We start from the raw sequence: 56,848 nt of genomic DNA, 5'->3' as shown, positions 1-56,848 counted from the left end.
GTCGACGGCGTCGAGGAGATCACCGACCAGCTCGAGTACCTCGATCCGCTCTTCGCCACGCTCACCATCGCGACGTACATCGCGATCGGCATCGCCGCCCTCATGCTGGTCTCCGCCGTGCTCCTCATCGCCACGACCATCCGCCTGTCGGCGTATGCGCGGCGTCGCGAGGTGGCGATCATGCGCCTCGTGGGCGCATCGAACCGCTTCATCCAGACGCCGTTCGTGCTGGAGGGCGTGTTCGCCGCGTTCATCGGCGCCGCCCTCGCCGGAGCAGCCGTGCTCGCGGGCGTGCACTTCGGCGTCGAGCGATATCTCGTCAACGAGATGTACGCCATCCCGTGGGTCGGGATCGGGGAGGCCTGGATCGTCGTCCCCGTGCTCATCGTCGTGGGCGTCGCCCTCGCGGCACTGTCCGCCGGATTCGCCATCCGCCGTTGGCTCCGCGCGTAGTCGGAGCCTTGCTAGGGTTGAAGGCTGCGTGCCGAGAGCCGAGGAGGTGAGCGCATGCCCAAGGAACAGGGTGAGAAGGTCGTCGCGACGAATCGTCGCGCGCGTCACGAGTACAGCATCGAGAAGACGTACGAGGCCGGCCTCGTGCTCACCGGCACCGAGGTGAAGTCCCTGCGCCAGGGACGCGCGAATCTCAGCGACGGCTACGCGTACATCGACGGGAACGAGGCGTGGCTCGACGCCGTGCACATTCCCGAGTACGCGCAGGGCACCTGGACCAACCACTCCTCGAAGCGCGTGCGCAAGCTGCTGCTGCACCGCGAGGAGATCATCAAGCTCAGCCACCAGGTCTCCGCCGGCGGCTACACCCTCGTGCCGCTGCGGCTGTACTTCCTCGACGGGCGCGCGAAGGTCGAGATCGGCGTCGCGAAGGGCAAGCGCGAGTTCGACAAGCGTCAGACGCTCCGCGAACGGCAGGACAAGCGCGAGGCCGAGCGCGCCATGCGCATGCGCAACCGCATGGGGGAGTGACGGCTCTCCACAGGCTTCTGCGCCACCCCCGCGATCGCGCCTAGCCTGGCGCGATGCAGGTCGACGCGCTCCTGACCGCCCTCGTCTACACCGGGTTCCTCGCGATCGGCGCCGTGCTCATCCGCATCGACATCGACGAGCACCGGCTGCCCGACCGGATCGTGCTGCCGTCTGCCGCGGCGCTGCTCGCCCTCATCGCGCTGCACGCCGCCGCCACGCACGACGGCGTCGCGCTGGCGCGGGCCGTGATCGGCGGACTCGCGCTCGGCGCGTTCTACCTCGCGCTGCGGGCGGTCGATCCCGCCGGCATGGGCGGCGGCGATGTGAAGCTCGCGGCGCTCGTGGGCGTCTTCCTCGCCTGGCACGGATGGCCGGCGCTGCTCGCAGGGGCAGCGGCGGCCTTCGTGGCGGGTGCGGTGTGGGCCCTCGCGCTGCTGGCAGCCCGACGCATCGAGCGGCAGTCGCGCATTCCGTTCGGGCCCTGGATCATCCTCGGCGCGTGGGCGGGCCTCCTCGTGGCATGAGCCGGCTGGCCCGCGCGCATGGGTAACGTGTGTGCATGTCGTCGGTCGAGAGATGGGTCAGAGACGCGCTCGCGTGGCTTCTCCGCCGGCGCCTCGTGCGCGCCGCGCTGCTCTTCGTCGAGCAGCAGGGCGGCCTCCTCGCGGCGGCGGTGAGCTTCCGCGCCCTGTTCTCGGTCTTCGCAGCCGTCGCGCTCGGATTCGCCGTCGCCGCGCTCTGGCTCAGCTCACGCAGCGACCTCTGGCACGCGCTCATCGACGCGGTGAACGAGGCGATCCCTGGGCTCGTCGGCAACGGCGACGACGAGGGGATCATCGACGCGGAGAGCCTCGGCGGCGCGCTCGGCGCCAGCCTCTGGCTCAGCATCGTGTCGGCGGTGGCGCTCGCTTGGGCGGCGATCGGCGCCATCGGCAACGCGCGTACGGCCATCCGCATGATCGCCGGCACCGCTCACGACGACGTCCTCGTCGTCTGGCTGCTGCTGCGCGACCTGCTCTTCGCGGTGTCGGTCGGCGTGCTGTTCCTGGCCGCCGCCATCCTCACCTTCCTCGGGTCCACCTTCATCGAGACGGTCCTCGGATGGCTGGGGCTGGCCGGCGGGGGATGGGCGGAGATCCTCACGCGCCTGGCCGCGCTCGCGACGACGTTCGCGCTCGACGCCGTGATCATCGCGTGGCTCTTCCGGCTGCTCTCGGGCGTGCGCGCGCCGGCCGGCGCCGTCTGGTCGGGCGCGCTCCTCGGCGGCCTCGGGCTGACGGTGCTGCAGCAGCTGTCGGGCCTGTTCGCCGGCGCCGCTGACCGCAACCCGCTGCTGGCCTCCTTCGGCTCGCTCATCGCGCTGCTGCTGTGGTTCAACCTGTCCGCGCAGGTGATCCTCCTCGCCTGCAGCTACATCGTCGTGCGCGTGGAGGAGAGCCAGAATCGCCTGCAGGAGCGCTACGGCGCCGAGACGCTCGTGCAGCGCAGGGTGCGGATGGCCGAGCGCGACGTGCGCGTGGCGGTCGACGCGCTCGAGGCCGCGCGCGAATCCGAGCGCGAGGAGCGCCGGCAGCTCGCAGCGCGTCTATCGTGAGGGTATGGCTATCGCACGACTGCACGGAGGCCCCCTCGACGGGCAGACCCTTCCCCTGGACGACGCCGACCTCGACCGCCTGATCCTCCCGTATTCGGAGACCCAGGTCGTCTACACCCGTTCCGGTGAGGCAGAGAACACCGGCTCCGACGACGGAGCGACGGAGGTCGCCTTCCGCTTCGAGGAGGCGGAGGATCGCCTCGTCCAGGACGGCGAGGGCGAAGGCGACGTGAAGCACCGCAGCTGATGACGGATCCCACGCGCTTCGTCGAGATCGAGCGCAAGTTCGACGTCGACGCGGGCACGCCCGTTCCGTCGTGGGCGGACGTGCCCGGCGTCGCCTCGGTGTCGGGAGGGGAGGAGCGCCACCTCGACGCCCTCTACCTCGACACCGACGACCTCGCGCTCGCGCGCGCCGGCGTGGCACTGCGGCGCCGCACCGGCGGACCCGACGAGGGCTGGCACATCAAGGGTCCCCTCGTCGACGGCGGCCGGGTCGAGCTCGGATGGCCGCTCGGCCCGGACGAGAGCGTTCCGGCGGGCGTCGCGGCCGAGGTCGCGCAGTGGACCACCGCACCGCTCGCGCCGCTCGCGCGCATCGTCAACCACCGCACCGCGTACGAGCTGCGCGACGCGGACGGCGGCGTCCTGGCGGAGTTCGTGGACGACCACGTCCGCACCGCCGACCTGCGCGCCGGCGACGAGCGCGAATGGCATGAGTGGGAGATCGAGCTCGGAGCCGCCGCTCCCGCCGACAAGGCCGCGTTCTTCGACGCCGTCGCCCGGGCGGCGCTGGCCGCCGGCGCCCGCGAGGCGTCGCACGCCTCCAAGCTCGCCCGCGCTCTGGGCCGCTGACCGGAACGGACACCACGCGGCACGAAGAAAGGCCGCCCCATCCGAGGATGGGGCGGCCTTCTCGCGTCAGTGGATCAGAAGTTGATCATGTGGCCGGCGAGCCCGTGGAAGCCCTCCTGCAGCGCCTCCGACAGCGTCGGGTGCGTGTGCACGTTGCGCGCCAGCTCGTGGGCGGTGAGGTCCCACTTCTGCGCGAGCGTGACCTCGGGCAGCAGCTCCGACACGTCGGGGCCGACCATGTGGGCGCCGAGCAGCTCGAGGTGCTCCGCGTCGGCGACGAGCTTGACGAAGCCGACGGGCTCGCCGAGGCCGTGCGCCTTGCCGTTGGCCATGAACGGGAACGTCGAGACCTTGATCTCGTGGCCGGCGTCCTTCGCCTGCTGCTCGGTGAGACCGAACGAGGCCACCTGCGGCGAGCAGAACGTCGCGCGCGGCATCATGCGGTAGTCGCCCAGCGGCATGGTCTCCGCGCCGCCGATCGTCTCGGCCGCCACGACGCCCTGCGCCTCGGCGACGTGCGCCAGCTGCAGCTTCGCGGTGACATCGCCGATGGCGTAGATGCCGTCGACGTTCGTGCGCATGTAGTCGTCGATCGCGATGGCACCGCGGTCGGTGAGCTGCACGCCGGTCTTGTCGAGGCCGAAGCCGTCGACGTTCGGCGCGAACCCGACCGACATGAGCACCTTGTCAACGGTGACCTGCTGGGTGTCGCCGCCCGCGTTGGGCGTGTACGAGACGGTGACGTTCGAGCCGTTGTCGACGACCGACTCGACCTTGGTCGCGGTGAGGACCTTGATGCCGTAGTTCTTGTACTGCTTCGCGATCTCCTTGGAGACGTCGGCGTCCTCGTTGGGGAGCACGCGGTCGAGGTACTCGACCACCGTGACGTCCACGCCGTAGTTCGACATAACGTAGGCGAACTCCATGCCGATGGCGCCGGCGCCCACGATCACGATCGAGCCGGGCAGCTCGCGCGAGAGGATCTGCTCCTCGTACGTGACGACGTTCTCGCTGAGGGTGACGCCCGGCAGCAGACGGACCTTCGAGCCCGTCGCGATGATGACGTTGTCGAACGTCACCTCCTCGGTCGAGCCATCCGACTTGGCGACGGAGATCGCCTTCGGGCCCGTGAAGGTGCCGCGGCCGTCGTACTCGACGACCTTGTTCTTCTTCATGAGGAAGTGGATGCCCTTGACGCGGCCGTTCGCGACCTCACGCGAGCGGTCGTACGCCTTGCCATAGTCGAAGGTGACCTCGCCGGAGATGCCGAAGAAGTCCGACTTGTGCTTGAGCGTGTGAGCGAGCTCCGCGTTCTTCAGGAGCGCCTTCGAGGGGATGCAGCCCACGTTCAGGCAGACACCGCCCCAGTACTTCTCTTCGATGATGGCGGTCTTGAGACCGAGCTGGGCGCTGCGGACGGCGGCGACGTACCCGCCGGGGCCCGCGCCGAGGATGACGACGTCGTAGTGAGCCATGTGATCAACCCTATCTGTGTGAGGAGTGCAGAACGCCGGTGGCGTGACGGATGGCGGTGCCGGTCAGGAGGACCGGCGCGAGCGGGCGAGCAGCGCGGCGACGAGGGCGCCGCCGCCCGCGACGAGGACGACGCCGCCGATGATCCACGGCAGGTTCCGCTGGAAGGAATCGCCGTCAGCCGGCGTCCCCTCCTCGGCGGCCGCGGACGGGGCGGCGGTCGCGGATGGCGCGGGCTCGGCTTGCGTCGTCATCGTCGGCTCCGGCGTGGCCGAGGGCGCGCCATCCGCCGCCTCGGTGGTCGTGAACCGGAAGATCTTGTCCTCGCTGTGCGAGTCGCCGTAGGTCACACTCGCGATGACGGTGTACTCGCCGGCCGGTGCCCCGGTTGCGTCAAGCTTCTGCCGGAGCATGGGGCCAGCGGCCACCGCGTCACCCGCGGCGTAATCGTGGCAGGCGTCGCGGTCGATGGTGACGCGGCCGGGCTCCGCGTCGACGATGCCGGGGCACGAGGCGTCTGTCACGAACACGGCCTGCGGAGCGCCCTGCAGAAGGGAGCCGCTGAACGTGAGAGTCACCTCGTCGGGCAGCGTCTGCACCGTCTCGCCCTCAGCGGGTGCGGTGCCTACGAGCGCGTCATGCGCGGAGGCCACGGCAGGGGAGAGGAGGGGCGCGAGCACGGCCGCGGCGAGGATGGCCGTGGCGGCGCCGAGACGCGTGGATCGGTGGGAGCGCGATGAGATGAAGAAGGCGACCATGACACCTCGACGATATCCGCGGATCCTGAGCGGCGCTCGCGCGGTCCACGCGTGGCGCCCCGAGTCCATCCCGATCCCCCTTGGGAGGCGCTGAGAGCCCCGTCAGCACCGCCTTGGATCCGATAGGGTGGGACACCAAAGGGAGGTCGAGCGTGTCAGATGCGCAGTACCGGCCGGATTCGGCCTCGATCCGACGCGATGTCGGACCGACGTCTGGAGGCCACGACGGCTCCGGAGACGTCACGCAGACCTTCGGACATGACGCCGATCTGTCGTTCGTCCCGTTCGCGGGCGAGCTGTCCACCGCCGAGCTCGACGCGGTCGGGGCGCTGCCATCCGGCGCCGCGCTCCTGCTCGTGCGCTCGGGGCCCACGGCCGGCGCCCGCTACCTGCTCGATGCCGAGGTCACGACCGCCGGCCGCCATCCGGAAGCCGACATCTTCCTCGACGACGTGACGGTGTCGCGCCGCCATGCGGAGATCACGCGCGACCGCACCTCGTTCGAGATCATCGACCAGCGCTCCCTCAACGGCACCTACGTGGACGGCGAGCGCGTCGACCGCGCCGTGCTGCACAACGGCGCAGAGGTGCGCATCGGCAAGTTCCGCTTCAACTTCTTCGCCTCCCCCCGAGACATCGCGGGGGCCGGCGCCTGATGGCAGCCGCTGCCGCAGAGCGAAGCGCGACAGCGGCGCTGCTGAGCATCGGCCAGGTGCTCGCGAAGCTCACCCCCGAGTTTCCGAACCTCACCTCGAGCAAGCTGCGCTATCTCGAGGAGCAGGGCATCGTCGCACCCCAGCGCACGCCCTCCGGCTATCGGAAGTTCTCACCGCAGGACGTGGAGCGCCTGCGGCTGGGGCTCGTGCTCCAGCGCGATCACTACCTCCCGCTCAGCGTGATCCGCGAGCACCTCGACGAGGTGGATGCCAACGGAGGCGAGCGGCTCCCGCTGCCGACGTCCATCCATCCGACGGCTCGCTCGTACACGCGGGCCGACCTGCTGGCGACCGCCGGTGCGGCCCCGCAGCTCCTCAACGACGCCATCAGCATCGGCCTCATGCAGGCGTCGGAGATGTACGACGAGCACGCCGTGGCGCTGCTGCGCGCGTTCGTCGCGCTCGACCGTCACGGCATCGAGCCGCGCCACCTGCGGGCGGTCAAGCAGAGCGCCGACCGCGACGCCGACCTGGTGGATCAGGCGCTCACGCCGCTCATGCGGCGCGCCGATCCGCGCTCTCGCGCCCGCGCGGGCGAGCTCGGTCCGGAGCTCGCCGGACGCCTCGACGAGGTGCGCGGGATCTTCGTCCGTCAGGCGCTCGAGCGCATCCTGCCGTGACGTCGGCCCGCGTTTCATAACGTTCATAACGCTTGTCTCGACACGCCGCCCGCTCGGAGCGGATGTCGTTGCCGGCGCCCGCACCCTGCCATACGGTGGACAGGAATCGAACGTGAGGAGTAAGGATCACGATGGCTGAGGATCCCGCATCGGCCGGCTTCACCGCCGACCTGCTCTTCACCGACGGTCTCCCGAAGCTCGACCCCGAGGCTGGCTACCGTGGCGCGGTGGCGGCTCGCGCGGCCGGCATCACCTACCGTCAGCTCGACTACTGGGCCCGTACGGAGCTCGTCGTGCCAACCATCCGCAGCGCAACAGGATCGGGATCCCAGCGTCTCTACGGTTTCCGCGACATCCTCGTGCTGAAGCTCGTGAAGCGCCTGCTCGACACGGGCATCTCGCTGCAGCAGATCCGGATCGCCGTCGATCAGCTGCGCGCGTCGGGCATCCGCGATCTCGCGGGGACGACGCTCATGAGCGACGGCGCCTCGGTGTACCTCTGCACGTCGAACGACGAGGTCATCGATCTCGTCAGCCGCGGACAGGGCGTGTTCGGCATCGCCGTCGGACGCGTGCTGCGCGAGGTGGAGTCGACCCTCGTGGCGTTCGATCCCGCCGCTCCCGACCCCGTCGACGAGCTCGCCGCCCGTCGCTCGCGTCGCACCGCCTGACCGGTCATCCGCTGAGCCGCGCCCGGCCGGACGGGTCGCGTCGTGCGGCCCTGTCGTGTTGCGTCGTGCGGCCCTGTCTCCGCGCCGGATGCCATGTCTCCGCGCCGGATGACCATGTCTCACTGCGTGCGGGTATCAGCCGGTCATAGGCCCCGCAACTGAGACATTGGCGTCGTGGTGGGGTGGCCATGTCTCACTGCGTGCGGGTATTAGCGGGTCATAAGGCCCGCAACTGAGACATGGGTGTCGTGGTGGGGTGGCCATGTCTCACTGCGTGCGGGAATGAGCCCGTCAAAGCGGCGATAAGTGAGACACGGGGGTGCCGCGGGCGGGTCGCCCGCCGCGGGTCACTCGGCTGGGGCGGCGCCGGCCTCGGGGGCCGGGATGCGTCCGGCGCGGACGATACGGTCCAGCAGCTGGTCGAAGTCGGCCGCGAGCTCCTGCGCGGACTCGCCCGGCCACACGTGCAGGGGCTTCGCGGCGCCCTGCGCCTGCTGCAGCGACGTGCGCTCGGGAAGCTGGGGCGAGAGCACCAGCGGGCCGAACATGTCGCGCAGCTCCTTGATGCGGAACTGGTGCTCGATCGACTGCGGTCGCACGCGGTTCACGACGATGCCGAGGGGCTGCAGACGCGGCGACAGGCCGCGGCGGATCTCCTCGATCGCGCGCAGTGCCCGGTCGGCGGCGGCGACGGAGAAGAGCCCCGGCTCGGTGATGACGGCGACGCGATCGCTCGCCGCCCATGCGGTGCGCGTGAGGGCGTTGAGCGACGGCGCGCAGTCGATGAGCACCAGGTCGTAGTCGGCCTCGACCGACGCGAGCGCCTCCTCGAGCTTCCACACGTCGCGGACGGTGGGGTGGGGGCCGTCGTAGTTGATGGCCGACGGGCTCCCGATGAGGACGTCGATGACGCCCGCGTGCACCTTGGTCCAGCCGCTGGCGGTGATCGCCTGGCGGACGACCTTCTCCTTCGGGTTCTCGAGCACGTCGGCGACATTGAGGTGACCGGCGATCTGGATGTCCAGGCCGGTCGAGACGTCCGACTGCGGGTCGAGGTCGACGACGAGAGTCCGGATACCCCGCGAGAATGCCGCCGAAGCGAGCCCGAGGGTCACGGTCGTCTTGCCGACGCCTCCCTTGAGAGAGCTGACGCTGAGTACGTGCACGTCGTCTAACCTACCCTCCTCTAAGCTGAGGGCGAGCTCAGCGACGCCGGTGCGCCGGGCTCGGCCCTGCCGTCCGTCGCCGAGGAGGCGCATGTTCTCGAAGGTTCTGGTTGCCAATCGCGGAGAGATCGCCATCCGCGCGTTCCGCGCCGCATACGAGCTGGGGGCCCGCACGGTCGCCGTCTTCCCGTATGAGGACCGCAACTCGCTGCATCGGCTGAAGGCCGACGAGGCGTACCAGATCGGCGAGGAGGGGCATCCCGTCCGCGCGTATCTGGACGTGGCGGAGATCATCCGCGTCGCCAGAGAGTGCGGCGCAGACGCCATCTACCCGGGCTACGGCTTCCTCTCCGAGAACCCGGAGCTCGCCGCCCAGGCCGCCGCACACGGCATCGCCTTCATCGGGCCGTCCGCCGATGTGCTGTCGATGGCGGGCAACAAGGTCACCGCCAAGCAGCATGCGATCGACGCGGGTGTGCCGGTGCTGCGGTCCACCGATGCGTCTGACGACATCGACGCCCTCGTCGCGCAGGCCGACGAGATCGGCTTCCCGCTCTTCGCCAAGGCCGTCGCCGGCGGCGGTGGCCGCGGCATGCGCCGCGTGGGGACGAAGGACGAGCTCGCCCCGGCGCTCGCGGAGGCGATGCGCGAGGCCGGCAGCGCCTTCGGCGACCCGCGGATGTTCCTCGAGCAGGCGGTGCTCCGGCCCCGCCACGTCGAGGTGCAGGTGCTCGCGGACGCGACGGGGGAGACCGTCCACCTCTTCGAGCGCGACTGCTCCGTGCAGCGTCGCCACCAGAAGGTCATCGAGATCGCCCCGGCGCCGAACCTCGACGACGCCGTGCGCGCCGACCTCCACCGCCATGCCGTCGCCTTCGCGCGGTCGATCGGCTACGTGAACGCGGGAACGGTCGAGTTCCTCCTCGAGACTGCCGGGCCGCGAGCGGGCGAGATCGTCTTCATCGAGATGAACCCGCGCATCCAGGTCGAGCACACGGTGACCGAGGAGGTCACCGACGTCGACCTCGTGCAGGCGCAGATGCGCATCGCCTCGGGAGAGACGCTCGCCGACCTCGGCCTGCAGCAGAGCGACATCCAGCTGCACGGCGCCGCCCTGCAGTGCCGCATCACCACCGAGGATCCCGCACAGGGCTTCCGTCCGGATACGGGCAAGATCACCACCTACCGCTCGCCCGGCGGCGCCGGCATCCGCCTCGACGGCGGCACCACGGCCGCGGGCTCCCAGGTCAGCCCGCACTTCGACTCGATGCTGACGAAGCTCACCTGCCGCGGCCGCGACTACACGGCGGCCGTGCGTCGCGCGCGCCGTGCCCTGGCCGAGTTCCGCATCCGCGGCGTCTCCACGAACATCCCGTTCCTGCAGGCCGTGCTCGACGATCCGGCCTTCCTCGCCGGCGACCTCTCCACCGCGTTCATCGACGAGCGACCAGACCTGGTGCGCGGGCGCGAGTCGAAGGACCGCGGCTCGAAGGTGCTCAACTGGCTCGTCGACGTGACCGTCAACAAGCCGCATGGCGAGAACCCGCTCACGATCGATCCGAGGGTCAAGCTGCCCGCCGTCGACCTCGCGGCGGAGCCGGCGCCCGGCTCGCGGCAGCGGCTGCGCGAACTCGGGCCCGTCGGCTTCGCGCGGGCGCTCCGAGAGCAGACGCCCCTGGCGGTCACCGAGACGACATTCCGCGACGCCCACCAGTCGCTGCTCGCCACGCGCGTGCGGACGAAGGACCTCCTCAACGTCGCGCCGCACGTCGCGCGACTCACGCCGCAGCTGCTCTCCGTGGAGGCATGGGGCGGGGCGACCTACGACGTCGCCCTGCGCTTCCTGTCCGAGGACCCATGGGAGCGCCTGACCAAGCTCCGCGAGGCGCTGCCGAACGTGGCCATCCAGATGCTGCTGCGCGGGCGCAACACCGTCGGCTACACGCCGTACCCGACCGAGGTGACCGACGCGTTCGTGCGCGAGGCCGCGGACAGCGGCGTCGACATCTTCCGCATCTTCGACGCGCTGAACGACGTGGCGCAGATGCGGCCGGCGATCGACGCGGTGCTCGCCACGGGCACCACGGTCGCCGAGGTGGCCGTCTGCTACACGGGCGATCTGCTGAACCCGGCGGAGGACCTGTACACCCTCGACTACTACCTCCGCCTGGCGGAGCAGATCGTCGGCACGGGCGCCCACGTCCTCGCGATCAAGGACATGGCGGGGCTGCTGCGCCCGGCCGCCGCCGCGAAGCTCGTCTCGGCGTTCCGCGAGAACTTCGACCTGCCGGTGCACGTGCACACGCATGACACCCCGGGTGGGCAGCTCGCCACGCTCCTCGCCGCGAGTGCGGCCGGCGCCGACGCGGTGGACGCCGCAACGGCTCCGATGGCGGGCACGACGAGCCAGCCGTCGCTGTCGTCGCTCGTCGCGGCGCTCGCGCACACCGATCGCGACACCGGTCTCGATCTGCGCGCCGTCTCCGACCTCGAGCCGTACTGGGAGGCCGTGCGTCACCTCTACCGGCCCTTCGAGTCCGGTCTGGATGGCCCGACCGGCCGCGTGTACGCGCACGAGATCCCCGGCGGGCAGCTCTCGAACCTGCGCCAGCAGGCGATCGCGCTGGGTCTCGCCGACGACTTCGAGCTCATCGAGGACATGTACGCGGCGGCGAACGAGATCCTCGGGCGCGTGCCCAAGGTCACCCCGTCGTCGAAGGTGGTCGGCGACCTCGCGCTGCACCTTGCCGCGGTGCGAGCCGACCCTGCGGACTTCGCGGAGAACCCCGGCAGGTACGACGTGCCGGATTCGGTGGTGGGATTCATGGCGGGCGAGCTCGGAGACCTGCCGGGCGGATGGCCGGAGCCGTTCCGCACCAAGGTGCTCGCGGGCCGCCAGGTGAAGGCCGGCGTGACGCCGATCTCCGCGCACGACCGCGCCGCCCTCGAGGGCGACTCCGTCACGCGGCGCGCGGCGCTCAACCGGCTGCTGTTCCCGCAGCCGACGCGCATCTTCGAGGAGCAGCGCGAGGCGTACGGCGATCTCTCAGTGCTCGACACCGCGGACTATCTCTACGGACTCACCCCCGGACGGGAGCACGTCATCACGCTCGAAAGGGGCGTGCAGCTGTACGCGGGGCTCGAGTCGATCGGCGCCGCCGACGACAAGGGCCTCCGCTCAGTCATGACGACGCTCAACGGGCAGCTCCGACCGGTGTCCGCGCGCGACCGCAGCATCGCGGTCGAGGTGCACGAGGCCGAGAAGGCCGACACCAACCGGCCGGGTCAGGTCGCGGCGCCGTTCTCCGGAGTGGTGACCGTGAAGGTCGAGCAGGGCGACCGCGTCAGCGCCGGTCAGCCGATCGCCTCGATCGAGGCCATGAAGATGGAGGCCGCCATCACGGTCCCGATCGGCGGGGTCGTCGAGCGCATCGCCATCGCCAGCACCCAGCAGGTGGAGGCCGGGGACCTTTTGGTCGTCGTCACACCCGCCGAGTAACCTTGTGCGGGGTCCGGCGGGTGCCGGACTCCGCATGAGGAGACATGACATTGAGTTCTGATCGCGGCGGTCGCCCGGATGCCGAGCCCGCCGACAACGGAGTGCTCGGCGGCATCGGCCTCGACACGACGGCGATCGGCGTCCTCGGGGCGCACACGGCGCAGGTGCAGGTCGCACTGCCGCCGAACCGCGAGGACCCGGACGACGACGTGGTGGACGACGACGACCTCGACTACGTCATGGCCCGGTTCGACGAGCTGAAGAGCGACGAGGTCGACGCGGCGGATCATGCCGATCCCGCGGACGACGACACGCTCGAGCCGGTCGAAGTCGACGCCGACGAGGTGCTCGACGAGACCGAAGCGGACGTCGGGGCGGCTGACCGGGCCGAGGCAGACGCGGCCGAGGCCATCCGTGCTTCGCAGCAGGACCCCGCGGTGCTGCCCGCCACGCCCGCGCGCGAGGAGACACTGCCGCGCGGCTACGACTCGTTCGCCGCGCGACCGCTCGCCGTCGCGGCGGGCGCAGATGCGAGAGAAGACACCATGCCCGATCCCACCGAGGGCGCTCGACCCGACCCGTCGCTCACGCGCCCGTCGTTCGTCACCCCCCACGCGCCCCTCGACGCCGCGGCTCCCGAAGCCGTCGCCGCCCGCCGTGCGGGAGAGGTGACCGAGAGCGCCACCCGCGAGAGCGCCGATGTCCTCACGGCCGATCGCCTGCTGGAATCCGGCGCCGTGCGGCGCCCGGAGCCGGAAGGCCCCTGGCGGCAGCTCGTGTACCGCGCGACGCGAGGCGTCGTCAACCTCGGCGACAGCCGTGCCGTGCGCGAGCGGAAGGACGTGTCGCGTCGCATCGCGGTGCCGCTCGTCGGCGCGGCGCGCTTCGTCCCGGTGCTCAGCCGCAAGGGCGGCGTCGGCAAGACGACCGTCACGGCGCTGCTGGGCATGGCGCTGGCCGATGCCCGCGACGATCGCGTGATCGCCGTCGACGCCAATCCCGATCGGGGCACGCTCGCCGAGCGCATCGCGCGCTCCACGGGCAGGACCGTCCGCGATCTCGTGCGCAACCGCGACAGCGTGCGCGGCTACGCCGAGATGAGCGCGCATGTCGTCCGCGACGAGACCCGCCTCGACGTGCTCGCGTCAGACACCGACCCGCGGCTCTCCGAGGCCTTCAGCGACCAGGACTACCGCACGGTCGCCGACGTCGCCGCGCACTACTACTCCATCGTGCTCACCGACACCGGCACGGGCATCGTCCAGTCCGTCATGGGCGCGACGCTCGACCTCGCCGACCAGATCGTGGTCGTGGCCGGGCTCAGCGTCGACGAGGCGCGACTGGCGAGCGAGACGCTCACCTGGCTCGAGGCGAACGGTCACAGCGAGCGCGTGCGACACGCCGTCGTCGTGCTCAACCAGTCCACCCCGGGTGCACCGGTCGTGCGTCTGGACGAACTCGAGACTCACTTCCGCAGCCGAGTCCGCGCGGTGGTGCGGCTTCCGTACGATCCGCAGCTCGCGACGGGCAGCGCGATCACCTATGCCGAGCTGCGTCCGGCGACGCGTGACGCCGCCCGCGTGCTCGCGGCGCGGGTCATCGAGGGTCTGCGCCCGCAGGGCGCCGAAGAGGGGAAGAGCCGTTGACCGTCCGCGACATCCGCATCATCGGAGACCCCGTCCTCGCGCAGCAGTGCCGCGAGATCGAAGTGATCGACGACGGCGTCCGCGCGCTCGTCGAGGACCTCATCGAGACCGTGAAGGTTCCCGGGCGCGCCGGAGTGGCAGCGCCGCAGATCGGGGTGGGGCTGCGCGCCTTCAGCTACAACGTCGACGACCAGATCGGGTACATCCTCAACCCGCGCATCGTCGAGGTGCGCGGCGACGCGCAGCCGACGGGGGAGGGCTGCCTCTCCGTCCCCGGACTCTGGCACGACGCGCTCCGGCATCCGTACGCGCGTGCCGAGGGCATCGACCTCGAGGGCGAGCGCGTCGTCCTCGAGGGCGAGGGCCTGTTCGCGCAGATGCTCCAGCACGAGACCGATCACCTCGACGGCAAGCTGTATCTCCGGCGCCTGCCCGCTGACACGCGCAAGGCCGCCATGCGCGAGGTGCGCGAGAGGATCTGGCTCAGCTGACCGCTCAGCCGCCGACCGAGATGTTGGATGTGGTCACGGGCTTCTCGTAGATCCCCGCGATCTCCTTCGCGAAGTCCTTGAGGATCTCCGATCGCTTGATCGACATCTTCGGCGTGAGGTGGCCGGAGCCCTCCGTCCACTCGGTGCCGAGGATGGCGAACTCGCGGATGGACTCCGCTCGAGACACGCGGCGGTTGGCATCGTCGATGGCGCGCTGAACCTCCGCGCGGACCGTCGCGTTCTGCGCTGCTTCCGCGAGCGTGAGGTCGGACGACTCGCCGTGGGTGGCGAGCCACGCCGGCAGCATCTCCGGGTCGAGGGTCACGAGCGCGGCGATGAACGGCTTCTGATCGCCCACCACGACCACCTGCCCCACGATCGGGTTCGCGCGGATCGGGTCCTCGAGAGCAGCGGGCGCCACGTTCTTGCCGCCGGCGGTGACGATGATCTCCTTCTTGCGCCCCGTGATGGTCAGGAAGCCGTCGTCGTCGAGCGAGCCGAGATCTCCGGTGCGGAACCACTCGCCGTCGAACGCCGACTCCGTCGCCTCGGGGTTCCGCCAGTACTCGCGGAAGACGTTGATGCCCTTGACCTGCACCTCGCCGTCGTCGGCGATGCGCAGCGCGACGCCCGGCAGCGCGGGCCCGACCGACCCGATCTTCGATTTCGTCGCGAGGTTCACCGAGGCCGGCGCGGTGGTCTCCGTGAGCCCGTACCCCTCGAGGATGTGGATGCCGAGGCTGTGGAAGAAGTGCCCGAGCCGCGGCCCGAGCGGTGCCGAGCCGGACACGGCGTACTGCACCTTGCCGCCCATGAGCGCGCGCAGCTTCGCGTAGACGAGGCGGTCGAACAGCGCGTACTGCACACGGAGGCCCAGGCCGATCCGCTCCCCGTCCTGCAGGCGGCGGGAGTGCTCGACGGCGACCTTCGCCGCGGCGCGGAAGATCTTGCCCTTGCCCTCGCTCTCGGTCTTCTGCTCGGCCGAGTTGTAGACCTTCTCGAACACGCGCGGCACGGCGAGGAGGAACGTCGGCTGAAACGACCCCAGCGCCGGGATGAGCTGCTTGGTGTCGGGCTGGTGGCCCGTTCGCACGCCCGCATGGATGCAGAGGATGGAGATGAACCGGGCGAAGATGTGCGCGGTCGTGATGAAGAGGACGGTCGAGGCCCCGGGCTGCAGGACGACCTCCGACAGCGCCTGGGCGGAGTTGCGGCACAGCTCGACGAAGTTGCTGTGCGTGAGCACGCATCCCTTCGGCCGACCCGTCGATCCGGAGGTGTAGATGAGCGTCGCGATGTCGTCGCCGTTCGCGAGCTGTCGGCGCAGGTCGATCTCCGAGTCGTCGATCGACGCACCCTCGTCGGCGAGCGCGTCGAGCGCGCCCTCGTCCATCCGCCACACCTCGCGCACGAGCGGCAGCTCGCCGCGCACCTCCTCGAAGCGGGCGGCGTGCTCGCCGGTCTCGACGAGCAGGGCGGTCGCGCCGGAGTCGGAGAGGATCCACTGGATCTGCGATGGCGAGCTCGTCTCGTAGACGGGCACCATGATCGCGCCCGCGAAGAACAGCGCGAAGTCGACCACCGACCACTCGTACGTGGTGCGCGCGAGGAAGGCCACCTTCTCACCGGGCTGCACGCCCGCGGCGACGAATCCCTTGGCCAGCGCGAGCACCTGCCCGTGGAACTCGCTGGCCGTCACGTCCTGCCATCCGCCGTCGCCGTCTGGAACCCCGAACAGCACGCGATCGGGAGTCGCGGCGACCCGGTCGATGAGCAGATCGGTGACGTTGGCCGAGGGGTCGGCGGGGACGATTGCGAGCATCGAGGTCTCGATCACGGCATCTCCTTCGGTACCGGTGCGGGTGAGGCGAGTATATGCCGCGGCATGCGACGGGTCGGATACGTGCACGGTTCTCACAAGGCTAGACTTCCAGGCGCGGGAACCGACAGAGGGAGCTGACGAGTGTTCTACTGGCTCATGAAGTACGTGTTCGTCGGCCCACTCGTCAAGGCCGTGTACCGCCCCTGGACCACCGGCAGGGAGAACGTCCCGCAGACGGGCGCGGCCATCCTCGCCAGCAACCACCTGTCGGTCATCGACTCGGTGTTCCTTCCGCTCATGCTGGATCGTCCGGTCTCGTTCCTCGCCAAGGCCGAGTACTTCACGGGGCGCGGGCTCAAGGGATGGGCCACGCGCTGGTTCATGAAGGGGACGGGTCAGATCGCGTTGGACCGCTCGGGAGGACCGGCATCGGAGGCCGCCCTCAACACCGCGCTGCAGGTCATCGGTCGCGGCGACCTCCTCGGCATCTATCCCGAGGGAACGCGCAGCCCCGACGGGCGGCTCTACCGCGGACGCACCGGCATCGCCCGGATGGCCCTGGAGGCGAAGGTCCCGGTGATCCCGGTGGTCATGGTGGACACGGGGGAGATGATGCCAATCGGGCGGACCATCCCCAAGGTGATGCGCGCGGGCATCGTCATCGGCGAGCCGCTCGACTTCTCTCGCTACGCGGGCATGGAGAGCGACCGGTACGTGCTGCGCTCGGTCACCGACGAGATCATGGTGGCGCTGCAGCGGCTGGGCGGCCAGGAGTACCGCGACGAGTATGCGTCGAGCGTGAAGAACCGGGTCACCGAGGTCTGAGTCGCGGGGCGTCACGTTGATCGGAGCAGCCCCGCCCGCGCGATAGCATCAGACAATGCCTCGAACGCTGGATGCTCTCGACTCCTGGAAGACCCTGCCGATCAAGCAGCAGCCGGAGTATCACGACGCTGCCGCGGTCGCCGAGGTCGCCGCCGAGCTCGGCGCGCTGCCGCCGCTCGTCTTCGCGGGCGAGGTCGACACCCTCAAGGCGCGGCTGGCCGACGCGGCCGCCGGTCGGGCGTTCTTGCTGCAGGGCGGCGACTGCGCGGAGACCTTCGCCGGCGCCACCGCGGACAAGATCCGCAACCGCGTGAAGACCGTGCTGCAGATGGCCGTCGTGCTCACCTACGGCGCGGCCATGCCGGTCGTGAAGATGGGGCGGATGGCCGGGCAGTTCGCCAAGCCCCGCTCGAGCGATGTGGAGACCCGCGGCGACGTGACGCTTCCCGCCTTCCGCGGCGAGATCGTCAACGGCTACGACTTCACGGCCGCCTCACGTCAGGCCGACCCGCAGCGGCTGCTGCAGGCGTACCACACGTCGGCATCCACCCTGAATCTCATCCGCGCGTTCACGCAGGGCGGCTTCGCGGACCTCCGCGAGGTGCACTCGTGGAACAAGGGCTTCGCGGAGAACCCGGCCAACAAGCGCTACGAGCGCCTCGCCGCGGAGATCGACCGCGCCATCCGCTTCATGGACGCGTGCGGCGCGGACTTCGACGAGCTGCGCCGCGTGGAGTTCTACACGGGTCACGAGGGCCTGCTCATGGACTACGAGCGTCCGCTCACGCGCATCGACTCCCGCACCAGCGAGATCTACAACACGTCCGGCCACTTCCTCTGGATCGGGGAGCGGACGCGCGAGCTCGACGGCGCGCACGTCGAGTACTTCTCGCACATCCGCAACCCCATCGGGGTGAAGCTCGGCCCGTCGACCTCCCCCGAGACGGCGCTGGCGCTCATCGACAAGCTCGATCCCGAGCGCGAGCCCGGGCGGCTGACCTTCATCACGCGCATGGGCGCGGGGAAGATCCGCGACGCCCTGCCTCCGCTCCTCGAAGCGGTCAAGAACTCCGGCGCGCAGCCGCTGTGGGTGACCGACCCGATGCACGGCAACGGCATCACGACGCCCACCGGCTACAAGACGCGGCGCTTCGACGACGTCGTCGACGAGGTGCGCGGCTTCTTCGAGGCGCACCGCGGCGTCGGCACCTTCCCCGGCGGAATCCACGTCGAGCTGACCGGCGACGACGTCACGGAGTGCCTGGGCGGTTCGGAGCACATCGACGAGGCGACCCTCGCCACGCGGTACGAGTCGCTGTGCGACCCGCGGCTCAACCACATGCAGTCGCTCGAGCTCGCCTTCCTCGTCGCCGAGGAGCTCGAGAAGCGCTGACGCATCGATCGGGCCGCCCGCGGGCGGCCCGATCGAGGCGTCAGAACGAGCCGGTGATGGTCAGCGTGATCGTGGTGCCGGCGGGCTGCGACGAGCCGCCCTCGGGGGTCATGCCCTCGACCTCGGTGAAGGTGTTCACGACCGCGTTCCACAGGCCGTTGTAGGTCACTCCGAAGCCGGCGTTCTCGAGGGTCGCTTTCGCCTCGTCGCGCGTCATGCCGATCACGTCCGGCACCTCGAACAGCTGCGGACCGAGCGAGGTCACCACGCGCACCGTGTCGCCGGGGCGCCAGCTGCCGGGCTCCGCGCGTTCGAGGGTGTAGATCACGTGCCCCTCCGGCACGCTGTCGCTGTACTCCTGCGAGGCGACCTCGATGGCGACGCCGACCTCGTCGAGGGTCGCCTGCGCCTCGTCGGAGCTCATGCCCGTGACGTCGGGGAGGGGCCCGATCGACACCGTCAGCTGAGCGGTGTCGCCCTGGTGCACCGAGCACCCCTCGGTGCAGTCGACGGCGTCGCCGCCGGCGGCCGGCGTGACCGACACCGCCAGCACCGTGCCCTCGGCGGCGTCGGCGAAGACCGCCGCCTCGTCGTCGGCCACCGAGATCCGCTGGTCGGACAGGACGCTGCGCACCTCGTCGGCCGAGCGGCCGGCGAGCCGCTCGAAGTCCGCGCCGGCGGGCCCTGCTGAGGTGACCACGGTGATCGTCGTCTCCCGATCCACGCGGGCTCCCGCGCTGGGATCGGTGCGGATGACCTCGCCGGTCGGCACGTCCAGCGTGTTCTCGCTCGTCTCCTCCGCGAGCAGCTCGCGGCCATCCAGAGCGCTCTGCGCCTCGTCGAAGGTGAGGCCCTGCAGCTGCGGCACGGCCACGAGCGATCCCGGGCCGGAGCCCCACCACCACCCGGTCACCGCGGCCCCCGCCGTCGCCAGCAGCGCCACGACGATCAGCCAGGCGCCGCGGGTGCGCCGACGCTGCGCGCGCCGGCGCAGGGCGGCGGCGTTGTCGGCGTCCTCGTGCGCTGTCGCGTTGGTGAGCGTCGCGGGCAGGATCGACGTGGGCGCGTCGGGCATGACCCGCGTCTGCCCCTCGATCGGCTCGTCGTCGTCCGTGGACTCGTCGGGGAACCGGGACGCGGCCGCCGTCCGCGTGGGAAGCGGCGAGACGCCGAGCTCCCTTTCGATCTCGCGCAGGCGGTCGAGCATCTCCTGGGCGTCGGCGGGGCGCTCGTCCGGCACCTTCTCGGTGGCCCACAGCACGAGCTCGTCGAGCTGCTCCGGCACCCCGGGGTTCTTGGTGCTCGGACGCGGCACCGACTCGGTCGTGTGCTGGAAGGCGATCTGGATGGGCTGCTCGCCCTGGTACGGCTGCTCGCCCGCCAGCATCTCGTACAGCATGATGCCGAGGGCGTAGATGTCGCTGCGGCTGTCGGCGGTGCCCCGGGTGAGCAGCTCCGGGGGGATGTACGCGATGGTGCCCAGCAGCTGCTGCCCGGTCGCGGTGTTCGCGGAGCTCGCTCGTGCGAGGCCGAAGTCGCCGATCTTGATGCGACCGTCCTCCGCGAGCAGCACGTTCTCGGGCTTCACATCGCGGTGGATGAGGCCGGCGCGATGCGCGGCAGAGAGCCCGGACAGCACCGCGTCCATCACGGTGATGGTCTGCGTCACCGTCAGACGGCGCTGCTCCTTGAGGAGCTCGCGCAGGGTGATCCCGGGGAGGTACTCCATCACGAGGTACGCGAGCTCGCCATCCTGCCCCTGGTCGTAGACGTTCACGACGTGCGGGTCGGACAGCCGGGCGGCGGTGCGGGCCTCCTGGATGAAGCGGCTCTGGAAGGCGCTGTCGTCGCTGAGATGACTGTGCATGACCTTCAGAGCGACGCGGCGCTCCAGGCGCAGGTCGGTGGCGACGTAGACGGTCGCCATGCCGCCGCGGGCGATGCGGGCGCGCACTCGGTACCGTTGGTCGACAAGCCGCCCGATGAGGGGGTCGACCTGCTGACTCATGGACACAGCCTGATTCTACGAAAGCCCGGCTGAGACGACTGTGACCGGCGCGCCACCGCGCCGGTCACGATCGTGTCCCCGAGGGGAGGTCAGCCGAGCTGTGCGAGCCAGGAGTATGCCTGCGTCTCCCAGCGTCCGTACCGGTCGGGGAACGCGGAGATCTGCACGGTCTGCGCGGCCTGGCCGAAGTCCATGTCCTGCCAGCCGGCGATGTCGCGGAGGCCGCGGGTGGTGCTGCCGTTGGGGTCGCCGGCGCCGCCGAAGAACACCCGGATCGAGTAGTCGCGGTTGAGGATCTGCTCCTCGGAGCCCCAGCCCGTGCTCGGACGCTGCTGGAACAGACCCAGCGAGTCGCGGTCGCCCCAGTCGAGGTTGCGCAGGCCCGACTCAACCATCGCGGTCGCGAGGGCGATCGCGATGCCCTTGTCGGAGATGCCCAGCTCGCGGCCGATGCGGATGATCATCTGCGCGTTCTCGGTCTGCGGCGCGTTGAGCGACGCCGACAGCTGATCCGTCGGGATGTCGTAGATCGACTGAGGAGCCTCGCTCTGCTGCTGCGCCTGAGGGGCGCTCTGCGGAGCGGGGGCGCCGCCCGCCCGGGGGAGGGCGATCTTCTGACCGGGGTAGATGATGCTCGACCCGTTCAGCCCGTTCGCCGCGAGCAGCTCGCTGACGCTCACGCCGTGCTTCTGCGCGATGGCCCAGAGCGTGTCGCCGGCCTGGACGATGTAGCTCTCGGTCTGCGGTGCGGCCGGAGCCTCCTGCACCGCGGGAGCCTCCGACGTCGCCTCCTGCTGCTGCGCGGGGACCGCGACCGCGTTGTCCGCGACGGCGAGCTTCTGGCCGACGAAGATCAACGCATCGGAGCCGAGCTTGTTCAGCGAGATGATGCGGTCGACCGAGGAGCCGTAGCGCTGGGCGATGGACCAGACGGTGTCGCCCGACGTCACGACGTGGTGCTGCGTGCGCGCCTCGCCCTGGATCACGGCGGCGGGCTTCGCGGCGGTCGCCGATGCGTCCTGCGAGGCGCCGGCGCTCGACGCGGTCAGCCGGATCGACTGGCCAGGGTAGATAGTGCTCGACCAGCCGAGGCCGTTCCACGTGAGCACGTCGACCGTGCGCAGACCGTGGCGGATCGCGATGCCGGTGATCGTGTCGCCGGGCTGGACGGTGTAGCTCGTGATGGCCGCAGCCGCCTGGTGCACGGTCACGCCGGCGGTCGCGGTGGGAGTGCGCACGGCATGCGCATTCGCGGCGACGGCGAGGCTGCCGTCGGTGTGGCCGAGGTCGGCCGGCAGGTGCCGTACGCCCTCGCGCGGTTTCTCCACCGCCGATGCGGCAGCAGGCGCTCCCAGCGTCACGGCGATGGCGCCGGTGACTGCCATGGGAACGGTGGTGAACAGGTCGCGCCTGCGGCGCGAAGTCGGTCGATGCACGTTGACCCCCAACGATCGGACGCGCCCACATTGTCACGGAAGTGTCACGAAGTCAAAAGAAGGTATCCGGAGTGGCGAGAGGTGCGCGTGGGGAGGTCGGCGCTGGTGTGACGGAAGTGAAAGAAGGCGTCACCGCGCACCGGCGTCGGGATGAGAAACTGAGGGGGTGACTGCGGAGACTTCCTCGACTGTTCCCACCGACTGGCTGACGATCCCCGAGCTCGTCGACATCCTCGGCGAACCGCAGGGGCGCATCCGGCGTCTCCTCGACGATCGCGTGCTCATCGCCTCGCGGCGGGAGGGTCCGCTCAAGGTGCCCGCCGTGTTCCTCGTCGACGGTCAGCCGCTCGCGTCCCTGCGCGGCACCGTGACGGTGCTCGGCGACGCCGGATTCTCCGACGATGAGGCGATCGACTGGCTGCTCACCACGGACGACACGATCGGCGTCGCCCCGATCACCGCCCTGCTGGCGGGACGGAAGTCCGAGGTGCGCAGGGTCGCGCAGACCCTGGCCTGAGCAGGTCCTCGGCCTGACCAGGCCCGGTCAGGCGGTGCGCCGCGTCGCGGCGTCGAGGAGGCGTCCGAGCTCCTCGACCGCGCCGGTGTCGAGCGGCGCCGCCGACAGCACGGCGGCCGCCTCTTCCCCGAAGGAGGAGATGAGCTCCTCCACGCGATCCAGGGCGCCGCTGTCGACGATGATCCGCCGCAGGGAGTCGACGTCACCGTCCGCGAGGTCGGGATCCCCGACGAGCGCGTCGATGCGCTCGCGGACGTCGGTCGCCACGCCCTCGCGCGCGTACGCGATGAGGAGGGTGCGCTTGCCCTCGCGGAGGTCGTCGCCGGCGGGCTTCCCGGTCTGCTGCTCGTCGCCGAACACGCCGAGCACATCGTCGCGCAGCTGGAACGCGAGTCCGAGCGGATGGCCGAAGGCGGCGAGTGCGCGGAGCTGTTCGTCATCCCCGCCGCCGAGTGCCCCGCCGATGACGAGCGGCTGCTGCACGCTGTAGCGAGCGGACTTGAGGGACGCGATGCGCAGCGCGCGGTCCGCGTGCTCGTCGTCGGGCGTGCGCGGCCAGGCCGATTCCTCGGCCACGTCGAGGAACTGCCCGATCATGACCTCTCGGCGCATGCGGGCGTACTCGCGACGCGCGGCGTCGGGTGAGGTGTCGAGGGCCGAGAGCGCGGCGTCGAAGAGGTCTGCGCTCCACGCGAGGAGGAGGTCGCCGAGGAGGACCGCGCCCGATCGGCCGAAGCGCGCGGCATCGCCCACCCATGCGGCCTCGCGGTGCCAGGCTTCCAGGGCGCGGTGAGCGGCGGGGCGGCCTCGCCGAGTATCGGAGTTGTCGATGAGGTCGTCGTGCACGAGCGCTGCCGCCTGGAAGACCTCGAGCGATGCGCACGCGTCGACGACCGACGGGGGAGGCGGGGCGTCCCCGCCGCGCACAGACCGCCATCCGGTGGCGCAGAAGCGGCCGCGGAGGCGCTTGCCGCCCACGAGCGACGCGAGTGCGTGCGCGACGAAGCCCTCCGCCTCGGGGCCGAGCTCCCGGACCTCGTCGCGCTGCGTGTCGGCGAAGCTATCCAGTCGCTGGGAGATGTGCTCGATGAGCGGAAGAGGAAGCGCCACGGGCCTAGCCTAGTGAGGACACGCGGCGATAGAATGAAGCACGAGTTTCACCCGAGGGGGACACCATGCCACTCTCCGAACAGGAGCAGCGCCTGCTGGATGAGATGGAACGCCATCTCATGCAGAACGACGCCGATGTCGTGAGCGCGACGGCGGGCCGAGCGCTCAGCTACCGCAATGTCGTCTACGGGGCCATCCTCGTGCTCGTCGGCCTGGCGGCCGTCGTCGCGGGGATCGCCGTCTGGACCAGCATCCTCCCCCTGGGCATAGGCCTCGGGGTGGCGGGGTTCGCCGCCATGGTCGGCGGCGTCGTGCTGGCCACCACGCCCGCGAAGGGCGATGACGGGCCGGGACAGCCGCGCACGGGCCGTGCGCCGAGCAAGCCCGCGCAGGGGGCGAGCTTCATGGATCGCATGAGCGACCGATGGGACCGCCGCCAGAACGGGGGCTGAGCCCCTTTCCTCCCTCACTTGAAGCGCCGACCTCCGGGTCGGCGCTTTTTTCGTGCCCTGGCGCCTTTCTCGCTCCACCGGGCCTCCCTTTTCCTCCACCGCGGCTCTTCCGCGGAATGACGCGGATGGCCGCCACGATTCGATCCTGTGAATGCGCGATTCTGCCTGGATAGTGGGGGGATGTGGAGTAAAGTGGGGCAAACCTGGGCGGGCCGAGATGGAGGGGGTGAGATGGCCGATGCTGTTGGGCACGCACACCCCCAAGCTCGACGACAAAGGCCGTGTCATCCTCCCCGCGAAGTTCCGCGAGGAGCTGGCGGGCGGGATCGTCGTGACCCGCGGCCAGGAGCGGTGCCTGTACGTGTTCAGCACGGCGGAGTTCGAGCGGGTGCACGAGCGCATCCGCGAGGCGCCGCTCACGAACAAGCAGGCGCGTGACTTCATGCGCATGTTCCTCTCCGGTGCGAGTGCCGAGACCCCCGATGGCCAGAACCGCATCACCATCCCGACGCACCTGCGCAGCTACGCGGGACTGGAGAAGGAGCTCGTCGTCACGGGTGTCGGCGCGCACGCCGAGATCTGGGACGCCGGCGCCTGGAACGCGTACCTGGAGAGCAACGAGGAGAGCTATTCCGAGCTGGAGGGGGAGGTGATCCCCGGACTGTTCTGACCCCGGTTGTGATCCCCACCCGCAGCCCTGACGCCACTTCCCCGGCGGCAGGTCGAGCGGATGGGAATCAGAGCCGGGGACGGAAGAGGGGCGAGACATGAGCATCCGCGACATCCACACCCCCGTGCTGCTGGACCGCTGCGTCGAGCTGCTCGGCCCGGCCCTCCAGCATGGCGGCGCGGTCTACGTCGACGGGACGCTCGGCATGGGCGGGCACTCCGAGGCGTTCCTCGAGCGCTTCCCGCAGGCTCACCTGGTGGGCCTGGACCGCGACCCCGACGCGCTCCGCATCGCGGGGGAGCGGCTGGCTCGCTTCGCCGACCGCACGACCCTCGTGCACACCGTCTACGACGGGATCCGCGAGGCGCTGGGAGAAGCCGGCGTCGTTCGGGCTGACGCGATCCTCTACGATCTCGGCGTCTCGTCGTTCCAGCTGGACGAGGCGGAGCGCGGCTTCGCGTACGCGCAGGACGCTCCCCTTGACATGCGCATGGACCCCACCGGCGGGATGACCGCAGCCGACGTCATCGCGACGTACGGCGAGGGCGACCTCCGTCGCATCTTCGAGCGCTACGGCGAGGAGAAGCTCGCCGGACGCTACGCCCGTGCGATCATCGCCGCGCGCGCCGACGCCCCCATCGAGCGCTCCGGGCGGCTCGTCGACATCCTCCAGGACGCGACCCCCTCCGCCCTGAAGAACGCCGGCCATCCCGCAAAGCGCGTGTTCCAGGCGCTGCGCATCGAGGTCAACGGCGAGCTGGCCGCTCTCGAGCGCGCCATCCCCGCGGCGCTGTCGTCGCTCGCGGTGGGCGGTCGGATGGTCGTGCTCGCGTACCAGTCGCTCGAGGACCGGTTCGTCAAGCGGCTCTTCGCCGAGGCGGTCCGCTCAAAGGCTCCGGCCGGCCTGCCGATGGAGATGCCCGAGCACGCTGCCGAGTTCCGCCTGCTCGTGCGCGGAGCCGAGCTCGCGAGCGAGGCCGAAGCCGAATCGAACCCCCGTGCCAAACCCGTGCGCCTGCGCGCCATCGAACGAGTGAGGGAAGCGCAATGACCCTTGCCACGCCATCCGCCGTGCTCGCGCCACCCGAGGCGCCCCAGCCGGCGGAGAGACGTCGCCCCGCCCTGCGTCCGCTCGACGCGCCGCAGCGTCGCACCCGCCCGCGGCTCGCCTACGCGGTCGTGGCCGTGGTGGGCGCGGTTCTCATCGCCGTCGCGCAGATGGCGCTGTCGGTGATGACCACGCAGAGCACGTTCGAGATCGCCGAGCTCGACGGGCAGCAGCACGAGCTCACCCTCGAGGCGCAGGTGCTCTACGACCAGGTCGCCGGGCTGAGCTCGCCGCAGCACCTCGCCGAGCAGGCGGGCGAGCTCGGCATGGTGATCGACGCCGCTCCCAGCTACCTGCGCCTGAGCGACGGCGCGGTCATCGGCGGCGGCGCGGCCGCGGGCGACGCGTCGACGGTCGACGCCGCCGGGCGCTCGGCGGTCGGGAACGCCTTCCTGACCGACACGCAGGCCGCCTCCGCGCCGACGACCGAGGATGAGGCACCCTCGGGTCAGGCGGAGGAGATGCCGGCAGCGGAAGCGCCGGACGAGCTGCCGGCGCCGCAGCTGCCGCCGTCGGCGTCCGACGGGCTCCCCACGCCCACGACGCACTGACCTCTCACACCCGCCCTCGAGTCCAGGAGGCGCCATGCACGCCAAGGCCCGTCGCAGCGCGAGACGCAGAACCGCCGTCGTCGGGGCCGCGGTGGCCGTGATCGTCGCCGGATTCGCCGTGCGGCTCGTGGACATCCAGGTGGTGAACGCCCAGGAGCACCTCGACAACCGCGCGGCCTACAGCGGCATCGGCTTCAGTCAGGTGCTCTCCGGCACTCGCGGGTCGATCGTCGACGGCGAGGGCACTGTGCTCGCCAGCAGCACCACGCAGTACAGCGCGCAGTTCGACCCGGTGCACGTGAAGGACATCGAGCACGTCGACGACGACGGCCGCGAGTACACGGTCACGTGGGCGGAGAGCGCGGCCGACATCGGCGAGATCATCGGGCGCAGCGGCGACGAGGTGCAGGCGATCGTCGCCGACGCGCTGGCCGCCGACTCGAACTCGCAGTACGCGCTGCTCGCCGACGACCTCACCACGCAGCAGTACCGCGAGCTCACCGCGCTCGGCCTGCCGTACCTGTCCTTCCACCCCGTCCAGTCCCGCGCCTATCCGTACGGAGCGGTCGCCGGCAACCTCCTCGGATTCGTCGGCGACGACGGCGAGCCGCTGGCAGGCTACGAGGCGGCGGAGAACGCCTGCCTCCAGGCCACAGACGGCTCCCTCACCTATCAGCAGGGATCCGACGGCCTCATCATCCCCGGCACCGAGGTCACCGAGGCGCCCGTGGATGGCGGCACCCTGCAGCTGACGCTCGACGCCGATCTGCAGTGGTACATGCAGCAGATGATCGCCGAGGAGACGCAGAACCAGCAGGCGAAGGCGGGCGCCGTCATGGTGGTGGAGGTCGCCACCGGCGCGGTGCGCGCGGCGGCGGAGTATCCCACCGTCGACCCCAACGACCCCACCGCCGTGGACGCGGATGACCGCGGTTCACGCATCTTCTCCCGCACCTTCGAGCCCGGATCGACCTTCAAGGCCGTCACGGCCGCGACGCTGCTCGACCAGGGCGCGGCGACGCCGTACACCTCGGTCACCGCCTCCGGGCACGAGGCGTTCCCGAACGGCGCGGTCGTCGGCGACTCGTTCCAGCACGCCGCGTACAACTACACGCTCACGGGCGCTCTCATCGACTCGTCCAACGTCGCGCTGTCGAAGTTCGGCGAGCTCGTGCCCGACGAGACCCGCTACGAGTACCTGCAGGAGTTCGGTGTCGGCACCACGACCGACATCGGCTTCCCAGGGGAGGAGCCGGGCCTCATCTACCCGCCCGACCAGTGGGGCGCCCAGGGCCACTACGCCACGACCTTCGGGCAGGCGTTCACGACGACCATGCCGCAGGTCGTCAACGCCTACCAGACGCTCGCCAACGGCGGCGTGCGCGAGCCGCTGCACATCGTCGAGTCCTGCACGAAGCCGGACGGCACCGTCACGGAGCCCGAGCTCAGCGAGCCGCGCCGCGTGGTGAGCGAGGAGGCGGCCGACACGACCATCCGGATGCTCGAGAACGTCGCCACGCAGGGCAGCCTCGCGCCCGCGGTGGCGGTCGACGGCTACCGCATCGCCACGAAGACGGGCACCGCGCAGAAGAGCGACGGGAACGGCGGATACAAGGCCGGCTTGTACTTCACGAGCATCATCGGCGTGGTGCCCGCGGACGACCCGCAGTACATCGTCATGGTCACCCTCGATGAGCCCACGCGGGTAACATCGTCTGCGGCCACGGCTCCCGCCCTCCAGAAGGCGGTGACGCAGGTCGTGAAGAACTACCGGGTGATGCCGTCCGAGAAGACCGAAGAGCCGCTTCCCAAGTTCGCCGAATGACGCGCCCCGCGCGGAGAGCCTCCCTCACATGATCGCTTTGTCCCTGGCCGAGATCTCGGCCGCCATCGGCGGAGAGCTGCACCTGCACGGTGCGCTCACCGCCGACACCCTCGTCGACGGGACCGTCGACACCGACTCCCGCAACATCGGGCCCGGCGACGTCTTCGTCGCCAAGCCCGGCGAGGCGACGGACGGGCACCTGTTCGTCGGAACCGCTGCCGAGCAGGGCGCCGCGCTCGCGCTCGTCGAGCACGTCGTCGACGAGCCCGTCACGCAGATCGTCGTGCCCGACGTCGTCACCGCCATCGCCGACCTCGCCCGGGAGGTCGTCGCACGCGTGCGCGCTGGCGGACAGCTGCGAATCGTCGGCATCACGGGGTCCAACGGCAAGACGACCACGAAGAACATGCTGGCGACGATCCTGCGCGGGGAGGGCGAGACCGTCGCGCCCGTGGGCTCGTACAACAACGCGGTCGGCGCGCCCCTCACGATGCTGCGGGTCACCCACACCACGCGTTACCTCGTGTGCGAGTTCGGCGCCGACGCCCATGGGCAGATCGCGCGTCTCGCCGGGCTCGTGACCCCCGACGTCGGCGTCGTGCTGATGGTGGGGATGGCGCACGCGGGCGGCTTCGGCGGGATCGAGGCGACCGTGCGGGCGAAGTCCGAGCTCGTGTCGGCGATCCGCGACGGCGGCACCGCCGTCCTCAACGCCGATGACGCGCGCGTGGCGGGCATGGCGAGCATCGCCGAGGAGCGGAACCTGGCCATCCGCTGGTTCGGCGAGAGCGAGACCGCCGACGTCCGCGCGTCCGGCCTGGAGGTCACCGCCTCCGGCACGCACGCGACGGTCACGGCAGGGGAGACCTCGCTGCCCCTCCACCTCAAGGTGCTCGGCAGCCACCACATCAAGAACGCCCTCGCCGCGACCACGGCGGCCCTCGCCGTCGGCGTCTCGCTCGAGGACGCCGTCGCACGCCTCGAGACCGTCGAGCTCGCCGAGCGCTGGCGCATGCAGGTGATGGGCTCCGACCGCGTGCGCATCATCAACGACGCCTACAACGCCAGCCCCGACTCGGTGCACGCCGCGCTCCGCACGCTCGCTCAGATCACCGGGCCCGATGAGCGGATGGTCGCCGTCCTCGGCGCGATGAGCGAGCTGGGAGAGTACGCCGTCGACGAGCACGCCAAGATCGGCCTCCTCGCGGTGCGCCTGCGCATCCCGCGCATCGTGGTCGTCGGCCAGGAGGCGCGTCCGCTGTACCTCGCCGCGGTCGCGGAGGGGTCCTGGAGCGACGAGGCGGTCTTCTTCGCCGACGCCGACGAGGCCTTCGAGTACCTGCAGGGAGAGCTGCGCGACGGCGACCGCGTGCTGGTGAAGTCGTCCAACTCGGCCGGACTCAGGTTCCTCGGGGATCGTCTGGGAGAATCGTTCTCGTGAGATCACTCCTGACGGCTGCGGCGATCTCACTGGCGTTCACCCTCTTCCTCACCCCGCTCTTCCTCCGGCTGTTCCGCCGCTGGGGCTGGGGCCAGGTCATCCGCACCGACGGCGAGAACTTCAACGCCCCCAAGCACGAGCTCAAGCGCGGCACCCCCACCATGGGCGGCGTGGTGTTCATCGCGGGCACCATCGTCGGCTATCTCATCGGCGCCTACACGGGCTACAACCCGCCGACGGCGTCCGGATGGCTCGTGCTGTGGATGATGGTGGGCTTCGGCGCCGTCGGCTTCATCGACGACTTCCTCAAGGTGCGCATGCAGCACTACGCGGGACTGTCGGGATGGAAGAAGATCGCCGGGCAGATCATCGTCGTCATCCCGTTCGGCATCGTCGCCCTGAACTTCGGCGACACGTATGCGCTGACGCCGGGCAGCGCGTACATCTCGTTCTTCCGCGACATCCCGCTGCTGTCGTTCATGGCGCTCGGGCCGATCCTCGGCTGGTTCCTCTACCTCGCCTGGCTCGCCCTGCTGGGTGTCGGGTTCTCCAACAGCGTGAACCTCACCGACGGACTCGACGGCCTCGCCGCGGGCGCGGGCATCTTCGTCGTCGGCGCGTACAGCCTCATCGCGTTCTGGCAGTTCAACCAGGCCTGCTCCACCGCGCAGCTCGCGGACGAATACCTGCAGGCCTGCTACCAGGCGAGGGATCCGCTCGATCTCGCCATCGTCGGCGCGGCGGTCGTCGGATCGCTCGTCGGATTCCTCTGGTGGAACGCGCCCAAGGCCAAGGTCTTCATGGGCGACGTCGGCTCGATGGCGATCGGCGGCGTCGTCGCGGCCATGGCCATCCTCACCCGCACCGAGATGCTCGGCGTGCTCATCGCCGGCCTCTTCGTGCTGTCGTCCGGATCCGTGGTCCTCCAGCGCCTCTACTTCAAGGCGACCAAGGGCAAGCGCCTCTTCCTCATGAGCCCGCTGCACCATCACTTCGAGCTGCGCGGGTGGCCCGAGGTCACCATCGTGGTGCGGTTCTGGATCATCGCCGGCATGCTCGCCGTGAGCGGCGTCGGCCTCTTCTACGTGGAATGGCTGTCGAAGGTATGACGCACGAGCAGGACGCCGCGCACGCGCGGCTCGACACGCTGACGAGCTGGCACGCGGACTGGAGGGGCCTGCGCGTCGCCGTGCTCGGCCTGTCGATGACCGGCTTCTCCGTCGCCGACACGCTCGCTGAGCTCGGCGCCGACGTGCTCGTCGTCACCGAGTCCGCCGCGGAGGAGTACGCGCAGCTGCTGCCGGTCATCGGGGTGCGGATGTGGGAGGGGTCCCTCGCCGCCGTGCCCGAGGAGCTCGTCTCGTTCGCGCCGGATGTCGTGGTGGCCTCGCCCGGGTTCCCGCCCGCGCACCCGGTCGTCCGCTGGGCGCAGGAGAGCGGCGTCGCGCTGTGGGGGGACATCGAGCTCGCCTGGCGCGTGCGCGACAAGATCGTGCGCCCCGACGGCACGCCCGCCGCGTGGGTGCTCATCACCGGCACCAACGGCAAGACGACGACCACGCGCCTGACCGCCACGATGCTCGTCGAGGGCGGCCTGCGCGCGGCGCCCTGCGGCAACATCGGCGTGCCGGTGCTCGACGCCGTGCGCGACCCGGCCGGATTCGACGTCCTCGTCGTGGAGCTCTCCAGCCACCAGCTCTGGTACCTGGGTCTGAACGACGGCGTCGGCTCGCCCGTGCCGCACGCGTCGGCGTGCCTGAACCTCGCCGACGACCACCTCGAGTGGCACGGCTCCTTCGACGCCTACCGCGATGCCAAGGCCGTCGTCTACCGCAACACCCGCGTGGCGTGCGTGTACAACAAGTCCGACGAGGCGACGCGGCGGATGGTCGAGGACGCCGACGTGGTGGAGGGCGCGCGGGCCATCGGCTTCGATCTGGGCGTGCCCGGCCCCAGCGACTTCGGCGTGGTGGACGGCATCCTCGTCGACCGGGCCTTCCTCGATGACCGCCGCACGTCCGCGCTCGAGCTGACGACCGTCGCCGACCTGGCCGAGGCAGGGCTCGCCGCGCCCCACATGGTGGCGAACATCCTCGCCGCCGCCGCGCTCGCGCGGTCGCTCGGGGTCGCGCCCGCGGCCATCCGCTCGTCGCTGACGGGATTCCGCCTCGACCCGCACCGCATCGAGGTCGTGGCCGCGGCAGCCGGCGTGATCTGGGTCGACGACTCGAAGGCCACCAACCCGCACGCGGCGGCATCCTCGCTCGCCGCGTACCCGGGCGCGGTGTGGGTGGTCGGCGGACTGCTGAAGGGCGTCGACATCTCCGACCTCGTCGCGCAGCAGGGTCGGAGCGTGCGCGCCGCGATCGTCATCGGCGTCGACAGGGCGCCCGTGGTCGATGCGTTCGCACGACACGCGCCGGCGGTGCCCGTCTTCGAGGTGGACCACACCGACACTGAAGACGTCATGGCCCGGGTCGTCGAGCTCGCCGCGGATGCGGCGGGAGCGAGCGGCACGGTGCTGCTGGCGCCGGCTGCGGCGTCGTTCGATCAGTTCCGCAGCTACGGCGATCGCGGTGAGCGCTTCGCCGCCGCGGTCAGGGAGCGTCTGGGGAAGGGGACCGAGGATGGCGCGCACGACGGTCCCGACAGAGGCTGAGCGCGGGCGCGGCCCCGTCACGGCGCGAGTGTCGCTGGGGCGGTCGTTCACGCCCCTTCCGCTGGAGTTCCTCCTCATCGCCTCCGCGGCGCTGCTGCTGACCCTGTTCGGGATCCTCATGGTGATCTCGGCGACGACGGTCACCTCGATGCAGACGGCGAACAACCCGTACAACGACGGCGGCAAGCACGCCATCTTCGCGGCGGTCGGCATCCCGCTCATGCTCGTGGTGAGCCGCTTCCCGATGGGCTGGCTGAAGCGGATGGCCGGGATCGCGCTCATCGGGGCGGTCCTGCTTCAGCTGCTCGTCTTCACGCCGCTCGGCATGGAGGTCGGCGGCAACCGGAACTGGCTGAACTTCGGAGTCCTCTCCGTGCAGCCGTCGGAGTTCATCAAGCTCACGCTCGCCATCTGGTGCGCGTTCATCCTCGATCGCAAGAAGGCGCTGCTCGGCCGGTGGAAGCACGTGCTCGTGCCGCTCGGTCCGGTCGCGGTCGTGGCGATGGGCACGGTGATGGCGGGCAAGGACCTCGGCACCGTCATGGTCATCGCCCTGGTGGTGCTGGGCGCGCTGTTCTTCTCGGGCGTGAAGCTCCGCTACTTCGTGCCGCCCGTGCTCGCGGCGGTCCTCGCGATCGCGGCGTTCGCCATCCTCAGCCCCAACCGCATGACCCGCATCCTCAGCGTGTTCGACACGAGCTGCCTCGACCGCTATCTCAACGAGTGCTACCAGCCGCTGCACGGCATCTGGGGCCTGGCCAGCGGCGGCCTCCTCGGGCTCGGCCTCGGCAACTCCAAGGAGAAGTACGACTGGCTGCCCGCGGCGGCCGACGACTACATCTTCGCGATCGTCGGCGAGGAACTGGGCCTCATCGGCTGCCTCGCCGTGCTCGCGCTGTTCCTGGTGCTGGCGTTCGGCGCGTTCCGGGTCGTGGCGCGCGCGGAGGACCTCTTCGTGCGCGTCGTCGCCGGCGCTCTCGGCGTGTGGATCGTCGGACAGGCGCTCATCAACGTCGGGGTGGTGCTGCGGGTGTTCCCCGCGCTCGGCGTGCCGCTGCCGTTCCTGTCGTCGGGAGGCTCGTCGCTCATCGCGGTGCTCCTGGCGTGCGGCGTGCTCCTGGCGTGCGCGCGCACCCTCCCCGCGCCCGCCGACCCCCGGCATGTCCCGAAGACGCACGTCAAGGGGTCCCGCACGCCCGCATGATCGGGACATGCCGGCGTGGGAGGATCGGGGAGTGACGACCTACCTCCTGGCCGGCGGCGGCACCGCCGGACACGTGAACCCCCTGCTCGCCGTCGCCGACGGGCTGCGCGCACGCCGCGCCGACGACGAGATCCTCGTCCTCGGCACGCGAGAGGGGCTGGAGTCGCGCCTCGTGCCCGAGCGCGGCTACGAGCTGCTGATCGTCGACAAGGTGCCGTTCCCGCGCCGCCCGAACGCGGCCGCGCTCCGGTTCCCCGCCCGGTGGCGGAAGGCCATCGCCGACGTGCGCCGCTGCATCCGCGAGCGCGGCGTCGACGTGGTGCTCGGGGTCGGCGGCTACGCGGCCGCTCCCGCCTACATCGCCGCGCGCCGCGAGGGCGTGCCGTACGTCGTGCACGAGGCGAACGCGCGCCCGGGGCTCGCCAACGTGCTCGGCGCCCGCGGCGCCGCCTTCGTCGGGGTGGCTTTCGCCGGCACGCCGCTGCGGCGCGGCGAGGTCGTCGGGATGCCGCTGCGTCCGGAGATCGTGAATCTCGACCGCGCCGCGACCCGCGCGGGGGCCGCCGCGCACTTCGGTCTCGACGCCGACAAGCCCGTGCTCCTCGCCTTCGGCGGGTCGCTCGGCGCGCGCCGCATCAACGAGGCGCTGGCCGGCTCCTGGCAGGAGATCCTCGACGCCGGATGGCAGCTCCTCCACATCACGGGGGAGCGCTCGGAGCTCGCCGACCCGGGCGTCGCCGGTTACGCGCTGCGCCGCTACGTCGACCGGATGGACCTCGCCTTCGCGCTGGCCGACCTCATCGTGTCGCGCTCCGGAGCATCCACTGTCAGCGAGATCAGCGCCCTGGGCATCCCCGCCGTCTACGTGCCGTACGCGGTGGGCAACGGCGAGCAACGCCTCAACGCGAGCTCCGTGGTCGATGCGGGCGCCGCGGTCCTCATCGACGACGCGGCCTTCACGCCCGAGAAGGTGCGCGAGGCCATCCTGCCCCTGCTGCGCGATCGCGTGCGGATCGAGCGGATGGCCGGTGCGGCCGCCGACGCCGGCACGCGCCGCGGCACGGAGAACGTCATCGCGCACCTCGACGCCGCCCTCGCCGGTCGCCGCGCCACCTGAAGCGCTCTCTGAAGCGCTCTCGGACGCGCGCTCTCTGACGCGCGCCTCGACCGCGCGCCCTGAGGCGGATGCCAGGGCGGCGGCTTAGACTCGACGGGCCATGATCAAGCCCGACCTCACCGTCCCCATCCCCGAGCACATCGACGCCGTGCACTTCATCGGCATCGGCGGCTCCGGCATCTCGGGGCTCGCCCGCATGTTCCTCGCGGCCGGCATCCCGGTCTCCGGATCCGACCGCGCGGAGAGCCAGAACACCCGCGACCTCGAGGCACTCGGCGCCACCGTGCACATCGGGCACGACGCGGCGAACCTCGGCGACGTCGACACCGTGGTCTACACCGGCGCGATCTGGCCCGAGAACCCCGAGTTCCTCGCGGCGAAGGAGCGCGGTCTCGCCGTCATCCACCGCTCGCAGGCGCTCCACCACCTCATCGGCGGACGCCGGCTGGTCTCGGTCGCCGGCGCCCACGGCAAGACGACCTCGACGGGCATGATCGTCACGGCCCTGGCGGCCATCGGCGCCGACCCGAGCTACGTCAACGGCGGCGTCATCCAGCAGCTGGGCGCGTCGAGCGGCGTGGGGAGCGATGACCTCTTCGTCGTCGAAGCCGACGAGTCCGACGGCACCTTCCTGCTGTATGACACGTCCGTGGCGCTCATCACGAACGTCGACGCCGACCACCTCGACCACTACGGCTCGCACGAGGCGTTCGACGACGCGTTCGTGCGCTTCGCCGACGAGGCCCGCGAGGCCGTCGTCATCTCCTCCGACGACCCCGGTGCACGACGCGTCACCGCTCGCCTCGCGCACGAGAACGTCGTGACCTTCGGCGAGGCCGAGAGCGCCGACGTGCGGGTCGTCGACATCGACGCGAGCGGGCCGGTGGGCTTCACCCTCGTCCGCGGCGTCGAGCGCGTCTCGGGTCGGCTCGCCGTGCCCGGCCGCCACAACGCGATCAACGCCGCCGGCGCGGTGGCGGTGCTGCTGCAGCTCGGCTACGGGCTCGAGCCCGCCGTGCGCGCGGTCGAGTCGTTCGGCGGCACGGTGCGCCGCTTCGAGCTGCACGGCGTCGAGCGCGGCGTCAGCGTCTACGACGACTACGCGCACCACCCCACGGAGGTCGCCGCCGCCCTCGCCGCCGCGCGGACGGTCGTGGGCGAGGGGCGCATCATCGCCCTCCACCAGCCGCACACCTACTCGCGGACGCAGCTCATGGCGGGCGAGTTCGCCCGCGTGCTCGAGGAGCACGCCGACCACACCGTCGTGCTCGACGTCTACGGCGCGCGCGAGGACCCGATCCCCGGCGTCACCGGGGAGCTCGTCAGCGGTGCGTTCGCCGACCCGTCGCACGTGCATTTCGTCGCGGACTGGCAGCAGGCCGCCGACTACACGGCCTCGGTCGCGCGCGAGGGGGACTATGTCATCACCCTCGGCTGCGGCGACGTGTACCGGATCATCCCGCAGGTGCTCGGCTCGCTCGCGAGCGCCGGCGCAGCGGACTGAGCATCATGCGGCGGCCGGGTCCCCTCCCGCCCTCCTCGCGCGCGGAGGCGCCCTCCGCCGCGGATGAGGAGCGGCAGCTCGCCGAGCGCCGCGCCGCGATGGAGCGGCTGGGCATCGAGCGCGCCCCGGCGGAGGCGCCGATCGCACCTGACCGCGCCGCTCCCGACCCCGCGGCTCCCGAGCGCCCTGCGTCCGAAGGCCGCGCAGCCGACGACCACACCGACACCGCGCCGATCGTCGCGCTGCGCCCTGCCGAGCCGCGCGCCGACGCCGCTCTGGTCGCGAGCGAGACCGCGGATGGCGGCGCCGACGACCCGGACGAGGCCTCCGGCGAGCCTGTGGGCTGGGCGGGCGTCTGGCGCGCCGCCCGCGCGCGCCGCCGGGTGCTGCGCGCGGAGGTGCGGCGCTTCACGGCGCGCGCGCGTCGGCGCCGACTGGGCTGGACGATCGCGCTGGGATCAGTCCTCGTGCTCGTCGTCGGGAGCGTGGGCGCCGCGTACAGCCCGCTCTTCGCCGTCGAGGAGATCAGCGTCGAGGGCACCGAGCTCCTCGATGCGGACGCGGTGGCCTCTGCGCTCGGGGACCAGATGGGCAAGCCCCTGCCGCTCGTCGACGACAGCGCCGTGAAGGCCGCGCTCGTCGGGTTCCCCCTCGTGCAGAGCTACGCGATCGAGGCGCACCCGCCGCACGACCTCGTCGTGCGGATCGTGGAGCGGACGCCCGTCGGAGTGCTCCAATCGGACGCGGGCTTCACCACCGTCGACGCCGCCGGCGTCGCCCTGACGACCGCGGGCGAGCGTCCGGGAGGACTGCCGCTCATCGAGGTCGACGGGGGCACGACGTCGGAGGCCTTCCTCGCGGTGGGCGAGGTGCTGCGCGCCCTGCCGGACGAGCTCCGCTCGAGCGTGACCTCGGCGACGGCGACCACTGCGGAGGACGTCTCCCTCCTGCTCGGCGAAGACGGTCCGCAGGTGATCTGGGGGAGTGCGGACCGCTCGCCGTACAAGGCGCTGGTCCTGCAGAAGGCGCTCGGCGGCGCGCTCGCGGCCGACGCCACCGTGTACGACGTGTCGGCGCCCGACACGATCATCGTGCGCTGACCGCGGCGCCGCATCGCGGGAGATCGTCATTCGCGGAAATTGTTCCGACACGCCCGCGTCCATTGCCGGGTCCCGCGCCGCGTCCACGTAGCGTCGTGCACGGAAGAAATACATACCGGGCAATACTTTAACCCTCTACCTGAACCTGAGGGTTGAGTCCCGGTGAAGCTTGAGGTCGATACGGAGGCCGGCATGAGCCAGAACCAGAACTACCTCGCCGTGATCAAGGTCGTCGGCGTCGGCGGCGGTGGCGTCAACGCGGTGAACCGCATGATCGAACTCGGGCTTCGCGGCGTCGAGTTCATCGCGGTCAACACCGATGCGCAGGCGCTGCTGATGAGCGACGCCGACGTCAAGCTCGACGTCGGACGCGAGCTCACGCGCGGACTCGGCGCGGGCGCGGACCCCGAGGTCGGGCGGCGCGCGGCGGAGGATCACGCGGAGGAGATCGAGCAGGCGCTCGCGGGCGCCGACATGGTGTTCGTCACCGCAGGCGAGGGCGGCGGCACGGGCACGGGCGGCGCGCCCGTCGTGGCGCGCATCGCGAAGTCGATCGGCGCCCTGACCATCGGCGTCGTGACGAAGCCCTTCTCCTTCGAGGGGCGCCGTCGTCAGAACCAGGCCGAGCTCGGCGTCGCGACGCTGAAGGAAGAGGTCGACACCCTGATCGTCGTCCCGAACGACCGTCTGCTGGAGATCAGCGACCGGGGCATCTCGATGGTGGAGGCCTTCGCCACGGCCGACCAGGTGCTGCTCGCCGGTGTGCAGGGCATCACCGACCTCATCACGACGCCGGGTCTCATCAACCTCGACTTCGCCGACGTCAAGTCGGTGATGCAGGGTGCGGGCTCGGCCCTCATGGGCATCGGCTCCGCGCGCGGTGCCGATCGGGCGATCAAGGCGGCCGAGCTGGCCGTCGAGTCGCCCCTCCTGGAGGCGTCGATCGAGGGCGCGCACGGCGTGCTGCTGTCCATCCAGGGCGGTTCGAACCTCGGCATCTTCGAGATCAACGACGCCGCGCAGCTCGTCAAGGAAGCCGCGCACCCGGAGGCGAACATCATCTTCGGCACGGTCATCGACGACACCCTCGGCGACGAGGTCCGCGTCACGGTGATCGCGGCCGGCTTCGACAGCGGCGAGCCGCAGCCGCGCGTGGAGGTTCCCGCGTTCAACGGGCGCGCCGAGCCGCACAAGCCGGCCTCGCTGCCGCACGTCGTGCGCGCGGAGGAGAAGCCCGCAGCCGAGCCCGCCAAGGCAGAGCGCGAGCCGGTGTCGGTGGCCGTCTCGAACCCGGTCCTGCCTGACACGAGCGGGTTCGACTCGGCGTTCGGCGATGACGACCTCGACATCCCCGACTTCCTGAAGTAGGCGATGAGCGCCCTCGCCGAGCGGCTGGCGGCCGTCGACGCTCGCATCGCGGACGCTGCGCGCTCGGCGGGGCGCGATGCGCAGGACATCACGCGCATCGTCGTGACGAAGTTCCATCCGGCCTCGCTCGTCCGCGAGCTCCACAGCCTCGGCGTCGTGGACGTCGGGGAGAACCGGCAGCAGGAGCTCGTCGCCAAGTCGGAGGAGCTGTCCGAGCTCGAGCTCCGCTGGCACTTCATCGGCCAGCTGCAGACGAAGAAGGCGCGCTCGGTGCGGCGCGCGGCCGCGGCCGTCCACTCGGTCGATCGGGAGCGGCTCGTCGACGCGCTCGACGCGGCGTCCGAGCCGGGGGACGCCGCGCTCGACGTGCTCGTGCAGGTGAACCTCACCGACGACCCCGCCCGCGGCGGCGTCGCGCCGGATGGCCTGACCGCCCTCGCCGAGCGGGTCGCGGCGGCGCCCACCCTCGCGCTGAAGGGCGTGATGGCGGTCGCGCCGCTCGACGAGTCGCCGGCTTCGGCGTTCGCGCGATTGGCCGGGTACGCCGAGCTCGTGCGGGCCGTCGAGCCCGCCGCCACCTGGATCTCCGCCGGCATGTCGGCGGATCTCGTCGAGGCGATCGCCTGCGGCGCGACACACCTGCGGATCGGCTCCGCAATCACCGGTCCGCGCCCAGCGCGGGTCTAGCCTCGGACAAGACGCGAACACAACGGAGGACGGACGCCATGGCGAACCCGCTCAAGAAGACGATGGTCTACCTCGGCCTCGCCGACGAGGAAGAGTACGAGGAAGAAGCCTCGGCCCAGCCCCGCGAAGACCGCATCGCTCGCGAAGAGCGTCCCCACCGAGAGGAGAAGCTCATCGAAGATGCAGCTCCCGCACCGGTCACCCCGCTGCGACGCCCCGCCGTGGTGCGCCAGCCGGCCTCCGGCGCGGTCAACGAGATCGTCACCGTCCACCCCAAGCAGTACCGCGACGCGCAGACGATCGCCGAGCACTTCCGCGACGGCATCCCCGTGATCATCAACCTCTCGCAGATGAGCGACGCCGACGCGCGCCGCCTCATCGACTTCGCGAGCGGTCTGTCGCTGGGGCTGTACGGCCGCATCGAGCGCGTCACGAGCAAGGTGTTCCTGCTGTCGCCGGAGAACATCGCCGTCTCGGGCGACGGCGCCATCGCCCACGCCGACATCGAGTCGGCGTCCTTCGCGCAGTCGTGACGCTCGCGCACGGACTCGCCGAGCGGGATCGGTCGCTGTGAGCGTGTTCGCCCTGATCGCCTCGATCCTGAACTTCGTCCTCCTGCTGTACATCTTCGTGCTCTTCGCGCGCCTCGTGCTCGAGTACATCCCGATGTTCAACCGGGAGTGGCGGCCGAAGGGCGCGGTCCTGGTGCTCGCGGAGGTCGTGTACACGCTGACCGACCCGCCGATCCGGATGTTCCGCAAGGTCATCCCGCCGCTTCGCGTGGGCGGGATCGCCATCGACTTCGCGTTCGCGCTCACGATGCTGATCTGCTTCATCCTGCTGTCGGTCACGCGGACGCTCGCGCTCGTCTGACCACCCGATGACGGCCCCCGCCGTGGGGGCGGTTATGCTGTCAGTCACGGAAACGTGGCGGGTCCGGTGCCGGCCGCCGACCGAGTACTCATCGAAAGAGGAGCCAAAACCATGGCATTGACCCCGGATGACGTCGTCACCAAGCAGTTCCAGCACGTCCGGTTCAAGGAGGGCTTCGACCCGGACGAGGTCGACGACTTCCTGGATGAGATCGTCGTCGAGTGGCGCAAGACCATCGAGGAGAACGAGCAGCTGAAGGCTCAGCTGGCGCAGTACGAGTCTGGCGACGCCGCTCCCGCTGCCGAGGCTCCCGTCGAGGAGGCGCCTGAGGCGCCCGCCGCCGAGGCCGCTCCCGAGCAGGCTCAGGTCGAGCAGGCTCCCGTGCAGGAGGCACCGGCCGCTTCCGGCGTCTCCTCCACCGCGAGCAGCGCTGCGAGCATCATCGAGCGCGCGCAGCGTCTGCACGATGAGCACGTCGCCGAGGGCCAGGCCCAGGCCGAGCAGCTCGTCTCCGAGGCGCAGGCGAAGGCGAACCAGATCGTCTCCGACGCCGAGGCGAAGCAGCGCGAGATCACGACCAAGCTCGACACCGAGCGCAAGACGCTCGAGAGCCGCATCACGGAGCTGCGCCAGTTCGAGCGCGACTACCGTCAGCAGCTGCGCACCTACTTCGAGACCAAGCTGAAGGACCTCGACTCGTCGGCCACGACCGCGAGCTCGACGCCGGTCTCGGCCATCGGTCTGTAAGCCCGTCTTGTCGGGCCGACCCCCTCTGCGTGCTGCGGCGGCCGGCACCACGATCGCGATCCTCGCGGCCGTGGTGCTGGCCGCCGATCAGTTGTCCAAGCACCTCGCCATCGAGAGCCTCACCCCGGGCACGACCCAGCCGGTGCTCGGCGACCTCCTCCAGTGGCATCTCGTCTACAACCCGGGGGCGGCGTTCTCCCTCGGGGAGGGCATCACCTGGATCTTCACGCTGGCGATGGGGATCGTGGCGGCGATCATCGTCTGGCTGGCGGTCACCCGCATCCGCTCGCGAGCGTGGGCGGTCGTGCTGGGGCTCCTCCTCGGCGGCGTGCTGGGCAACCTCGTCGACCGCGTGTTCCGCGACCCGGGCTTCGCGGTCGGGCACGTCGTCGACTTCATCCTCACGCCGTGGATGTGGTTCTGGACCACCCCGGCGATCTACAACGTCGCCGACATGTTCATCGTCACGATGATGATCTCGGTCGCGGCGCTGACGCTCATCGGCATCCGCTTCGACGGCACGCGCGAGCGCACCCGCGAGACGACCGACGCCGATGCATCGGGTGCGGAGCCCAGCGCATGAGCCAGTCTCGACGCCTTCCCATCCCGGATGGCCTGGAGGGCGTCCGCGTCGACGCCGCGCTCGCGAAGATGCTCGGGTTCTCCCGCACCTTCGCAGCGGAGGTCGCCGAGGCCGGCGGCGTCGAGCTCGACGGCGTCGTCGTCGGCAAGTCCGACCGCCTCTCCGCGGGCTCCTGGCTGGACGTGGAGTGGCAGCCGAAGGAGGACCCCAGGGTCATCCCCGTCGAGGTGCCCGACCTCGGCATCGTGCACCAGGACGACGACATCGTCGTCGTCGACAAGCCCTCCGGGGTCGCCGCGCACCCCTCCGTGGGGTGGGAGGGGCCGACCGTGCTCGGCGCCCTGCTGGCGGCGGGCGTGCGGGTGGCGACGACCGGCGCCGCCGAACGGCAGGGCATCGTGCACCGCCTCGACGTCGGCACGAGCGGGCTCATGGTCGTGGCGAAGACCGAGCGCGCCTACACGATGCTCAAGCGCGCGTTCAAGGAGCGCACGGTCGACAAGATCTATCACGCGATGGTCCAGGGCCATCCCGACCCGCTCAGCGGGACGATCGACGCGCCGATCGGCCGCCATCCGAACCACTCGTGGAAGTTCGCCGTCGTCCCCGACGGCAAGGATTCCGTGACGCACTACGAGACCATCGAGGCGTTCCGCGGGGCGTCGCTCCTCGAGATCCATCTCGAGACCGGCCGCACGCATCAGATCCGCGTGCACATGGCGGCCCACCGCCATCCCTGCGTCGGGGATCCGCTCTACGGCGGCGACCCCACGCTCTCGGCTCGGCTCGGCCTGACGCGGCAGTGGCTGCACGCGCACGAGCTCGCGTTCGCCCACCCCGGGTCGGGGGAGTGGGTGCAGTTCACGTCGCACTACCCGGCGGACCTGCAGCACGCGCTGGACGTGCTCCGCGACGAGTAGCGGGCGTCCAGCGCTCCGTCGGGGGCGGCTCGTAGACTCGGAGCATGCCGTCTGACTCCTTCGTCCACCTGCACGTGCACAGCGAGTACTCGATGCTCGACGGGGCGGCGAAGCTCTCCGCGATGACGCAGGCCGCCGCGGACTACGCCATGCCGGCGATCGCGGTGACCGACCACGGCAACACGTTCGCGGCGTACGAGTTCTACAAGGCCGCGAAGGCGTCCGGCGTCAAGCCGATCATCGGGCTCGAGGCCTACGTCACACCCGGCACGCACCGCAGCGACAAGTCGCGCGTGCAGTGGGGCTCACCCGATCAGAAGAGCGACGACGTCTCGGGCTCCGGCGCGTACACCCACATGACCATGTGGAGCGAGACCACTCAGGGCATGCACAACCTGTTCCGGCTGAGCTCGCGCTCGAGCATGGAGGGCTACTACTTCAAGCCGCGCATGGACCGCGAGCTGCTGCAGACGTACGGCAAGGGCCTCATCGCGACGACCGGATGCCCGTCGGGCGAGATCCAGACCCGCCTGCGTCTCGGGCAGTACGACGCCGCACGCGCGGCGGCCGCGGAGTTCCAGGACATCTTCGGCAAGGAGAACTACTTCGCCGAGATCATGGACCACGGTCTCTCCATCGAGCGCCGGGTCATGACCGACCTCCTGCGGCTGTCGAAGGACCTCGGCATCCCGCTGGTCGCCACGAACGACTCGCACTACACGCACCAGCACGAGGCCGACGCGCACGCCGCGCTCCTCTGCGTGCAGTCCGGTTCGACCCTCGACGACCCGAACCGCTTCAAGTTCGACGGCGACGGGTACTACATCAAGACCGCGCAGGAGATGCGCCAGCTGTTCCGCGATCATCCGGAGGCGTGCGACAACACCCTCCTCATCGCCGAGCGCTGCGAGGTCGAGTTCAACACCTCGGCGAACTACATGCCGCGCTTCCCGGTCCCCGATGGCGAGACCGAGGAGAGCTGGTTCGTCAAGGAAGTGGAGAAGGGGCTCCACTACCGGTACCCGAACGGCATCCCCGACGCCTCCCGCAAGCAGGCCGAGTACGAGATCGGCATCATCACCCAGATGGGCTTCCCGGGGTACTTCCTCGTCGTCGCCGACTTCATCAACTGGGCCAAGGACAACGGCATCCGCGTGGGTCCGGGTCGCGGCTCGGGTGCGGGATCGATGGCCGCGTATGCCATGCGCATCACCGACCTCGACCCGCTCGAGCACGGTCTCATCTTCGAGCGCTTCCTCAACCCCGACCGCGTCTCGATGCCCGACTTCGACGTCGACTTCGACGACCGTCGCCGTGGTGAGGTCATCGACTACGTCACCGCGAAGTACGGCTCCGAGCGCGTCGCGCAGATCGTCACATACGGCACGATCAAGTCCAAGCAGGCCCTGAAGGACGCCGGCCGCGTCCTCGGCTTCCCGTTCAGCATGGGCGAGCGCCTCACGAAGGCGATGCCGCCGGCGGTGATGGGCAAGGACATGCCGCTCGACGGCATGTTCAACCCCGAGCACCCCCGGTACAAGGAGGCGAGCGAGTTCCGGACGGTCATCGAGACCGACCCGGAGGCGCGCACCGTCTTCGACCGCGCGGTGGGCCTCGAGGGGCTGAAGCGCCAGTGGGGCGTGCACGCGGCGGGCGTGATCATGTCGAGCGAGCCGCTCATCGACATCATCCCGATCATGCGCCGCGAGCAGGATGGCCAGATCGTCACGCAGTTCGACTACCCGGCGTGCGAGTCACTGGGTCTCATCAAGATGGACTTCCTCGGGCTGCGGAACCTGACCATCCTGTCGGACGCGCTCGACAACATCCGGACGAACCGGGGTGAGGAGCTCGACCTCGAGCACCTGCCCCTCGACGACCGCGGCGCCTACGACCTCCTCTCCCGCGGCGACACCCTCGGCGTCTTCCAGCTCGACGGCGGGCCGATGCGGTCGCTGCTGCGCCTCATGAAGCCCGACAACTTCGAGGACATCTCCGCCGTCATCGCGCTGTACCGTCCGGGCCCCATGGGCGCGAACTCGCACACGAACTACGCACTGCGGAAGAACGGCCTGCAGGAGATCACGCCCATCCATCCGGAGCTCGAGGAGCCGCTGCGCGACATCCTCGACACCAGCTACGGCCTCATCATCTACCAGGAGCAGGTGATGGCCATCGCCCAGAAGGTGGCCGGCTTCAGCCTCGGCCAGGCCGACATCCTCCGCCGGGCGATGGGCAAGAAGAAGAAGTCCGAGCTCGACAAGCAGTACGAGGGCTTCGCCGGCGGCATGAAGGAGCGCGGCTTCGGCGAGGGTGCCATCAAGGCGCTGTGGGACATCCTGCTGCCCTTCTCGGACTACGCGTTCAATAAAGCGCACTCCGCCGCATACGGCGTCGTGTCGTACTGGACCGCGTACCTCAAGGCGCACTATCCCGCCGAGTACATGGCGGCCGTGCTCACGAGCGTCGGGGACTCCCGCGACAAGCTCGCGATGTACCTCAACGAATGCCGTCGAATGGGCATCCACGTGCTGCCGCCGGACGTCTCGGAGTCGATCGGCTTCTTCGCGGCCGTCGGCGACGACATCCGCTTCGGCCTGGGCGCCATTCGGAACGTCGGCTCCAACGTCGTCGACGGCATCATCTCGGCGCGCGCAGAGGGTGCGTACTCCGACTTCCACGACTTCCTCCGCCGCGTGCCCATGCATGTGGCGAACAAGCGCACCGTCGAGTCGCTCATCAAGGCGGGTGCCTTCGACACGATGGGATCGACGCGCCGCGCGCTGCTGGAGATCCACGAGCAGGCCGTCGAATCCGCCGTCACCGACAAGCGCAACGCCGCGGGCGGCGCCATCGGCTTCGACTTCGACAGCCTGTGGGACGAGCCCGAGGCGGTGCAGAAGGTGCCCGAGCGCCCGGAGTGGACGAAGAAGGACAAGCTCGCCTTCGAACGCGAGATGCTCGGCCTCTACGTCTCCGACCATCCGCTCGCCGGGCTCGAGGTGCCGCTGGCGAAGCACCGCTCGATCACGATCAGCGACCTGCTCGCCTCCGAGGACCTGCAGGATGGCGACCAGGTCACCGTCGCGGGGCTCGTCACGAGCGCGCAGCACCGCGTGGCGAAGTCGAGCGGCAACCCGTACGGCATGATCACGATCGAGGACTTCGACGGCGAGGTCACCGTCATGTTCATGGGCAAGACGTACGTCGAGTTCCAGCCGATCCTGCAGCAGGACTCGGTCCTCGCGGTGCGCGGTCGCGTCTCGCGGCGCGACGACGGGCTGAACCTGCACGCGCAGATGGCGTTCGTGCCCGACGTGGGGTCGCTCGAGGTGTCCGGTCCGCTGACGCTGCTCCTCCCGGAGCAGCGGGCGACCGAGCGCGTCGTCGAGGACCTCGCCGACATGCTGCGCCGTCATCGCGGTGAGACCGAGGTGCGGCTGAAGATGCATCGCGGCCGCACGGCGAAGGTGTTCGAGGTGCCGCTTCCCGTGTCGATCACGGCGGAGCTGTTCGGAGATCTGAAGGCGCTTCTCGGCCCGCAGTGCATCGCCTGATGGGGCGGATGACCGAAGGCGGCGGGCGCATCGGCTCGGCCACTAAGATCGAGCCTCATCGACGGAAGGAATCAGGGTGAGCGAGCAGTACCCCGGACATACGCCGGAGTCGGAGCCGGCCGCGCACGCGCTGCCGGAGCCGAACGAGGGCGACGGCAGTCCGCAGAAGGGCGTCGGACCGTTCTCGGCCCGTGAGCTCATCCTCGTCATCATCGGCGGCGTGGCGCTGCTGACGTCGTTCTTCTCGATCGTGCACTTCTCGTTCCATCCGATCTGGGCGGTCGGGCTGGACTGGGTGCTCGCGGCGCTGGTGCCGGTGGCGGCAGCGCTGCTCATCCTGCTGCGGCGGGTGGCGCCATCGGCGATCACGCGCGTCGGCTCGCTGAGCATCGACCAGTTCGCCTCGGTCGCGTTCTCCGTCGGCGCGGTGACGTGGATCGGCCGCCTCGCCTGGGGAGCCCAGGGCGGGGAGTCCTTCCTCACATGGGTGCCGTGGCTCGAGACGCTGCTCATGCTCGCCGGCGTGTTCTTCACGGTCGTCGCGCCGTTCGTGCCGCCGTTCCGCGAGGACTTCGAGGGCCGCCCCGAGCGCGTCGCGCACCCCGCGGCGCGCGTCGCCCGGCCGATCCGCCACGAGCCCCGCCCGGCCACCGCCGGCTGGACGCCCGGCCAGTTCGTCGGCCAGCCCTACGGCCAGCAGCAGCACTTCGGCCAGCAGCCGGGAGCGCAGCCCGGGGAGCAGCCGTACGGCCAGCCCGCGCCGCACGGGCAGCAGCCCTTCGGCCAGCCGTACGGTCAGCCGCAGCAGTTCGGTCAGCCGCAGTCGTACGGCCAGCAGCAGGCCCACGGGCAACCGCACGCGCAGCAGCCCTATGGTCAGCAGCAGGCGTACGGGCAGTCGCAGCCCTACGGCCAGCAGCCGTACGGCCAGCAGCCGTACGGCGACCAGCCGGCGGGCACCGCGCCCGGGGACCAGGCGGAGAGTCAGACCGTGAACCCCTACCTCGCCGCGTCCGCGTCGCAGGAGGTCGCCGGACTGCACGTGCCGGAGCCCGATGCCGAGCAGCCCGCACCGGCGCCCGAGCACGGCGACGTCGACGACCTCTCGCGCCTGATGGAGCAGGGCGCGGACGGGCACGGCGCTGCTCAGCCGTCCGTCGCTCAGCAGGCCGCTCAGCCCGCCCCCGCGAACCAGCCGTTCTGGGCGCTCGTGCCCGAGGAGCGCGACGTCGTCGACGAGACCGGCGCGCCGCTCTTCCGCATCGGCCCCACCGCCTGGGCGCTCGTGCTGGAGGACCGTGGCGAGGTCTACGTCGTGCGGGACGACGACGGCCGCGTCGGCTACCTGCACGACGTCTCCGGCGTCACGCGGGGCTGAGCGTCGCTCCCGCGGTCTTCGGCGCCCGAAGACCGCGGGATAATCGTCCTATGCGCACTATCGACCTCCGCGGCCGCAGGCTCAGCACGGCCGAGCTCCTGGCCGTCGTCCCCCGCGCCGCCGAGGCGCTGCAGACGGCCGCCTCCGTGGCTGCCGAGATCGTCGCCGACGTCCGCCGCCGCGGGGAGGACTCCCTGCGCGAACAGGCCGAGCGGTTCGACGGCGTCACCGGGCACGAAGTGCGCGTGCCCGCCGCTCACATCGTGGAAGCGGTCGCGGGCCTCGACCCGCGCGTGCGCGTCGCGCTCGAGCAGGCCATCCAGCGTGTGCGCGCGGCCTCGGCCGCCCAGGTGCCGCCGGCTCGCGAGACGCGCATCGGATCCGGCGCCCGCGTCCTCCAGCGGTGGCAGCCGGTCACCCGTGCGGGCGTCTACATCCCGGGCGGCAAGGCGGTCTACCCCTCCAGCGTCGTCATGAACGTCGTCCCCGCACAGGTTGCGGGCGTCTCGCGCATCGCGCTCGCGTCGCCGCCGCAGGCCGACCAGGCCGGGCGCGTGCACCCCACGATCCTGGCCGTCGCCGGGCTCCTCGGCATCGACGAGGTCTACGCCATGGGCGGTGCCGGCGCCATCGGCGCGCTCGCATCGGGCGTCGCGTCGCTCGGCCTCGACCCCGTCGACGTGGTCTCGGGGCCCGGCAACAACTTCGTCGCCGCCGCCAAGCGCGCCGTGGCCGGTTTCGTCGGGACCGACGCCGAGGCCGGCGCGACCGAGATCCTCATCGTCGCCGACGAGTCGGCCGACCCTCGCCTGATCGCCTACGACCTCGTCAGCCAGGCCGAGCACGACGAGCAGGCGTCGGCCGTGCTCGTCACCACGTCGGCGCCGCTCGCCGACGCGGTGACGGCCGAGCTGCAGCGCATCCAGCCCCTCACGCGGCACGCCGACCGCGTCGCAACGGCGCTCGCGGGGGAGCAGTCGGCCGTCGTCCTCGTCGACGACTCGGCCACCGCAGAGGCGTTCAGCAACGCCTACGCGCCCGAGCACCTCGAGCTGCACCTCGCCGACGCCGCCGAGGCGGCAGCGCGCTACACGAGCGCCGGGGCGATCTTCGTGGGCGGATACGCGCCGGTCAGCCTCGGCGACTACCTCGCGGGCTCCAACCACGTCCTCCCGACCGGGGGACAGGCGCGGTACGCGTCGGGCCTCGGCGCGCACACCTTCCTGCGGCCGCAGCAGGTCATCGAGTACGACCGGGATGGGCTGGCCGAGGTCGCCGACGCCATCGTCGCGCTGGCGGATGCGGAGGCCCTCCCCGCGCACGGCGAGGCGATCACCGCCCGGTTCTCGGACGCGGCCGAGTAGGCTGGCGCCTCATGCACTGTCCGTTCTGCCGCCACGGCGACTCCCGCGTCATCGACTCCCGCACGAGCGACGACGGCCTCTCCATCCGGCGACGCCGGCAGTGCCCGCAGTGCGGCGGACGGTTCTCCACTGTCGAGACCGCGAGCCTCAACGTCATCAAGCGCTCCGGCGCGGTCGAGCCCTTCAGCCGCGAGAAGGTCGTGCTGGGCGTGCGCAAGGCGTGCCAGGGACGCCCGGTGACCGACGCGGACCTCGCGATCCTCGCGCAGAAGGTCGAGGAGTCGCTGCGGCAGACCGGACTCAGCCAGATCGACGCGAACGACATCGGCCTGGCCATCCTCGGTCCGCTCCGCGAGCTCGACGAGGTCGCCTACCTGCGCTTCGCGAGCGTCTACCAGGCGTTCGACTCCCTCGAGGACTTCGAGAGCGCGATCGCCGACCTGCGTGCTGACCACGCGCTGCGCGGTCGGGCGGACGCCGCCACGGCGAACTGACGGCGCCACCCGATACCCTGGCGGGGATGTATCCCCTCCTCTTCACGCACGTCCTCTCGCGCTTCGATCCCGAGACGGCGCACCACCTGGCCATGCCCGTGATCCGGGCCATGGGCATCCGCCCCCTCTCCTGGGCCGCGCGCGCCCTCACGCGTCCAGCGCCCGAACTGCGGGTGCACGCGCTCGGCCACGAGTTCCCGACGCCGTTCGGAGTCGCGGCCGGGTTCGACAAGAACGCGGTCGCCGTGCGCGGGCTCGACGCCCTCGGGTTCGGACATGTCGAGGTCGGCACGCTCACGGCCATCCCGCAGCCCGGCAACCCGAAGCCGCGCCTGTTCCGCCTCGTCGCCGATCGGGCGCTCGTCAACCGCATGGGGTTCAACAACCACGGCGCCGCGGCCGCCGCGAAGCGCCTCGCGCGCCTGCGCCGCGGGGGAGCGGTCGTCGGAGTGAACATCGGCAAGAGCCGCATCGTGGACGTCGCCGACGCGACCGCCGACTACGTCGCCAGCGCGCGGATGCTGAGCCCGCTCGCCGACTACCTCGCCGTCAACGTCTCCTCGCCGAACACACCGGGGCTCCGCGGGCTGCAGGCCGCCGAGACGCTGCGTCCGCTGCTGTCCGCCGTCAGAGCCGCGGCGGGCGACACTCCGCTGCTCGTGAAGATCGCCCCGGACCTGCCCGACGAGGAGATCGACGGCATCGCGCGACTCGCGCGCGAGCTCGGGCTCGCCGGGCTCGTCGCCACGAACACGACCATCGCGCGCGACGGCCTCACCGCCGACCCGGTCGCGATCATCCGGGCGGGCGACGGCGGCCTCTCGGGGGCGCCGCTGAAAGCGCGCTCGCTCGAGGTGCTGCGGGTGGTGCGCGCCGCCGTCGCGGACCCGGGCTTCTGCGTGATCTCCGTGGGCGGGGTGGAGACCGCGGCCGAGGTGCAGGAGCGCCTCGACGCCGGCGCCACGCTCGTGCAGGGCTACAGCGGCTTCATCTACGAGGGGCCGTTCTGGGCGCGCCGCATCAACCGCGATCTGCGGGCCCTGCGAGCGAAGCGCTGACCAGGGAGCACGTCCGCGTCGTACGCAGGAAGCCCCGGAGCCATGGGCTCCGGGGCTTCCTGCGATGCGCGGGGGTCAGGCGGCGGGGTAGTGGCCGCGCTTGACCTGCGGCTTGGGCAGGCGCATGAAGCGCATCTGCACCGAGCGCATGGCCGCGTACCAGCCCAGGCCCTTCTCGAGCTTGTCCTTGCCGCCGAACTTCTCGGCCGCGAGCGTCTTCACGCGACGCGACAGGATGAACATGTCGCCCACGGCGAAGAGGATGAAGATCCACAGCACGATGAACGACCAGAACTGGGTCGCGGCGAGCGGGATGAAGGTCGCGACGATGACGAGCACCATCATCGGCATGAGGAACTCGCCCAGGTGCCAGCCGGCGTCGGTGAAGTCGCGGGCGAACTTCTTCTGCGGGCCCTTGTCGCGCACCGGGAGGTACTTCTCCTCGCCGTTGGCCATGCCGATGCGAGCGCGCTCCTGGCGCGCGCGCAGGTCGGCCCTGGCGGCCTGGCGGGCCTCCTTGGTCGCGGGAACGAGGGGGCGCCGGTTCGCCGCCTCGCGCTCGGCACGGGTCGGGGTGGGGCGTCCTTTCCCGGCAGGGGGCGTCGTCGATGACGCATTGTTCTCGGCGGAAGGTGTCTTGGCCATGAGGGAACCTCGGAAGTCTCGTCGCGGGATTACCTAAGATTACCGGCATGACCTCCCAGCTTTCTGCGGAACCCCAGCTCGTCGAAGCCGCGGAAGGAGGCATCCCCTCGGCCCTCGCGGATCTCGGCCGCCTCGTGCGGATCCCGGGCATCGCGTGGCCCGCCTTCGATCAGGAGCAGCTGCAGCGCAGCGCGCGCGAGATCGCGCGCCTCGCGGAGGAGACCGGCGTCTTCGACGAGGTCGCCATCCGCACCGCCGCCATCCCGGAGACGGGGGAGCAGGGGCAGCCCGGCATCCTCGCCACGCGCGCGGCCCGCAACGGCAAGCCGACCGTGATGCTGTACGCGCACCACGATGTGCAGCCTCCCGGCGACGAGGCCCTGTGGGAGACGCCCCCCTTCGAGCCGACCGTGCGCGACGGGCGCCTCTACGGGCGCGGCGCCGCCGACGACAAGGCCGGCGTCATGGCGCACATCGCCTCGCTCCGCGCGCTGCGCGAGACCTACGGCGACGACCTCGATCTCGGCGTCGTGCTCTTCATCGAGGGCGAGGAGGAGTTCGGCTCGCGCTCGTTCACGCAGTTCCTCGCCGACAACGCGGAGGCGATGCGCTCCGACGTCATCGTCGTGGCCGATTCGGGCAACTGGGACAGCGAGACGCCCGCCGTCACGGTCTCGCTGCGCGGCAACGCGAAGTTCCACCTCACCGTGCGCACGCTCGACCACGCGTCGCACTCGGGGATGTTCGGCGGCGCGGTGCCCGACGCCATGCTGGCCACGGTCAAGCTGCTCGCCACCCTGTGGGACGACGAGGGCGCTGTCGCCGTCGAGGGCCTCGCCGAGCGCGACAGCGAGACGCCGGCCTACGACGAGAACACCCTGCGCAGTGAGACCGGCCTGCTCCCGGGCGTCACCCCCATCGGAGGCGGCACCATCCTGTCGCGCATCTGGAACAAGCCGTCGATCACCGTCACCGGCATCGACTTCACCGGCGTCGCCGCCGCGTCCAACACCCTCTCCTCCGAGGTCACCGTCGTCGTGAGCGCGCGCGTCGCCCCCGGGCAGAGCGCGCAGGACGCCTACGACGCCATGGAGCGCCACCTCCGCGCACGCGCCCCGTTCGGCGCGCAGCTGAGCTTCAGCGACGTCGACCTCGGCAACGGCTTCCTCGTCGACACGAGCGGATGGGCGGTGGAGACCGCGCGGGGAGCCATGCGCGACGGCTATGGCCGTGACGCCGTCGACTACGGCGTGGGCGGGTCGATCCCGTTCATCGCCGACCTCGTCGAGCGCTACCCCGATGCGCAGATCCTCGTCACCGGCGTGGAGGACCCGCACTCTCGGGCTCACAGTCCGAACGAGTCGCTGCACCTCGACACGTTCCGGCACGCGATTCTCGCCGAGACGCTGCTGCTCGCGCGCGCGAACGAGCGCACCGTCTGAGACGGCGCTGGGGGTGGGGCGTCCGCCGCCCCGCTCCCAGCGCGCCGCGTTACCATGGAGAGAACCCGCCGCCTGCGCGCGGCAGTCCTCGAAGGAGCGTCATGACAGACACGACACTTGCGGCCGATGCCGCCACGCGCGCTCACGGCGTGAGCCTCAGCGATGCCGCAGCCGCGAAGGTGAAGAGCCTGCTCGAACAGGAGGGTCGCGACGACCTCCGCCTTCGCGTCGCCGTTCAGCCGGGTGGCTGCTCGGGCCTCATCTACCAGCTCTACTTCGACGAGCGCTACCTCGAGGGCGACGAGACCGTCGACTTCGACGGCGTCGAGGTCATCGTCGACAACATGAGCGTCCCGTACCTCGACGGCGCGCAGATCGACTTCAAGGACACGATCTCGGAGCAGGGCTTCACGATCGACAACCCGAACGCCTCGGGTTCCTGCGCCTGCGGAGACAGCTTCCACTGAGCCATCCGCTCGCGTCGAGCACGTCAGCGAGAGCCCCGCGCCTCACCGGAGCGGGGCTTTCGCATGTCCGAAGCGCCGCCGTCGCCGCGGCGCGCCCTGCGAGCTTGGCCAGAATCGCGTGTGCGATTGCCGTAGACTTGCAGATGCCCTATCCACGTTCGAAAGGTGAGTTCGTGCCGTCGAAACGCCATCTCCGCTGGGCCGCGATCCCCGTGATCGCTGCGGCAGCCGTCGCTATCGCAGGGTGCTCGCCCACGGAACTGCACGGATACCTTCCGGGGTTTGATGAGTCCGGGACGGCCACCACCGACCAGGCGCCCATCATCTCGTCGCTCTGGGTCGGCTCGTGGGTCGCTGCGCTCGTCGTCGGCATCGTCACCTGGGGCCTGATGCTCTGGGCGATGATCGCCTATCGCCGTCGCAAGGGTCAGACCGGTCTGCCCGTCCAGCTGCGCTACAACATGCCGATCGAGATCTTCTTCACGGCGACGCCGCTCATCCTCGTCCTGGGTCTGTTCGCCTTCACGGCGCGCGACCAGGCGATCATCGAGGACCAGCACGAGGACCCCGACGTGACCATCACCGCGATCGCCAAGCAGTGGTCGTGGGACTTCCAGTACAACGGCGAGGAAGAAGACGGCTCCGACGCCGTCTGGACCATGGGCGTCCACGCTCAGGCCGATGAGGCGGGGAACATCAACCAGGACGAGCTCCCCACGCTCGTCCTGCCGGTCGACAAGCGCGTGACGATCGACCTCGAGTCGCGCGACGTCCAGCACTCGTTCTGGATCATCGACTTCCTGTACAAGAAGGACATGTACCCCGGGCATGAGAACGCCTGGTCCTTCATCCCGACCCGCGAGGGCGAGTACGCCGGCAAGTGCGCCGAGCTCTGCGGCGAGTACCACTCGATGATGCTCTTCAACGTCAAGGTCGTCAGCGAAGCCGAGTACGAGGCGTACCTCGACGAGCTCGAGGCCAAGGGGCAGACGGGGAACATCAAGAACGTCTACGACCGCCTCACGAACAACCCCGGCACGGGGCCCGTGGGCAACCCCGACGAAGAGGAGCACTGATCATGGCGACCGTCACGGACCGCCCGACTACGCTGCCCCCGCGGCAAGCTGCTCTGCTGAGCGGCTCCCGTGTGGAGCAGAAGGGCAACATCGTCGTCAAGTGGATCACCTCCACTGACCACAAGACCATCGGGTACATGTACCTGATCGTCTCCATGCTCTTCTTCTGCCTGGGCGGCGTCATGGCGCTCATCATCCGCGCGGAGCTCTTCGCTCCCGGGATGCAGATCGTCCCGACGAAGGAGCAGTACAACCAGCTGTTCACGATGCACGGCACCGTGATGCTGCTGATGTTCGCGACGCCGCTCTTCGCCGGCTTCGCCAACGCGCTGCTGCCGCTGCAGATCGGCGCACCCGACGTCGCGTTCCCGCGTCTGAACGCGTTCGCCTTCTGGCTGTTCACGTTCGGCTCGCTCATCGCCGTCGCCGGCTTCCTCACCCCGCAGGGAGCGGCCTCCTTCGGATGGTTTGCCTATCAGCCGCTGGCGAATGCGTCCTTCACGCCAGGCATCGGCGGAAACCTCTGGATGCTGGGTCTCGGCATCTCGGGCTTCGGCACGATCTTCGGCGGTGTGAACTTCATCACGACGATCATCACGATGCGCGCGCCCGGCATGACCATGTGGCGCATGCCGATCTTCACGTGGAACACGCTCATCACGAGCCTCCTCATCCTGATCGCCTTCCCCGTGCTGGCCGCCGCCATGTTCGGCGCCGCGTCGGACCGCATCTTCGGCTCGCACATCTACGACCCGCAGAACGGCGGCGTGCTGCTGTGGCAGCACCTGTTCTGGTTCTTCGGGCACCCCGAGGTGTACATCATCGCGCTGCCGTTCTTCGGCATCGTCTCTGAGGTCTTCCCGGTCTTCAGCCGCAAGCCGATCTTCGGGTACAAGACCCTCGTCTACGCGACGATCGCGATCGCGGCGCTGTCCGTGTCGGTGTGGGCTCACCACATGTACGTGACCGGCGCCGTGCTGCTGCCGTTCTTCGCGCTGATGACGATGCTCATCGCGGTCCCGACCGGTGTGAAGATCTTCAACTGGATCGGCACCCTCTGGCGGGGTTCCGTGACGTTCGAGACGCCGATGGTGTTCGCGCTGGGCTTCCTGGTGTCGTTCGTCTTCGGCGGCCTGACCGGCGTCATCCTGTCGTCTCCTCCGCTCGACTTCCACCTGAGCGACTCGTACTTCGTCGTCGCGCACTTCCACTACGTCGTCTTCGGCACCGTCGTGTTCGCGATGTTCGCCGGGTTCTACTTCTGGTGGCCCAAGTGGACGGGCAAGATGCTGAACGAGCGTCTGGGATACGTGCACTTCTGGATGCTGTTCATCGGCTTCCACATGACGTTCCTCATCCAGCACTGGCTGGGCGTCGACGGCATGGTGCGTCGTTACGCGGACTACTCCGAGGCCGACGGATGGACATGGGGCAACCAGCTGTCCACGGTCGGCGCGGTCATCCTCGGCGCCTCGCTGCTGCCGTTCTTCCTCAACGTGTGGATCACCGCCCGCAAGGCGCCGACCATCACGGTCAACGACCCGTGGGGCTACGGCGGCTCGCTCGAGTGGGCCACGTCGTGCCCGCCCCCGCGACACAACTTCACGTCGATCCCGCGCATCCGCAGCGAGCGTCCGGCCTTCGACCTGAACCACCCCGAGGCTGGCCTTCCGGTGGGCATCGGACCGGCGAAGGACGCGCCTGACGCGCCCGCCGTCGACCTCTCGGATGGGAAGGTGAAGTAATGCGGTCCAACTTCGTGCTCTGGTGGATCCTGTGCGCGTTCTTCTCGGTCGCCGCAGTGATCTACGCGGTGTGGGGCCTGACCTGGTACGACGGCACCATCGAGTGGGTCGGCACCGTGGCGCTGCTGTTCTCGGCCTTCATGGCGGCGCTCATCGCGTTCTACGTTCAGCTCGTGTTCCGCGGGCAGAAGGGCGTGGAGCTTCCGGAGGACCGGCTCGACGCGGACATCGACGACGGCGAGGTCGAGCAGGGCGAGTTCAGCCCCTGGTCCTGGTGGCCGCTCGTCCTGGCCAGTGCGGTCGCCATCGGCATGGTGGCGCTGGCGACGGCGCACTTCCTCATCCCCGTGGCGGCCGGCCTGCTGGTCGTCGGCCTCTTCGGCTGGGTGTACGAGTACTACCGCGGCAACTTCGCGCGCTGAGCGCCTGACGCTGAGAGAGGCCCCGATCCGGAATGCGGATCGGGGCCTCTCTCTGTCTGCGATGAGATCAGACGCGAGCGCTGGTCACGGTCAGAGGGTCGCGGTGTCGATGACGAAGCGGTAGCGCACGTCGCTGGAGAGGACGCGCTCGTACGCCTCGTTGATGCCTGCGGCGGCGATGAGCTCCGTCTCCGGGGCGATGCCGTGGTCGGCGCAGAAGTCCAGCATCTCCTGCGTCTCGGCGATGGAGCCGATGCTGGAGCCCGCGAAGGAGCGGCGGTTGCCGAACAGGGTGAACACGGTGATGGGGAGCGGCTCCGGCGGAGCTCCGACGTTCACCATGGTGCCATCGAGCCTCAGCAGCGACAGGTACCGATCGAGCGGGAGCGGGGCGCTGACGGTGTTGATGATGAGGTCGAACCGATTCGCGAGCGCGTCGAAGGTCGCGTCGTCCGAGGTGGAGCAGTGGTCGGCAGCGCCGAACGCCAGGGCGTCCTCCCGCTTGTCGAGCGTGCGCGACAGGACGGTGACCTCCGCGCCCATCGCGGCTGCGATCTTCACAGCCATGTGGCCGAGCCCGCCCATGCCCACGACGGCGACGCGCTTGCCGGGGCCGGCGTGCCAGTGGGCGAGCGGCGAGTAGGTCGTGATGCCTGCACACAGCAGGGGAGCGGCGGCCTTGTCGGCGGCGCTCGAAAACTGGACAGTAGCGGCGCGTGAAAAGTGAACACTCAACGATTGGAGAGTGATCACTTTGGAGGACTGGGCTCTGATCCGCAGGCTCGCTGCGGAAGGCGTCTCGAAGGC

General features: G+C 70.4%; 52 protein-coding genes and 1 pseudogene (1 of these 53 cut by a window edge). 44 read left to right on the top strand and 9 right to left on the bottom strand.

The window, feature by feature from the left end:
- The 6 genes in view from ftsX to QWJ90_RS13375 are tightly spaced (at most 54 nt apart) and all read left to right on the top strand, a layout consistent with a single transcriptional unit that may run on beyond the window.
- Window positions 1-453, top strand: partial view of a permease-like cell division protein FtsX gene (gene ftsX, locus QWJ90_RS13400; protein ID WP_290108354.1) — the end only. The gene continues 459 nt to the left of window position 1, outside the view; the window shows 453 of its 912 coding nt (coding positions 460-912); its start codon lies off the left edge, out of view; the stop codon is at window positions 451-453.
- Window positions 454-507: 54 nt separating this feature from the next.
- Window positions 508-984, top strand: coding sequence for an SsrA-binding protein SmpB (gene smpB, locus QWJ90_RS13395; RefSeq protein ID WP_290108353.1), 477 nt, complete (start codon window positions 508-510; stop codon window positions 982-984).
- A 53-nt stretch (window positions 985-1,037) separates the two neighbouring features.
- Window positions 1,038-1,508: a prepilin peptidase gene (locus QWJ90_RS13390; protein ID WP_290108352.1), complete on the top strand. Its 471-nt coding sequence runs from the start codon at window positions 1,038-1,040 to the stop codon at window positions 1,506-1,508.
- Between the two features lie 35 nt (window positions 1,509-1,543).
- The gene (locus QWJ90_RS13385) at window positions 1,544-2,578 is read left to right on the top strand and encodes a YihY/virulence factor BrkB family protein (protein ID WP_290108351.1); all 1,035 of its coding nucleotides are present in this window, start codon (window positions 1,544-1,546) and stop codon (window positions 2,576-2,578) included.
- 4 nt (window positions 2,579-2,582) lie between these two features.
- Complete coding sequence (locus QWJ90_RS13380; RefSeq protein WP_290108350.1) at window positions 2,583-2,825, top strand: response regulator; 243 nt, start codon at window positions 2,583-2,585, stop codon at window positions 2,823-2,825.
- Window positions 2,825-3,433, top strand: a complete 609-nt coding sequence (locus QWJ90_RS13375; RefSeq protein WP_290108349.1) for a CYTH domain-containing protein — start codon at window positions 2,825-2,827, stop codon at window positions 3,431-3,433. Before QWJ90_RS13380 ends, QWJ90_RS13375 begins: the two co-directional genes overlap by 1 nt.
- Window positions 3,434-3,507: 74 nt before the next feature.
- Here QWJ90_RS13375 and lpdA read toward each other — a convergent pair whose 3' ends face one another.
- Together lpdA and QWJ90_RS13365 are read right to left on the bottom strand one after the other, a co-directional pair.
- Entirely contained in the window at window positions 3,508-4,908 is a 1,401-nt protein-coding gene (gene lpdA, locus QWJ90_RS13370) for a dihydrolipoyl dehydrogenase (RefSeq protein ID WP_290108348.1), read from the bottom strand.
- Window positions 4,909-4,971: 63 nt separating this feature from the next.
- Window positions 4,972-5,664: a copper resistance CopC family protein gene (locus QWJ90_RS13365; RefSeq protein ID WP_290108347.1), complete on the bottom strand. Its 693-nt coding sequence runs from the start codon at window positions 5,662-5,664 to the stop codon at window positions 4,972-4,974.
- Between the two features lie 152 nt (window positions 5,665-5,816).
- Between QWJ90_RS13365 and QWJ90_RS13360 the strand changes: the two genes are divergently transcribed.
- From QWJ90_RS13360 to QWJ90_RS13350, 3 genes are all read left to right on the top strand, one after another.
- Window positions 5,817-6,320 (top strand): FHA domain-containing protein, encoded by a 504-nt coding sequence (locus QWJ90_RS13360; protein WP_425486984.1) that lies wholly within the window; start codon window positions 5,817-5,819, stop codon window positions 6,318-6,320.
- Entirely contained in the window at window positions 6,320-7,000 is a 681-nt protein-coding gene (gene ftsR / locus QWJ90_RS13355) for a transcriptional regulator FtsR (protein ID WP_290108346.1), read from the top strand. Before QWJ90_RS13360 ends, ftsR begins: the two co-directional genes overlap by 1 nt.
- Window positions 7,001-7,131: 131 nt before the next feature.
- Entirely contained in the window at window positions 7,132-7,671 is a 540-nt protein-coding gene (locus QWJ90_RS13350) for a MerR family transcriptional regulator (RefSeq protein ID WP_290108345.1), read from the top strand.
- 347 nt (window positions 7,672-8,018) lie between these two features.
- Here QWJ90_RS13350 and QWJ90_RS13345 read toward each other — a convergent pair whose 3' ends face one another.
- A complete protein-coding gene (locus tag QWJ90_RS13345; RefSeq protein ID WP_290108344.1) occupies window positions 8,019-8,837 on the bottom strand; it encodes a ParA family protein in 819 nt (272 codons plus the stop codon).
- 91 nt (window positions 8,838-8,928) lie between these two features.
- On the opposite strand from QWJ90_RS13345, the gene QWJ90_RS13340 reads away from it, so the two are divergent.
- Genes QWJ90_RS13340 through QWJ90_RS13330 form a run of 3 tightly spaced genes read left to right on the top strand, consistent with a single transcriptional unit; the run spans window position 8,929 to window position 14,473 of the window.
- The gene (locus tag QWJ90_RS13340) at window positions 8,929-12,336 is read left to right on the top strand and encodes a pyruvate carboxylase (protein ID WP_290108343.1); all 3,408 of its coding nucleotides are present in this window, start codon (window positions 8,929-8,931) and stop codon (window positions 12,334-12,336) included.
- 44 nt (window positions 12,337-12,380) lie between these two features.
- Window positions 12,381-13,982, top strand: coding sequence for a MinD/ParA family ATP-binding protein (locus QWJ90_RS13335; protein ID WP_290108342.1), 1,602 nt, complete (start codon window positions 12,381-12,383; stop codon window positions 13,980-13,982).
- Window positions 13,979-14,473 (top strand): peptide deformylase, encoded by a 495-nt coding sequence (locus tag QWJ90_RS13330; protein ID WP_290108341.1) that lies wholly within the window; start codon window positions 13,979-13,981, stop codon window positions 14,471-14,473. The genes QWJ90_RS13335 and QWJ90_RS13330 overlap by 4 nt, the downstream gene beginning before the upstream one ends.
- A 4-nt stretch (window positions 14,474-14,477) precedes the next feature.
- On the opposite strand, the gene QWJ90_RS13325 is transcribed toward QWJ90_RS13330, so the two are convergent.
- Entirely contained in the window at window positions 14,478-16,295 is a 1,818-nt protein-coding gene (locus QWJ90_RS13325; protein WP_290108368.1) for an AMP-dependent synthetase/ligase, read from the bottom strand.
- Window positions 16,296-16,436: 141 nt separating this feature from the next.
- On the opposite strand from QWJ90_RS13325, the gene QWJ90_RS13320 reads away from it, so the two are divergent.
- Together QWJ90_RS13320 and QWJ90_RS13315 are read left to right on the top strand one after the other, a co-directional pair.
- A complete protein-coding gene (locus QWJ90_RS13320) occupies window positions 16,437-17,120 on the top strand; it encodes a lysophospholipid acyltransferase family protein (protein WP_290108340.1) in 684 nt (227 codons plus the stop codon).
- A gap of 55 nt (window positions 17,121-17,175) precedes the next feature.
- A complete protein-coding gene (locus QWJ90_RS13315; RefSeq protein ID WP_290108339.1) occupies window positions 17,176-18,513 on the top strand; it encodes a class II 3-deoxy-7-phosphoheptulonate synthase in 1,338 nt (445 codons plus the stop codon).
- A 40-nt stretch (window positions 18,514-18,553) separates the two neighbouring features.
- On the opposite strand, the gene pknB is transcribed toward QWJ90_RS13315, so the two are convergent.
- On the bottom strand, window positions 18,554-20,527 hold the full coding sequence (gene pknB, locus QWJ90_RS13310) for a Stk1 family PASTA domain-containing Ser/Thr kinase (RefSeq protein ID WP_290108338.1): 1,974 nt from the start codon (window positions 20,525-20,527) through the stop codon (window positions 18,554-18,556).
- An 83-nt stretch (window positions 20,528-20,610) separates the two neighbouring features.
- Window positions 20,611-21,906 carry a LysM peptidoglycan-binding domain-containing protein gene (locus tag QWJ90_RS13305; protein WP_290108337.1) on the bottom strand — a complete coding sequence of 432 codons (1,296 nt, stop codon included), beginning with the start codon at window positions 21,904-21,906 and terminating at the stop codon, window positions 20,611-20,613.
- Between the two features lie 217 nt (window positions 21,907-22,123).
- On the opposite strand from QWJ90_RS13305, the gene QWJ90_RS13300 reads away from it, so the two are divergent.
- Window positions 22,124-22,474: an Rv2175c family DNA-binding protein gene (locus tag QWJ90_RS13300; protein ID WP_290108336.1), complete on the top strand. Its 351-nt coding sequence runs from the start codon at window positions 22,124-22,126 to the stop codon at window positions 22,472-22,474.
- 27 nt (window positions 22,475-22,501) lie between these two features.
- On the opposite strand, the gene QWJ90_RS13295 is transcribed toward QWJ90_RS13300, so the two are convergent.
- On the bottom strand, window positions 22,502-23,584 hold the full coding sequence (locus tag QWJ90_RS13295) for a polyprenyl synthetase family protein (protein ID WP_290108335.1): 1,083 nt from the start codon (window positions 23,582-23,584) through the stop codon (window positions 22,502-22,504).
- A 65-nt stretch (window positions 23,585-23,649) separates the two neighbouring features.
- On the opposite strand from QWJ90_RS13295, the gene QWJ90_RS13290 reads away from it, so the two are divergent.
- The 24 genes from QWJ90_RS13290 (at window position 23,650) to QWJ90_RS13175 (ending at window position 50,244) form a co-directional block, all read left to right on the top strand.
- On the top strand, window positions 23,650-24,036 hold the full coding sequence (locus QWJ90_RS13290) for a DUF3040 domain-containing protein (protein ID WP_290108334.1): 387 nt from the start codon (window positions 23,650-23,652) through the stop codon (window positions 24,034-24,036).
- A gap of 238 nt (window positions 24,037-24,274) precedes the next feature.
- Entirely contained in the window at window positions 24,275-24,706 is a 432-nt protein-coding gene (gene mraZ / locus QWJ90_RS13285) for a division/cell wall cluster transcriptional repressor MraZ (RefSeq protein WP_156241689.1), read from the top strand.
- 97 nt (window positions 24,707-24,803) lie between these two features.
- Window positions 24,804-25,757 carry a 16S rRNA (cytosine(1402)-N(4))-methyltransferase RsmH gene (rsmH, locus tag QWJ90_RS13280; protein WP_290108333.1) on the top strand — a complete coding sequence of 318 codons (954 nt, stop codon included), beginning with the start codon at window positions 24,804-24,806 and terminating at the stop codon, window positions 25,755-25,757.
- Window positions 25,754-26,365, top strand: a complete 612-nt coding sequence (locus QWJ90_RS13275; RefSeq protein ID WP_290108332.1) for a hypothetical protein — start codon at window positions 25,754-25,756, stop codon at window positions 26,363-26,365. Before rsmH ends, QWJ90_RS13275 begins: the two co-directional genes overlap by 4 nt.
- Before the next feature lie 34 nt (window positions 26,366-26,399).
- Window positions 26,400-28,190 (top strand): peptidoglycan D,D-transpeptidase FtsI family protein, encoded by a 1,791-nt coding sequence (locus QWJ90_RS13270; RefSeq protein WP_290108331.1) that lies wholly within the window; start codon window positions 26,400-26,402, stop codon window positions 28,188-28,190.
- Window positions 28,191-28,218: 28 nt separating this feature from the next.
- A complete protein-coding gene (locus tag QWJ90_RS13265; protein ID WP_290108330.1) occupies window positions 28,219-29,631 on the top strand; it encodes a UDP-N-acetylmuramoyl-tripeptide--D-alanyl-D-alanine ligase in 1,413 nt (470 codons plus the stop codon).
- On the top strand, window positions 29,628-30,740 hold the full coding sequence (gene mraY, locus QWJ90_RS13260; RefSeq protein ID WP_290108329.1) for a phospho-N-acetylmuramoyl-pentapeptide-transferase: 1,113 nt from the start codon (window positions 29,628-29,630) through the stop codon (window positions 30,738-30,740). The genes QWJ90_RS13265 and mraY overlap by 4 nt, the downstream gene beginning before the upstream one ends.
- Window positions 30,722-32,290 (top strand): UDP-N-acetylmuramoyl-L-alanine--D-glutamate ligase, encoded by a 1,569-nt coding sequence (murD, locus tag QWJ90_RS13255; protein ID WP_290108328.1) that lies wholly within the window; start codon window positions 30,722-30,724, stop codon window positions 32,288-32,290. The genes mraY and murD overlap by 19 nt, the downstream gene beginning before the upstream one ends.
- Window positions 32,259-33,494, top strand: coding sequence for a putative lipid II flippase FtsW (ftsW, locus tag QWJ90_RS13250; protein WP_290108327.1), 1,236 nt, complete (start codon window positions 32,259-32,261; stop codon window positions 33,492-33,494). Before murD ends, ftsW begins: the two co-directional genes overlap by 32 nt.
- Window positions 33,495-33,525: 31 nt before the next feature.
- The gene (locus QWJ90_RS13245) at window positions 33,526-34,611 is read left to right on the top strand and encodes a UDP-N-acetylglucosamine--N-acetylmuramyl-(pentapeptide) pyrophosphoryl-undecaprenol N-acetylglucosamine transferase (protein ID WP_290108326.1); all 1,086 of its coding nucleotides are present in this window, start codon (window positions 33,526-33,528) and stop codon (window positions 34,609-34,611) included.
- 100 nt (window positions 34,612-34,711) lie between these two features.
- Window positions 34,712-36,115, top strand: a complete 1,404-nt coding sequence (gene murC, locus QWJ90_RS13240) for a UDP-N-acetylmuramate--L-alanine ligase (RefSeq protein WP_290108325.1) — start codon at window positions 34,712-34,714, stop codon at window positions 36,113-36,115.
- A 5-nt stretch (window positions 36,116-36,120) separates the two neighbouring features.
- Entirely contained in the window at window positions 36,121-37,215 is a 1,095-nt protein-coding gene (locus tag QWJ90_RS13235; protein WP_290108324.1) for an FtsQ-type POTRA domain-containing protein, read from the top strand.
- Window positions 37,216-37,407: 192 nt separating this feature from the next.
- Window positions 37,408-38,583, top strand: a complete 1,176-nt coding sequence (ftsZ, locus tag QWJ90_RS13230) for a cell division protein FtsZ (RefSeq protein WP_290108323.1) — start codon at window positions 37,408-37,410, stop codon at window positions 38,581-38,583.
- A gap of 3 nt (window positions 38,584-38,586) precedes the next feature.
- Window positions 38,587-39,270 carry a YggS family pyridoxal phosphate-dependent enzyme gene (locus QWJ90_RS13225; protein WP_290108322.1) on the top strand — a complete coding sequence of 228 codons (684 nt, stop codon included), beginning with the start codon at window positions 38,587-38,589 and terminating at the stop codon, window positions 39,268-39,270.
- Between the two features lie 38 nt (window positions 39,271-39,308).
- Window positions 39,309-39,803 (top strand): cell division protein SepF, encoded by a 495-nt coding sequence (locus QWJ90_RS13220; RefSeq protein WP_290108321.1) that lies wholly within the window; start codon window positions 39,309-39,311, stop codon window positions 39,801-39,803.
- Between the two features lie 37 nt (window positions 39,804-39,840).
- Window positions 39,841-40,143 carry a YggT family protein gene (locus tag QWJ90_RS13215; RefSeq protein ID WP_156241676.1) on the top strand — a complete coding sequence of 101 codons (303 nt, stop codon included), beginning with the start codon at window positions 39,841-39,843 and terminating at the stop codon, window positions 40,141-40,143.
- Between the two features lie 111 nt (window positions 40,144-40,254).
- Complete coding sequence (locus QWJ90_RS13210; protein WP_290108320.1) at window positions 40,255-40,890, top strand: DivIVA domain-containing protein; 636 nt, start codon at window positions 40,255-40,257, stop codon at window positions 40,888-40,890.
- Window positions 40,891-40,897: 7 nt separating this feature from the next.
- Window positions 40,898-41,473, top strand: a complete 576-nt coding sequence (locus QWJ90_RS13205; RefSeq protein ID WP_290108319.1) for a signal peptidase II — start codon at window positions 40,898-40,900, stop codon at window positions 41,471-41,473.
- The gene (locus QWJ90_RS13200) at window positions 41,470-42,393 is read left to right on the top strand and encodes an RluA family pseudouridine synthase (protein ID WP_290108317.1); all 924 of its coding nucleotides are present in this window, start codon (window positions 41,470-41,472) and stop codon (window positions 42,391-42,393) included. Before QWJ90_RS13205 ends, QWJ90_RS13200 begins: the two co-directional genes overlap by 4 nt.
- Window positions 42,394-42,437: 44 nt before the next feature.
- The gene (gene dnaE / locus QWJ90_RS13195; protein WP_290108316.1) at window positions 42,438-45,950 is read left to right on the top strand and encodes a DNA polymerase III subunit alpha; all 3,513 of its coding nucleotides are present in this window, start codon (window positions 42,438-42,440) and stop codon (window positions 45,948-45,950) included.
- Between the two features lie 76 nt (window positions 45,951-46,026).
- Window positions 46,027-47,328, top strand: a complete 1,302-nt coding sequence (locus QWJ90_RS13190) for a hypothetical protein (RefSeq protein ID WP_290108315.1) — start codon at window positions 46,027-46,029, stop codon at window positions 47,326-47,328.
- A 50-nt stretch (window positions 47,329-47,378) separates the two neighbouring features.
- Window positions 47,379-48,692 (top strand): histidinol dehydrogenase, encoded by a 1,314-nt coding sequence (gene hisD / locus QWJ90_RS13185; protein ID WP_290108314.1) that lies wholly within the window; start codon window positions 47,379-47,381, stop codon window positions 48,690-48,692.
- A gap of 11 nt (window positions 48,693-48,703) precedes the next feature.
- The gene (gene nrdR / locus QWJ90_RS13180) at window positions 48,704-49,186 is read left to right on the top strand and encodes a transcriptional regulator NrdR (protein ID WP_156241670.1); all 483 of its coding nucleotides are present in this window, start codon (window positions 48,704-48,706) and stop codon (window positions 49,184-49,186) included.
- Window positions 49,187-49,212: 26 nt separating this feature from the next.
- Window positions 49,213-50,244 carry a quinone-dependent dihydroorotate dehydrogenase gene (locus QWJ90_RS13175; RefSeq protein WP_290108313.1) on the top strand — a complete coding sequence of 344 codons (1,032 nt, stop codon included), beginning with the start codon at window positions 49,213-49,215 and terminating at the stop codon, window positions 50,242-50,244.
- Between the two features lie 75 nt (window positions 50,245-50,319).
- Here QWJ90_RS13175 and QWJ90_RS13170 read toward each other — a convergent pair whose 3' ends face one another.
- Window positions 50,320-50,889 carry a DUF3043 domain-containing protein gene (locus tag QWJ90_RS13170; protein WP_290108312.1) on the bottom strand — a complete coding sequence of 190 codons (570 nt, stop codon included), beginning with the start codon at window positions 50,887-50,889 and terminating at the stop codon, window positions 50,320-50,322.
- A gap of 47 nt (window positions 50,890-50,936) precedes the next feature.
- Here QWJ90_RS13170 and QWJ90_RS13165 point away from each other — a divergent pair, with 47 nt between their 5' ends.
- The 5 genes from QWJ90_RS13165 to ctaF all read left to right on the top strand — a co-directional run bounded on the left by QWJ90_RS13165 (window position 50,937) and on the right by ctaF (window position 56,041).
- A complete protein-coding gene (locus QWJ90_RS13165; RefSeq protein ID WP_290108311.1) occupies window positions 50,937-52,331 on the top strand; it encodes a dipeptidase in 1,395 nt (464 codons plus the stop codon).
- A 101-nt stretch (window positions 52,332-52,432) separates the two neighbouring features.
- Entirely contained in the window at window positions 52,433-52,798 is a 366-nt protein-coding gene (erpA, locus tag QWJ90_RS13160) for an iron-sulfur cluster insertion protein ErpA (RefSeq protein ID WP_156241666.1), read from the top strand.
- Window positions 52,799-52,971: 173 nt separating this feature from the next.
- Window positions 52,972-53,874: an aa3-type cytochrome oxidase subunit II gene (gene ctaC / locus QWJ90_RS13155; protein ID WP_290108310.1), complete on the top strand. Its 903-nt coding sequence runs from the start codon at window positions 52,972-52,974 to the stop codon at window positions 53,872-53,874.
- A gap of 2 nt (window positions 53,875-53,876) precedes the next feature.
- Window positions 53,877-55,619 (top strand): aa3-type cytochrome oxidase subunit I, encoded by a 1,743-nt coding sequence (gene ctaD, locus QWJ90_RS13150; protein ID WP_290108309.1) that lies wholly within the window; start codon window positions 53,877-53,879, stop codon window positions 55,617-55,619.
- Window positions 55,619-56,041, top strand: a complete 423-nt coding sequence (gene ctaF / locus QWJ90_RS13145) for an aa3-type cytochrome oxidase subunit IV (protein ID WP_290108308.1) — start codon at window positions 55,619-55,621, stop codon at window positions 56,039-56,041. Before ctaD ends, ctaF begins: the two co-directional genes overlap by 1 nt.
- Before the next feature lie 90 nt (window positions 56,042-56,131).
- Here ctaF and QWJ90_RS13140 read toward each other — a convergent pair.
- Window positions 56,132-56,716, bottom strand: a pseudogene (locus QWJ90_RS13140) (NAD(P)-dependent alcohol dehydrogenase); the annotation flags it as partial.
- Between the last annotated feature and the right edge of the window lie 132 nt (window positions 56,717-56,848).

This window comes from Microbacterium oryzae, from assembly GCF_030406385.1.
Taxonomy (GTDB): domain Bacteria; phylum Actinomycetota; class Actinomycetes; order Actinomycetales; family Microbacteriaceae; genus Microbacterium; species Microbacterium oryzae_A.
Note: the sequence above shows the minus strand (reverse complement) of the source record. Positions and strands in the feature narration are given on the sequence as shown.

Coding starts and splice junctions, on each gene's coding strand:
- mraZ (WP_156241689.1), top strand. CDS start 24,275: ATGCTGTTGGGCACGCACACCCCCAAGCTCGACGACAAAGGCCGTGTC.
- smpB (WP_290108353.1), top strand. CDS start 508: ATGCCCAAGGAACAGGGTGAGAAGGTCGTCGCGACGAATCGTCGCGCG.
- QWJ90_RS13290 (WP_290108334.1), top strand. CDS start 23,650: ATGCCACTCTCCGAACAGGAGCAGCGCCTGCTGGATGAGATGGAACGC.
- lpdA (WP_290108348.1), bottom strand. CDS start 4,908: ATGGCTCACTACGACGTCGTCATCCTCGGCGCGGGCCCCGGCGGGTAC.
- ctaF (WP_290108308.1), top strand. CDS start 55,619: ATGCGGTCCAACTTCGTGCTCTGGTGGATCCTGTGCGCGTTCTTCTCG.
- murC (WP_290108325.1), top strand. CDS start 34,712: ATGATCAAGCCCGACCTCACCGTCCCCATCCCCGAGCACATCGACGCC.
- QWJ90_RS13340 (WP_290108343.1), top strand. CDS start 8,929: ATGTTCTCGAAGGTTCTGGTTGCCAATCGCGGAGAGATCGCCATCCGC.
- murD (WP_290108328.1), top strand. CDS start 30,722: ATGGCTGTCGAAGGTATGACGCACGAGCAGGACGCCGCGCACGCGCGG.
- rsmH (WP_290108333.1), top strand. CDS start 24,804: ATGAGCATCCGCGACATCCACACCCCCGTGCTGCTGGACCGCTGCGTC.
- QWJ90_RS13390 (WP_290108352.1), top strand. CDS start 1,038: ATGCAGGTCGACGCGCTCCTGACCGCCCTCGTCTACACCGGGTTCCTC.
- erpA (WP_156241666.1), top strand. CDS start 52,433: ATGACAGACACGACACTTGCGGCCGATGCCGCCACGCGCGCTCACGGC.
- QWJ90_RS13175 (WP_290108313.1), top strand. CDS start 49,213: ATGTATCCCCTCCTCTTCACGCACGTCCTCTCGCGCTTCGATCCCGAG.
- QWJ90_RS13225 (WP_290108322.1), top strand. CDS start 38,587: ATGAGCGCCCTCGCCGAGCGGCTGGCGGCCGTCGACGCTCGCATCGCG.
- QWJ90_RS13385 (WP_290108351.1), top strand. CDS start 1,544: ATGTCGTCGGTCGAGAGATGGGTCAGAGACGCGCTCGCGTGGCTTCTC.
- QWJ90_RS13170 (WP_290108312.1), bottom strand. CDS start 50,889: ATGGCCAAGACACCTTCCGCCGAGAACAATGCGTCATCGACGACGCCC.
- QWJ90_RS13220 (WP_290108321.1), top strand. CDS start 39,309: ATGGCGAACCCGCTCAAGAAGACGATGGTCTACCTCGGCCTCGCCGAC.
- QWJ90_RS13315 (WP_290108339.1), top strand. CDS start 17,176: ATGCCTCGAACGCTGGATGCTCTCGACTCCTGGAAGACCCTGCCGATC.
- QWJ90_RS13265 (WP_290108330.1), top strand. CDS start 28,219: ATGATCGCTTTGTCCCTGGCCGAGATCTCGGCCGCCATCGGCGGAGAG.
- QWJ90_RS13270 (WP_290108331.1), top strand. CDS start 26,400: ATGCACGCCAAGGCCCGTCGCAGCGCGAGACGCAGAACCGCCGTCGTC.
- ftsW (WP_290108327.1), top strand. CDS start 32,259: ATGGCGCGCACGACGGTCCCGACAGAGGCTGAGCGCGGGCGCGGCCCC.
- dnaE (WP_290108316.1), top strand. CDS start 42,438: ATGCCGTCTGACTCCTTCGTCCACCTGCACGTGCACAGCGAGTACTCG.
- QWJ90_RS13350 (WP_290108345.1), top strand. CDS start 7,132: ATGGCTGAGGATCCCGCATCGGCCGGCTTCACCGCCGACCTGCTCTTC.
- ctaD (WP_290108309.1), top strand. CDS start 53,877: ATGGCGACCGTCACGGACCGCCCGACTACGCTGCCCCCGCGGCAAGCT.
- QWJ90_RS13275 (WP_290108332.1), top strand. CDS start 25,754: ATGACCCTTGCCACGCCATCCGCCGTGCTCGCGCCACCCGAGGCGCCC.
- QWJ90_RS13165 (WP_290108311.1), top strand. CDS start 50,937: ATGACCTCCCAGCTTTCTGCGGAACCCCAGCTCGTCGAAGCCGCGGAA.
- QWJ90_RS13375 (WP_290108349.1), top strand. CDS start 2,825: ATGACGGATCCCACGCGCTTCGTCGAGATCGAGCGCAAGTTCGACGTC.
- QWJ90_RS13335 (WP_290108342.1), top strand. CDS start 12,381: ATGACATTGAGTTCTGATCGCGGCGGTCGCCCGGATGCCGAGCCCGCC.
- QWJ90_RS13325 (WP_290108368.1), bottom strand. CDS start 16,295: ATGCTCGCAATCGTCCCCGCCGACCCCTCGGCCAACGTCACCGATCTG.
- hisD (WP_290108314.1), top strand. CDS start 47,379: ATGCGCACTATCGACCTCCGCGGCCGCAGGCTCAGCACGGCCGAGCTC.
- QWJ90_RS13305 (WP_290108337.1), bottom strand. CDS start 21,906: ATGGCAGTCACCGGCGCCATCGCCGTGACGCTGGGAGCGCCTGCTGCC.
- QWJ90_RS13365 (WP_290108347.1), bottom strand. CDS start 5,664: ATGGTCGCCTTCTTCATCTCATCGCGCTCCCACCGATCCACGCGTCTC.
- QWJ90_RS13210 (WP_290108320.1), top strand. CDS start 40,255: ATGGCATTGACCCCGGATGACGTCGTCACCAAGCAGTTCCAGCACGTC.
- ftsR (WP_290108346.1), top strand. CDS start 6,320: ATGGCAGCCGCTGCCGCAGAGCGAAGCGCGACAGCGGCGCTGCTGAGC.
- ftsZ (WP_290108323.1), top strand. CDS start 37,408: ATGAGCCAGAACCAGAACTACCTCGCCGTGATCAAGGTCGTCGGCGTC.
- QWJ90_RS13235 (WP_290108324.1), top strand. CDS start 36,121: ATGCGGCGGCCGGGTCCCCTCCCGCCCTCCTCGCGCGCGGAGGCGCCC.
- QWJ90_RS13200 (WP_290108317.1), top strand. CDS start 41,470: ATGAGCCAGTCTCGACGCCTTCCCATCCCGGATGGCCTGGAGGGCGTC.
- nrdR (WP_156241670.1), top strand. CDS start 48,704: ATGCACTGTCCGTTCTGCCGCCACGGCGACTCCCGCGTCATCGACTCC.
- QWJ90_RS13380 (WP_290108350.1), top strand. CDS start 2,583: ATGGCTATCGCACGACTGCACGGAGGCCCCCTCGACGGGCAGACCCTT.